General features: G+C 42.8%; 58 protein-coding genes and 1 pseudogene (1 of these 59 only partly in view). 32 read left to right on the forward strand and 27 right to left on the reverse strand.

What is annotated here, in order from left to right:
• Positions 1-539 precede the first annotated feature (539 nt).
• The 10 genes from mioC to VRUMOI_RS00050 form a co-directional block, all read right to left on the reverse strand.
• A complete protein-coding gene (gene mioC, locus VRUMOI_RS00005; RefSeq protein WP_089138017.1) occupies positions 540-989 on the reverse strand; it encodes an FMN-binding protein MioC in 450 nt (149 codons plus the stop codon).
• A gap of 13 nt (positions 990-1002) precedes the next feature.
• Positions 1003-2364, reverse strand: a complete 1362-nt coding sequence (gene mnmE, locus VRUMOI_RS00010) for a tRNA uridine-5-carboxymethylaminomethyl(34) synthesis GTPase MnmE (RefSeq protein WP_089138018.1) — start codon at positions 2362-2364, stop codon at positions 1003-1005.
• Between the two features lie 153 nt (positions 2365-2517).
• Positions 2518-4161, reverse strand: a complete 1644-nt coding sequence (yidC, locus tag VRUMOI_RS00015; RefSeq protein WP_089138019.1) for a membrane protein insertase YidC — start codon at positions 4159-4161, stop codon at positions 2518-2520.
• Between the two features lie 2 nt (positions 4162-4163).
• Positions 4164-4421: a membrane protein insertion efficiency factor YidD gene (yidD, locus tag VRUMOI_RS00020; RefSeq protein ID WP_089138020.1), complete on the reverse strand. Its 258-nt coding sequence runs from the start codon at positions 4419-4421 to the stop codon at positions 4164-4166.
• Positions 4388-4711 carry a ribonuclease P protein component gene (rnpA, locus tag VRUMOI_RS00025; RefSeq protein ID WP_231897527.1) on the reverse strand — a complete coding sequence of 108 codons (324 nt, stop codon included), beginning with the start codon at positions 4709-4711 and terminating at the stop codon, positions 4388-4390. Before rnpA ends, yidD begins: the two co-directional genes overlap by 34 nt.
• 46 nt (positions 4712-4757) lie before the next feature.
• Entirely contained in the window at positions 4758-4892 is a 135-nt protein-coding gene (gene rpmH / locus VRUMOI_RS00030) for a 50S ribosomal protein L34 (RefSeq protein ID WP_017024264.1), read from the reverse strand.
• Between the two features lie 221 nt (positions 4893-5113).
• Positions 5114-5851 (reverse strand): amino acid ABC transporter ATP-binding protein, encoded by a 738-nt coding sequence (locus tag VRUMOI_RS00035; RefSeq protein WP_089138022.1) that lies wholly within the window; start codon positions 5849-5851, stop codon positions 5114-5116.
• Positions 5848-6519 (reverse strand): amino acid ABC transporter permease, encoded by a 672-nt coding sequence (locus VRUMOI_RS00040; RefSeq protein ID WP_089138023.1) that lies wholly within the window; start codon positions 6517-6519, stop codon positions 5848-5850. Before VRUMOI_RS00040 ends, VRUMOI_RS00035 begins: the two co-directional genes overlap by 4 nt.
• A 17-nt stretch (positions 6520-6536) precedes the next feature.
• Complete coding sequence (locus VRUMOI_RS00045) at positions 6537-8267, reverse strand: ABC transporter ATP-binding protein/permease (RefSeq protein ID WP_089138024.1); 1731 nt, start codon at positions 8265-8267, stop codon at positions 6537-6539.
• Positions 8268-8512: 245 nt separating this feature from the next.
• On the reverse strand, positions 8513-9274 hold the full coding sequence (locus VRUMOI_RS00050; RefSeq protein WP_231897464.1) for an amino acid ABC transporter substrate-binding protein: 762 nt from the start codon (positions 9272-9274) through the stop codon (positions 8513-8515).
• Between the two features lie 330 nt (positions 9275-9604).
• Between VRUMOI_RS00050 and dnaA the strand changes: the two genes are divergently transcribed.
• From dnaA to VRUMOI_RS00080, 6 genes are all read left to right on the forward strand, one after another.
• Complete coding sequence (gene dnaA / locus VRUMOI_RS00055) at positions 9605-11014, forward strand: chromosomal replication initiator protein DnaA (RefSeq protein ID WP_089138025.1); 1410 nt, start codon at positions 9605-9607, stop codon at positions 11012-11014.
• Between the two features lie 72 nt (positions 11015-11086).
• On the forward strand, positions 11087-12187 hold the full coding sequence (gene dnaN, locus VRUMOI_RS00060) for a DNA polymerase III subunit beta (RefSeq protein WP_089138026.1): 1101 nt from the start codon (positions 11087-11089) through the stop codon (positions 12185-12187).
• Complete coding sequence (gene recF / locus VRUMOI_RS00065; RefSeq protein ID WP_089138027.1) at positions 12188-13267, forward strand: DNA replication/repair protein RecF; 1080 nt, start codon at positions 12188-12190, stop codon at positions 13265-13267.
• A gap of 18 nt (positions 13268-13285) precedes the next feature.
• Positions 13286-15724: a DNA topoisomerase (ATP-hydrolyzing) subunit B gene (gene gyrB / locus VRUMOI_RS00070; protein WP_089138028.1), complete on the forward strand. Its 2439-nt coding sequence runs from the start codon at positions 13286-13288 to the stop codon at positions 15722-15724.
• A gap of 158 nt (positions 15725-15882) precedes the next feature.
• Complete coding sequence (gene pepE / locus VRUMOI_RS00075; protein ID WP_089138029.1) at positions 15883-16614, forward strand: dipeptidase PepE; 732 nt, start codon at positions 15883-15885, stop codon at positions 16612-16614.
• 317 nt (positions 16615-16931) lie between these two features.
• Positions 16932-17369, forward strand: a complete 438-nt coding sequence (locus VRUMOI_RS00080; protein WP_089138030.1) for an Hsp20 family protein — start codon at positions 16932-16934, stop codon at positions 17367-17369.
• Between the two features lie 71 nt (positions 17370-17440).
• Here VRUMOI_RS00080 and VRUMOI_RS00085 read toward each other — a convergent pair whose 3' ends face one another.
• The 4 genes from VRUMOI_RS00085 to glyQ form a co-directional block, all read right to left on the reverse strand.
• The gene (locus VRUMOI_RS00085; RefSeq protein WP_089138031.1) at positions 17441-18703 is read right to left on the reverse strand and encodes a valine--pyruvate transaminase; all 1263 of its coding nucleotides are present in this window, start codon (positions 18701-18703) and stop codon (positions 17441-17443) included.
• Positions 18704-18849: 146 nt separating this feature from the next.
• Positions 18850-19878, reverse strand: coding sequence for a potassium channel family protein (locus VRUMOI_RS00090; protein WP_174208795.1), 1029 nt, complete (start codon positions 19876-19878; stop codon positions 18850-18852).
• Between the two features lie 196 nt (positions 19879-20074).
• On the reverse strand, positions 20075-22141 hold the full coding sequence (gene glyS / locus VRUMOI_RS00095) for a glycine--tRNA ligase subunit beta (RefSeq protein WP_089138032.1): 2067 nt from the start codon (positions 22139-22141) through the stop codon (positions 20075-20077).
• Between the two features lie 2 nt (positions 22142-22143).
• Entirely contained in the window at positions 22144-23067 is a 924-nt protein-coding gene (gene glyQ, locus VRUMOI_RS00100) for a glycine--tRNA ligase subunit alpha (RefSeq protein ID WP_089138033.1), read from the reverse strand.
• 193 nt (positions 23068-23260) lie between these two features.
• Between glyQ and VRUMOI_RS00105 the strand changes: the two genes are divergently transcribed.
• Together VRUMOI_RS00105 and VRUMOI_RS00110 are read left to right on the forward strand one after the other, a co-directional pair.
• Entirely contained in the window at positions 23261-23809 is a 549-nt protein-coding gene (locus VRUMOI_RS00105) for a manganese efflux pump MntP (protein ID WP_089138034.1), read from the forward strand.
• Positions 23810-23883: 74 nt separating this feature from the next.
• Complete coding sequence (locus tag VRUMOI_RS00110) at positions 23884-24120, forward strand: hypothetical protein (protein ID WP_089138035.1); 237 nt, start codon at positions 23884-23886, stop codon at positions 24118-24120.
• A 54-nt stretch (positions 24121-24174) separates the two neighbouring features.
• On the opposite strand, the gene tusA is transcribed toward VRUMOI_RS00110, so the two are convergent.
• Both tusA and cyaY read right to left on the reverse strand, forming a co-directional pair.
• A complete protein-coding gene (gene tusA / locus VRUMOI_RS00115) occupies positions 24175-24423 on the reverse strand; it encodes a sulfurtransferase TusA (protein WP_089138036.1) in 249 nt (82 codons plus the stop codon).
• 489 nt (positions 24424-24912) lie between these two features.
• A complete protein-coding gene (gene cyaY / locus VRUMOI_RS00120; RefSeq protein WP_089138037.1) occupies positions 24913-25227 on the reverse strand; it encodes an iron donor protein CyaY in 315 nt (104 codons plus the stop codon).
• Between the two features lie 95 nt (positions 25228-25322).
• Here cyaY and lptM point away from each other — a divergent pair.
• From lptM to yigB, 6 genes and pseudogenes are all read left to right on the forward strand, one after another.
• Positions 25323-25418: pseudogene (gene lptM / locus VRUMOI_RS19690) on the forward strand (LPS translocon maturation chaperone LptM); the annotation flags it as partial.
• Between the two features lie 151 nt (positions 25419-25569).
• Positions 25570-26823: a diaminopimelate decarboxylase gene (gene lysA, locus VRUMOI_RS00130; protein WP_089138038.1), complete on the forward strand. Its 1254-nt coding sequence runs from the start codon at positions 25570-25572 to the stop codon at positions 26821-26823.
• 64 nt (positions 26824-26887) lie between these two features.
• Entirely contained in the window at positions 26888-27718 is an 831-nt protein-coding gene (dapF, locus tag VRUMOI_RS00135; RefSeq protein ID WP_089138039.1) for a diaminopimelate epimerase, read from the forward strand.
• Between the two features lie 27 nt (positions 27719-27745).
• Positions 27746-28465 carry a DUF484 family protein gene (locus VRUMOI_RS00140; RefSeq protein WP_089138040.1) on the forward strand — a complete coding sequence of 240 codons (720 nt, stop codon included), beginning with the start codon at positions 27746-27748 and terminating at the stop codon, positions 28463-28465.
• Positions 28455-29396 (forward strand): tyrosine recombinase XerC, encoded by a 942-nt coding sequence (gene xerC, locus VRUMOI_RS00145; protein ID WP_089138041.1) that lies wholly within the window; start codon positions 28455-28457, stop codon positions 29394-29396. Before VRUMOI_RS00140 ends, xerC begins: the two co-directional genes overlap by 11 nt.
• 37 nt (positions 29397-29433) lie before the next feature.
• The gene (gene yigB, locus VRUMOI_RS00150; RefSeq protein WP_089138042.1) at positions 29434-30162 is read left to right on the forward strand and encodes a 5-amino-6-(5-phospho-D-ribitylamino)uracil phosphatase YigB; all 729 of its coding nucleotides are present in this window, start codon (positions 29434-29436) and stop codon (positions 30160-30162) included.
• Positions 30163-30233: 71 nt separating this feature from the next.
• Here the strand turns inward: yigB and VRUMOI_RS00155 are convergent, their stop codons facing one another.
• Both VRUMOI_RS00155 and VRUMOI_RS00160 read right to left on the reverse strand, forming a co-directional pair.
• Positions 30234-30857, reverse strand: coding sequence for a tRNA-uridine aminocarboxypropyltransferase (locus tag VRUMOI_RS00155; RefSeq protein WP_089138077.1), 624 nt, complete (start codon positions 30855-30857; stop codon positions 30234-30236).
• A gap of 36 nt (positions 30858-30893) precedes the next feature.
• A complete protein-coding gene (locus tag VRUMOI_RS00160; protein ID WP_089138043.1) occupies positions 30894-31934 on the reverse strand; it encodes a hypothetical protein in 1041 nt (346 codons plus the stop codon).
• Between the two features lie 197 nt (positions 31935-32131).
• On the opposite strand from VRUMOI_RS00160, the gene VRUMOI_RS00165 reads away from it, so the two are divergent.
• Complete coding sequence (locus VRUMOI_RS00165; protein ID WP_089138044.1) at positions 32132-32584, forward strand: EVE domain-containing protein; 453 nt, start codon at positions 32132-32134, stop codon at positions 32582-32584.
• 79 nt (positions 32585-32663) lie between these two features.
• On the opposite strand, the gene VRUMOI_RS00170 is transcribed toward VRUMOI_RS00165, so the two are convergent.
• Both VRUMOI_RS00170 and VRUMOI_RS00175 read right to left on the reverse strand, forming a co-directional pair.
• Positions 32664-33497, reverse strand: coding sequence for a Cof-type HAD-IIB family hydrolase (locus tag VRUMOI_RS00170; protein ID WP_089138045.1), 834 nt, complete (start codon positions 33495-33497; stop codon positions 32664-32666).
• A 118-nt stretch (positions 33498-33615) separates the two neighbouring features.
• Positions 33616-34599 carry an alpha/beta fold hydrolase gene (locus VRUMOI_RS00175; protein ID WP_089138046.1) on the reverse strand — a complete coding sequence of 328 codons (984 nt, stop codon included), beginning with the start codon at positions 34597-34599 and terminating at the stop codon, positions 33616-33618.
• A gap of 302 nt (positions 34600-34901) precedes the next feature.
• On the opposite strand from VRUMOI_RS00175, the gene VRUMOI_RS00180 reads away from it, so the two are divergent.
• From VRUMOI_RS00180 to VRUMOI_RS00200, 5 genes are all read left to right on the forward strand, one after another.
• Complete coding sequence (locus tag VRUMOI_RS00180) at positions 34902-35240, forward strand: metalloregulator ArsR/SmtB family transcription factor (protein ID WP_089138047.1); 339 nt, start codon at positions 34902-34904, stop codon at positions 35238-35240.
• A 36-nt stretch (positions 35241-35276) separates the two neighbouring features.
• Entirely contained in the window at positions 35277-36278 is a 1002-nt protein-coding gene (locus VRUMOI_RS00185; RefSeq protein WP_089138048.1) for an ArsJ-associated glyceraldehyde-3-phosphate dehydrogenase, read from the forward strand.
• A 14-nt stretch (positions 36279-36292) separates the two neighbouring features.
• Entirely contained in the window at positions 36293-36793 is a 501-nt protein-coding gene (locus VRUMOI_RS00190) for a cyclin-dependent kinase inhibitor 3 family protein (RefSeq protein WP_089138049.1), read from the forward strand.
• Positions 36794-36825: 32 nt separating this feature from the next.
• The gene (gene arsJ, locus VRUMOI_RS00195; protein ID WP_089138050.1) at positions 36826-38034 is read left to right on the forward strand and encodes an organoarsenical effux MFS transporter ArsJ; all 1209 of its coding nucleotides are present in this window, start codon (positions 36826-36828) and stop codon (positions 38032-38034) included.
• Between the two features lie 102 nt (positions 38035-38136).
• On the forward strand, positions 38137-39180 hold the full coding sequence (locus VRUMOI_RS00200; RefSeq protein ID WP_089138051.1) for an acyltransferase: 1044 nt from the start codon (positions 38137-38139) through the stop codon (positions 39178-39180).
• A gap of 21 nt (positions 39181-39201) precedes the next feature.
• On the opposite strand, the gene VRUMOI_RS00205 is transcribed toward VRUMOI_RS00200, so the two are convergent.
• Positions 39202-39537, reverse strand: a complete 336-nt coding sequence (locus VRUMOI_RS00205; RefSeq protein WP_089138052.1) for a DUF2500 domain-containing protein — start codon at positions 39535-39537, stop codon at positions 39202-39204.
• A gap of 159 nt (positions 39538-39696) precedes the next feature.
• Between VRUMOI_RS00205 and VRUMOI_RS00210 the strand changes: the two genes are divergently transcribed.
• The 3 genes from VRUMOI_RS00210 to VRUMOI_RS00220 all read left to right on the forward strand — a co-directional run bounded on the left by VRUMOI_RS00210 (position 39697) and on the right by VRUMOI_RS00220 (position 42156).
• Complete coding sequence (locus tag VRUMOI_RS00210) at positions 39697-40068, forward strand: DUF4145 domain-containing protein (RefSeq protein ID WP_089138053.1); 372 nt, start codon at positions 39697-39699, stop codon at positions 40066-40068.
• A gap of 820 nt (positions 40069-40888) precedes the next feature.
• The gene (locus tag VRUMOI_RS00215) at positions 40889-41515 is read left to right on the forward strand and encodes a lysoplasmalogenase family protein (protein WP_162598322.1); all 627 of its coding nucleotides are present in this window, start codon (positions 40889-40891) and stop codon (positions 41513-41515) included.
• Between the two features lie 56 nt (positions 41516-41571).
• On the forward strand, positions 41572-42156 hold the full coding sequence (locus VRUMOI_RS00220; protein WP_089138055.1) for a YhgN family NAAT transporter: 585 nt from the start codon (positions 41572-41574) through the stop codon (positions 42154-42156).
• Between the two features lie 85 nt (positions 42157-42241).
• Here VRUMOI_RS00220 and VRUMOI_RS00225 read toward each other — a convergent pair whose 3' ends face one another.
• Both VRUMOI_RS00225 and rsmD read right to left on the reverse strand, forming a co-directional pair.
• Positions 42242-42511, reverse strand: a complete 270-nt coding sequence (locus VRUMOI_RS00225) for a DUF1145 domain-containing protein (protein ID WP_089138056.1) — start codon at positions 42509-42511, stop codon at positions 42242-42244.
• On the reverse strand, positions 42495-43139 hold the full coding sequence (rsmD, locus tag VRUMOI_RS00230) for a 16S rRNA (guanine(966)-N(2))-methyltransferase RsmD (RefSeq protein ID WP_089138057.1): 645 nt from the start codon (positions 43137-43139) through the stop codon (positions 42495-42497). Before rsmD ends, VRUMOI_RS00225 begins: the two co-directional genes overlap by 17 nt.
• A gap of 193 nt (positions 43140-43332) precedes the next feature.
• Between rsmD and ftsY the strand changes: the two genes are divergently transcribed.
• The 8 genes from ftsY to ubiA all read left to right on the forward strand — a co-directional run bounded on the left by ftsY (position 43333) and on the right by ubiA (position 50553).
• Complete coding sequence (gene ftsY / locus VRUMOI_RS00235; RefSeq protein WP_089138058.1) at positions 43333-44550, forward strand: signal recognition particle-docking protein FtsY; 1218 nt, start codon at positions 43333-43335, stop codon at positions 44548-44550.
• A 40-nt stretch (positions 44551-44590) separates the two neighbouring features.
• Positions 44591-45265 carry a cell division ATP-binding protein FtsE gene (gene ftsE / locus VRUMOI_RS00240; RefSeq protein WP_089138059.1) on the forward strand — a complete coding sequence of 225 codons (675 nt, stop codon included), beginning with the start codon at positions 44591-44593 and terminating at the stop codon, positions 45263-45265.
• Positions 45255-46232 (forward strand): permease-like cell division protein FtsX, encoded by a 978-nt coding sequence (gene ftsX / locus VRUMOI_RS00245; RefSeq protein WP_089138060.1) that lies wholly within the window; start codon positions 45255-45257, stop codon positions 46230-46232. Before ftsE ends, ftsX begins: the two co-directional genes overlap by 11 nt.
• A gap of 267 nt (positions 46233-46499) precedes the next feature.
• Positions 46500-47354, forward strand: a complete 855-nt coding sequence (rpoH, locus tag VRUMOI_RS00250; RefSeq protein WP_089138061.1) for an RNA polymerase sigma factor RpoH — start codon at positions 46500-46502, stop codon at positions 47352-47354.
• A gap of 427 nt (positions 47355-47781) precedes the next feature.
• Positions 47782-48105, forward strand: a complete 324-nt coding sequence (gene glpE, locus VRUMOI_RS00255; protein ID WP_089138062.1) for a thiosulfate sulfurtransferase GlpE — start codon at positions 47782-47784, stop codon at positions 48103-48105.
• 103 nt (positions 48106-48208) lie between these two features.
• A complete protein-coding gene (glpG, locus tag VRUMOI_RS00260; protein ID WP_089138063.1) occupies positions 48209-49039 on the forward strand; it encodes a rhomboid family intramembrane serine protease GlpG in 831 nt (276 codons plus the stop codon).
• Between the two features lie 105 nt (positions 49040-49144).
• A complete protein-coding gene (locus VRUMOI_RS00265; protein WP_089138078.1) occupies positions 49145-49693 on the forward strand; it encodes a chorismate lyase in 549 nt (182 codons plus the stop codon).
• 5 nt (positions 49694-49698) lie between these two features.
• On the forward strand, positions 49699-50553 hold the full coding sequence (ubiA, locus tag VRUMOI_RS00270) for a 4-hydroxybenzoate octaprenyltransferase (protein WP_089138064.1): 855 nt from the start codon (positions 49699-49701) through the stop codon (positions 50551-50553).
• Positions 50554-50628: 75 nt separating this feature from the next.
• On the opposite strand, the gene VRUMOI_RS00275 is transcribed toward ubiA, so the two are convergent.
• From VRUMOI_RS00275 to hemC, 4 genes are read right to left on the reverse strand one after another with little or no spacing between them, the layout of a single operon-like run.
• Positions 50629-51810: a heme biosynthesis protein HemY gene (locus VRUMOI_RS00275; RefSeq protein ID WP_089138065.1), complete on the reverse strand. Its 1182-nt coding sequence runs from the start codon at positions 51808-51810 to the stop codon at positions 50629-50631.
• A complete protein-coding gene (locus tag VRUMOI_RS00280; protein ID WP_089138066.1) occupies positions 51810-52907 on the reverse strand; it encodes a uroporphyrinogen-III C-methyltransferase in 1098 nt (365 codons plus the stop codon). Before VRUMOI_RS00280 ends, VRUMOI_RS00275 begins: the two co-directional genes overlap by 1 nt.
• On the reverse strand, positions 52897-53655 hold the full coding sequence (locus VRUMOI_RS00285; protein ID WP_089138067.1) for a uroporphyrinogen-III synthase: 759 nt from the start codon (positions 53653-53655) through the stop codon (positions 52897-52899). The genes VRUMOI_RS00280 and VRUMOI_RS00285 overlap by 11 nt, the downstream gene beginning before the upstream one ends.
• Positions 53656-53657: 2 nt before the next feature.
• Complete coding sequence (gene hemC / locus VRUMOI_RS00290; protein WP_089138068.1) at positions 53658-54587, reverse strand: hydroxymethylbilane synthase; 930 nt, start codon at positions 54585-54587, stop codon at positions 53658-53660.
• Positions 54588-54838: 251 nt separating this feature from the next.
• Between hemC and VRUMOI_RS00295 the strand changes: the two genes are divergently transcribed.
• On the forward strand, positions 54839-56904 hold the 5' portion of the coding sequence (locus VRUMOI_RS00295; protein ID WP_089138069.1) for a class I adenylate cyclase. Its footprint extends 475 nt past the window's final position; the window shows 2066 of its 2541 coding nt (coding positions 1-2066); it begins with the start codon at positions 54839-54841; its stop codon lies off the right edge, out of view.

Raw genomic sequence — 56904 nt, forward strand, 5'->3', positions numbered from 1 at the left:
GATCAGACCTCAAGAGTTAAAATAAAACGATCACAGCAAAATGATCTTTAGAAATAAAAGGAGCGATATTCTACCTTTTTTAATCTTCAGTGAGAATCAATTTGTCGGATTAAATAAAGGATCTTAGAGCTTTAATATATATAAGATCTTTATATAGATCTTTTATTAGATCTACTATTAGGGAACCACGATCTTGTGGATAAGCGGAAAATGATCATAAAGATCATACCTTTTAGTGGGATCCTTTCTTGTGATCTACCGTTGATCTAATCCTGTATTAGCTGGGATCTAAATCGGTACTTATCCACAGTGGATATGATGATGATAGTTATCCAATGAATAACTTTGCTAAGATCACAGGATAAAGTGATGTTTATCCACAGTCCATTTGTTCAAAAAAACATCACATGGTTTACGTTGTTTGACGTTTTTACTTTTCATACACAGTTTTTACATCAATATGGTGGGAGCTTTGGAAAGGAAAAACAAAAAAAGCAGACCCATGATCTGCTTTTTAGTCGTTAGTATTATCACTTTTGCTAGCTTTGGCTTGCGATAAAAGCCTCTAGATTCTCGGTTAGCCAAGCTTCTGCTGGGTCCTCTGGAACCGGCGTTTCGATAACATCTATTTCCAAATGTGGGCAAAGTTCCTGGGTTCCGATGTCTAATAATGTTGCTCTAGCATCTCTTCCGGCGCCACAAAAGGTATCATAACTTGAGTCGCCAATTGCAATAACTGCAAACTGCACATCAGACATACGTGGCGGTGATGATTTAATCGTTTCAATAAAAGGCTGAATATTATCTGGATAATCACCTGCACCATGAGTGGAGGTAATGATCAACCAAACCCCTGTTGCTTCAATATCGGCAAGATCCGGTTGGTTATGGATCTGAGTATCTAAACCTTGTGCGACGAGCAGATCATTTAAGTGATCGCCCACGTATTCCGCACCACCTAAGGTGCTACCTGTAATAATGTGGATCATATTATTCCTTTAACTACTTACCAATACAGAATGAAGAGAAAATACGGCCTAATAAATCATCGGAGCTAAATTCACCGGTAATTTCACTTAAGTGCTGCTGAGTGATACGTAGCTCTTCTGCTAAAATTTCTCCGGCCATATAGCCTTCAAGTTGTTGCTGGCCAATGGTGAGGTGCTCTGATGCCTTATCGAGCGCTTCTAGATGACGGCGACGAGCCATAAAGCGACCTTCACTGCCACCAGCAAAGCCCATACATTCTTTTAAGTGCTCACGCAGGGATTCTACTCCTTGTCCCGTTTTAGCGGATAGGCGTATTAAGGTTGGATTATTAACATGACAAATACCGAGTACTTCGCCGGTTTGATCGGCTTTGTTGCGAATGACGGTCATCCCAATGTTATCGGGTAAACGTTCAACAAAATCAGGCCAAATTTCTTTGGGATCAGTGGCATTGGTGGTGGTGCCATCAACCATAAAGAGAACTCGATCGGCTTGCTCTATTTCTTCCCAAGCACGTTCAATACCTATTTTTTCTACTTCATCAGACGCTTCTCGTAACCCTGCGGTATCAATGATATGCAGTGGCATACCATCGATATGTATATGCTCTCGTAACACATCTCGTGTAGTTCCAGCTATATCGGTTACGATAGCGGAATCTTTACCTGAAAGCGCATTAAGTAGGCTAGATTTACCCGCATTAGGGCGGCCTGCAATCACCACTTTCATCCCTTCGCGAATCAGAGCACCTTGATTGGCTTCTTTACGAACGGAAGCTAAGTTATTAATAATGGCTTGCAAGTCACCACTGACTTTTCCATCGGCTAAGAAGTCGATTTCTTCTTCTGGAAAATCAATGGCTGCTTCTACGTAAATACGTAGGTGAATAAGGGATTCTACGAGGTGATTAATACGTTGAGAAAATTCACCTTGTAAAGAATTGAGTGCGGATTTTGCGGCTTCTTCAGAGCTAGCATCGATTAAATCAGCAATTGCTTCGGCTTGAGTTAGATCGATCTTGTCATTTAGAAAGGCGCGTTCAGAAAATTCTCCGGGCCGAGCTGCTCTGATCCCGTCAATTTTTAGAATTCGTTTGATCAACATATCCATGACGACAGGACCACCGTGACCTTGCAGCTCTAAAACATCTTCACCAGTAAAGGAATTGGGATTAGGGAAATAAAGTGCGATCCCTTGATCAAGCTGAGTACCATTTTCATCTTTAAAAGGTAAGTATTCGGCATAACGAGGTTTTACTTCTCGGCCCAGTACTTCTAGGGCAACTTGAGTCGCCTTAGGGCCTGATACGCGGATAATACCAACGCCACCACGGCCGAGTGCGGTTGCTTGAGCGACAATTGTCTCTGTATTCATGATTCCAACCATTTAAAAGGTGAAGTTTTTTCAATTGTAATTCGCCTTATTAATTTATAAAGCGATAAATGAGATAAAGCGTAAATCGAGATTAACCAAAAGGCAAAAGGCGACCAATGCGGTCGCCTTATTGATTATGTTGCCAATCTAAGATTATTTCTTAGAGTGCAAACCTTTCTTCTCTAACGCTCGGTAAATCAAGGTTTGTTGTACCAAGGTTACGATGTTTGACATTAGGTAGTAAAGAACCAAACCTGATGGGAACCACAAGAAGAAGAAGATGAAGATGACAGGCATAAACATCATCATTTTCTGCTGCATTGGATCCGTTACCGTTGTTGGGCTCATCTTCTGGATGATCAACATCGAGATACCCATCAATACAGGCAAGATGTAGTAAGGGTCTTGCGCTGATAAATCATGGATCCAACCGAAGAATGGTGCATGACGTAACTCAACCGACTCCATTAATGCCCAGTAAAGTGCAATGAAGATTGGCATTTGCAGAAGAATAGGGAAACAGCCACCTAATGGGTTCACTTTTTCTTCTTTATACATTGCCATCATTTCTTGGCTAACACGTTGGCGGTCATCACCTAGGCGCTCTTTCATTGCCGCAATTTTAGGTTGCAGCATGCGCATTTTCGCCATTGAGGTGTACTGAGCTTTAGTCAGTGGGTACATCGCACCACGAACAATGAAAGTCAGTAGGATGATCGCGATACCCCAGTTAGACACGAAGCTTTGGATAAATGACAATAAAGTATGTAGTGGTTTAGCAATAAACCATAACCAACCGTAGTCGACAACCAAATCAAGGTGTGGAGCAGTTGCTTCCATCGCATCTTGAAGTTTTGGACCAGCCCAAAGTGTTGATTTAATTTGGCCTGTTTGGTTGTTTGCAATCACTTGGTTTGGTGTGCGAACACCAATATCGGCAATGTTACCAATAACACGAGAATAAATCGTTGTGCCAGGTTGATCACGAGGAATCCAAGCCGAAGTAAAGTAGTGCTGTAGCATCGCTACCCAGCCCTGACCATCTTCCAGTTTGATGTTAAGATTTTTATCTTTCATCTCATCAAACTTGTATTTTTTGTAGTGAGTATCGGACGTTGAGAATGCACCGCCAGTATAAACCGGCATACCAATATGACCGCTACCTTCAACCATAGTTTGACGTAGGTGCGCGTACATACCTAAAGTCGCATCTTGGCCTGAGTGGTTATTAATGTCATAAACCACATCAATCGCATAGCTGCCACGTTTAATGATGAAGGTTTTGGTGTAATCAATACCATTGGCGCTGTAAGTCAGAGGAATACGTAATTCATCTTGGCCTTCGGCTAATTGGTAAGATTGTGCGCTTGATTTATATTGGGGACGTTGAGCTGAGCTAACGTCAATTCCTTGTGGACCCACTAAGCCACTTTGAGCGATATATTCATGCTCAGGTGTATTTTGTAGAAGAACAAAAGAATCTTTAGAATCTAGTGTTGCGTTGTATTTGTTCAGCTTGGCTGAAACCACATCACCACCGACAGGATTAATCGCTAGAGTCAGTACATCAGATTTTACGTCGATGTTGAAAGCGGCCGGTAGAGTTTTTGCTTGCTGAGGAGCTAACGGATCAGCTGACGCTTCAGCAGGGTCATGCGGTAGGCTACTGTCGGTATTCGTTTGAGTCTGCTGCACGCTAGTTTGAGCCGGTTGAGCATCTTTATTATTCCATTGTTGGAACAACAAAAAGCTGACTAGAGCAAAAGCGATTAACAGGATATTACGTTGAGAATCCATTGTTATTTATCTCTGTCGTGTTTTTGATTTGGTGGGACAGGGTCATATCCCCCAGCATTTAAAGGATGGCATTTTAATAGACGTTTGCCAGATAACCAACACCCTTTTACAAAACCGTGCGCACTGATTGCTTCTACAGCATAAGTAGAACACGTTGGAGTAAAGCGACATCGAGGACCAAGCAAAGGACTAATGATTCCTTTATATAGGTAAATTAACCTAATTGCTAACCACGATAAGGGCGAGATAGGCGATGCCATAACTTCTCAAATATTTTAAAAACTTCTTCGTTACTCAAATCTTGAGCACTCTTTTTCGCAATTACGACAAAATCTTTATTTGGCAATTGGGTTTGTTTTAGGCGAAAGCTTTCACGGGCTAAACGTTTAAAACGATTACGACCAACCGCGGTTTTGATTTGTTTTTTCGGAACAGCTAATCCAAGTCTTGGATGGGAGAGTGTATTATTGCGAGCGATAATAGTGAAATGAGGGGAGCCTGCTCGATGAGCTTGCTGAAAGACGTTTTGATAATGCTCGGGAGTTAACAAACGTAACTCCCGAGTAAAAGTAGACTTAGTCAAAATAATTCAAGAATTATTTTGAAAGGCGCTTACGGCCTTTTGCACGACGTGCATTAATTGTCTTACGACCATTCTTAGTTGCCATACGAGCACGGAAGCCGTGAGTACGTTTGCGCTTAAGAACAGTAGGTTGAAAAGTGCGTTTCATGGTAATTACCTTTACTGATCAGTAGTTTATAGGTTCTTGTTAAACCCGGTGTAAGATGTTTTATCCGACACCTCTCAACAAAGAGGCGGAATTGTAATCATTGACTGGCTAAGAGTCAATGCTACAGGGCTTAATAAACGCGGAATTCGCATAATAAAAAGCCAGTTGGCCTAAAAATCTGTGTGCGGATTATACGGGTTCCTAAGTCAAGTGCAAGGATCCTATTGGATCCCAACTTGATTTAAAAACTTAATAAGTTGTGGATTAGTCGGATCTTTAAATATTTGATCCGGCGTGCCTTGTTCAACAATCTTGCCATCCGCCATATAGATCACTCGATCGGCGACCTCTCGAGCAAATTGCATTTCATGCGTAACCACCAGCATGGTTTGGTGTTGTTTGGCCAGTTTCTTCATTAAAGACAGTACTTCGCCGACCCATTCGGGATCAAGAGCGGAAGTGGGTTCATCAAATAACAATAACTCGGGATCAAACGCCATCGCTCGGCCAATCCCAACGCGTTGTTGCTGGCCGCCTGATAAAGATGTTGGGTAGCTGTCTCCTTTATCTCCTAAGCCGATGTCGTCTAAAATTTTCTGTGCATGGGCTAGGGCATCAGCTTTCTTCCAGCCTCTCACTGTAATTAACCCTTCCGCGATATTCTGCCGAGCCGTTAAATGGGCGAATAACGCATAATTTTGAAAGACAAAGCCAGTTTTGCGGCGTAATGCCAGCATGTCGGCTTTGCTGTAGTTTTCAGTATCAACTTTCGTGTTTTCTATTTCGATCACCCCTTGTTCTGGGCTTTCTAAAAAGTTCACACAACGTAGTAAGGTTGATTTACCGGTACCGCTTGAACCAATAATGACGATGATTTCGCCTTTTTTTATCTCAATATCAACGCCACGCAAAACTTCAGTATTACCGAAGGATTTATGTAAATTGGAAATTCGAATCATCGTTGGTAAGCCTTATTGAGCTTGGTTTCAGCCCAGTTTTGTACTTGAGTTAATACTAAAACAACGCCCCAATAAATGAGCGCTACCGCTAAGAATGCTTCAAAGAAACGGAAGCTTGAAGAGGCTTCCATTTGAGCTTTGGCCATGATTTCCGTCACACCTAAAGTAAATGCTAATGACGTTGATTTGATCATATCGATGAAATAATTCATTAATGACGGCAATGCGACTCGAGCGGCTTGCGGCAAAATGATTCGGCGCATTGATTGCAAACGTGTCATACCAATTGAAATACTGGCCTCCATCTGGCTGCGATCAATACCAATAATGGCGGCGCGAATACTTTCTGCCATATAAGACGCAAAGTGTAATGTTAAGCCAATCACCGCGGCACTAAAGGCGTCAATACCCACCATAATAGGGAAGAGTTGTGGTAAGCCGTAATACAGCAAAAATAGTTGCACTAATAGCGGGGTGCCACGGAAAAAGCTGATATAGAGCTGACTCAATTGGTTTAATACGGGTACCTTAAACACACGAATATTGGCAATGATAACCGCCAATATTAGAGCAAAGACCACGCCCCATAATGCCATTTCTAATGTTGTGCCTAAATACCGAAATAGGATCGGTAGCAGTTCTAGCATGTAATGGAAATCAAAATTCATGACTAAGATGACTGTCCTTATATTGAAGCAAATTGCCAGCTAACTTGGCCTTTTGAGCCTTGTGCATGCAAACGATATTGGTGATAGTGAGCGACTTTACTTCGGTGTGCAATACTCACTAAGGTTGTTTCTGGTAAGCGATTAGCCAGAAGTTGGTACATTTGGCTTTCGGTTTCTTCATCTAATGATGAGGTCGCTTCATCTAAAAATAACCATGTTGGTTTTAGAATGAGCGCTCTGACCATTGCGACACGTTGCTGCTCACCGGGTGACATCGTATGTGACCACTGTTCAGTGTTATCTAACTTTTGACTAAAATGGTCGAGTTGGCAATCACACAATAATTGTCGAATATCTTGATCACTGATATTGATATCCACATTAGGGTAGCACAACACCTCACGCAGCGTGCCTGACGGTAAATAAGGCTTTTGTGGCAAGAATAAGCTGTGTTGTGCCAACTCTATTTTTCCCTCAGAAAACGGCCAAATTCCCGCAATGGTTTTCATTAACGTACTTTTACCAATTCCAGATTGTCCTGAGATTAAAGTATGTTGACCGGGCTGTAAGGTAAGTTCATTCAAATCACTAAGTATTGTGCCGTTTGGCAATTTAACCGTACATTGATGAATGGCTAAGTAATCTTGTTGATGGCGCGTCAATAAGAGTTTTGAGTTGGCTGCTTGCTGCTTAGTTTCGACCATGTCTTGATTATAGGTGGTCAATCGGTCAACGCTGGCCTTCCAGCTGGCAATGCTCGCGTAGGAGTCGACAAACCAACTTACAGCCCCCATCACTTGAGAAAAGGCATTATTGATTTGCATTAAGCCGCCGAGCTTAATGGCACCAGAGAAAAAACTTGGCGCCGCAATGATAATTGGGAAAATTATCGCAATTTGGTTATAGCCACTATTAAAACCGACAATCTGCTTTTGTTTGCGCATGATTTGCCAAGTATTTTTCCACACATCAGTAAAGCGAAATTCCAGCAATTCACGTTCTTTTTCTTCACCATTATACAAAGCCACACCTTCCGCATTTTCACGTAGGCGTACCATCGAATAACGGAAGTTCGCTTCAAATTTTTGCTGTATAAAGTTAAGACCAATAAGCGGTTTACCAATTTTATGCATAATAAAGCTACCGACAACTGCATACAGCAATGCCGCCCACACCATAAAGCCCGGAATATTGATCTGATGACCGGCGATATCGATATTGAGCGGTGAAGATAGCCCCCATAAAATGGTAATAAAAGAAGCGAGTGTGACGACTGAGTTAAGCAGTCCAAGGGATAAATTGAGAGTATCTCCGGTGAACTGGTCGATATCTTCGGCAATACGTTGATCTGGGTTATCGGTTTGATGATTGCCACGCTCTAATTGAAAGTAAGAGCGATCACTGAGCCATTCAGTAAAATAAGCATTGGTTAACCAACGACGCCAACGTAGTTGCAACATCATATTGAGATAAATTCGATACACCGCAATAGCAATAAAAATCGCAGCGATGATCGAGAACTTTAAGATGAGATGAGTAAAAGCGTCTTTATCTAATTCTTGCAGCGCATTATAAAAATCAGAATTCCATTGATTTAAAATCACCGACATATATACCATGCCGAGGTTGAGTACCACGATAGCGACGAGTAAACCGCGTGCGATCCATTTTTCTTCTGACTGCCAATAAGGTTTAGAGAGTTGCCATACTTTGCCAAGAAAACTGGACGAGGTTAATCGAAGCGCCATATTAATTGGTTCCTTTAAGAAAATAAGAGTTATACATGATGGAAGATAGAGCCATTATTTATTCGCAGGTAATGATTTAATGACCGATAGATAACCTAAGAGTTCATGCATTAGTCTATTTATAGACTCAATAAGTGGGTATTTTGATACAAAAAGCGTGGCTTAGATAGAGGAAAATAGTGAAGCGCTACGGTTAAACCGCTTGCAACGTGTGACTTGTTACAAGCGGTGAGTGATGATTGGGGTTACATTTTGGTGATGTCGGCACCAAACCATTTTTCTGAAATTTTGGCGAGAGTGCCATCTTTACGCATCGCCGCGAGTGCCGCATTCACTTCAGTTTTTAACTTCTGACCTTTCTCATTTTTGACAAACGGCCATGCATTTTCAATCGTTTCAAATGGTTGACCAGCGAGTTGAAGCGGTAGGTTGGTTTTCTTAATTAATTGTAGCGCCGATAAACGGTCCATCACAAATGCATCAGAACGACCTAAAGCCACATCTTGTTCAATACCCGCATCGTAAGTTTTGATGTTGATTTTGCCTTCTTTATCATAGTTACGCAGTACTTGTTCAAAGTTGGAACCTAAGTTAACCGCAACGGTTTTACCAGCCAGATCGTCGACACTTTTGATTGAATCATTGCCTTTTCTCACGGTGATCTGTACACCATCTACCACATAAGGATCAGAGAATATGTATTTGGCTTTGCGTGAATCAGTGATGGAGACCTGATTGGAAATAGTATCAATACGACCGGTTTCTAATAAACCAAATAAGCCTGAGAAGTTGGCGGTGACAAACTTCACGTCATAATGATTACGTTTACCAATTTCGTTCCATAGATCGACTTCAAAGCCTTGCAGTTTATCAAGCTTTTGAAACGTAAATGGAAAGTAGGTACCTGACATGCCTACTTTCACTTCTTGATTCGCTGCTTGAGCAAAGTGGGTAACAGCAAAAAATAGGGCAGCAGCAGTAACAATTTTATTTAAAATTCGGCTCATGGTTTATTCTCCAGATGATTAGACTTTTATTATAACGAGCATGCTATTGATAAATCTAAGAACAAGATGTTATTAATCATAACGATTAGTATCATGATCGCTTGATTTATCGGCTTATTGCTTGTGGGTAACTTTATCCCCTTTTGAACAAAAAGTGCGTATAAAAAGTACTGTAGTTGCTTGACAGTGCACAAAATTGGGATAGTTATAAAAAAACTGTGAATAACTTAGATCTTATTCACTGATCTAAGGATCTATTGCTGGTGATCTTGCAGTCCAAGCTGTAGAATTACATTCCTTTCAGATCATTTCATTTCGTGTGAGGTTCATGTGTCGTCTTCGTTATGGTTGCAATGTTTGCAACAGCTTCAAGAAGAGCTTCCAGCAACTGAGTTCAGTATGTGGGTAAGACCGCTTCAAGCAGAACTCAATGACAATACTCTCACCTTATTTGCGCCTAACCGATTTGTGTTGGATTGGGTGCGTGATAAGTATCTCAATAGTATTAACCGTTTATTGAAAGAGTTTTGTGGTTCAGATACGCCTAATCTGCATTTTGAGGTTGGCAGTAAGCCTGCTCAACGTCCGGTTGATTTACCGAGAAGAACCGCGGCCGACGTGGCTGCTGAATCATCCGCTCCTGCGCAATTGCAAAAAAGTCGCCCATTAGACAAATCTTGGGATACGGGCGAGCGTGAAATTGTGATCGATGTGAATCACCGTTCTAATGTTAACCCTAAGCATAAATTTCATAACTTTGTTGAGGGTAAATCCAACCAATTAGGTCTCGCGGCAGCCAAACAAGTTTCCGATAACCCTGGCGTTTCTTACAATCCACTATTTTTATATGGTGGTACCGGTCTCGGTAAAACTCACTTATTGCATGCGGTGGGTAATGCGATTGTGGAAAGTAAGCCGGATGCTCGAGTGGTGTACATGCACTCGGAGCGTTTTGTGCAAGATATGGTTAAAGCACTGCAAAATAACGCGATTGAAGAATTCAAACGTTACTACCGCAGTTTAGATGCTTTGCTGATCGATGATATTCAATTTTTCGCCAATAAAGAGCGTTCACAAGAAGAGTTCTTTCATACCTTCAACGCTTTATTAGAAGGTAATCAGCAAATCATTTTGACTTCTGACCGTTATCCAAAAGAGATCAACGGGGTAGAAGATCGTTTGAAGTCTCGTTTTGGTTGGGGTTTAACCGTGGCGATCGAGCCACCGGAATTAGAAACCCGTGTCGCGATCTTGATGAAAAAAGCCGAAGATCACCAAATTACGCTTGCCGATGAAGTGGCATTCTTTATTGCTAAGCGTTTACGTTCAAACGTGCGTGAGTTGGAAGGTGCATTAAACCGCGTGATTGCTAACGCCAACTTTACTGGTCGCCCGATTACGATTGATTTTGTGCGCGAAGCGTTGCGTGATTTATTAGCGTTGCAAGAAAAGCTGGTGACCATCGACAATATTCAAAAAACCGTCGCGGAATATTACAAAATTAAAGTGGCTGACTTATTATCTAAGCGTCGCTCTCGTTCGGTTGCGCGTCCTCGTCAGTTGGCGATGGCATTGTCGAAAGAGTTAACCAACCACAGCTTACCAGAAATTGGTGATGCATTTGGCGGCCGAGACCACACCACGGTGCTGCATGCTTGTCGTAAAATTAAAGAATTACGCGAAGAAAGCCACGATATTAAAGAAGATTACTCGAACTTAATTCGTACCTTGTCGTCTTAATTTCAAGCGTTTTGATGCCGCTTATCAGCGTTGGCCGTGTTTTTAATAGAATTAGATTATTTAGAGTAGATTATGAAATTTACCATTGAACGTACTCAATTGATTAAACCTTTGCAGCAGGTATCTGGTGCCCTTGGTGGCCGTTCTAGCTTGCCTATTTTGGGTAACTTATTAATTAAAGTCGATAATGGTGAATTGTCGATTACGGCGACTGACTTAGAAGTCGAACTGGTGTGTCGTTTGGTATTAGAAGGTCACTTTGAACCAGGCAGCACTACAGTTCCATCGCGTAAATTCCTTGATATTTGTCGTGGTCTACCTGATAGCGCTCATATTGATGTGACGCTAGATGATGAGCGTTTACTGATTAAATCGGGTCGTAGTCGTTTTTCATTAGCGACCTTGCCAGCCTCTGATTTTCCAAACATCGAAGATTGGAGCAGTGAAGCGGAAGTGACCGTGACTCAAGGTGAACTGCGTCATTTAGTCGAAAAAACCCAATTTTCGATGGCCAACCAAGATGTGCGTTATTACTTAAACGGCATGCTGTTTGAAATTGAAGGTACAACCTTGCGTTCAGTAGCCACCGATGGCCACCGTATGGCGGTCGCAGAAACCGCGCTGGTGGGTGAGTATTCACAACAACAAGTGATCGTGCCTCGTAAAGGGGTGTTAGAGTTAGTGAAGCTACTTGATCGCCCAGATGAACAGGTGACACTGCAAATTGGTAGCTCAAATATTCGCGCCAATGTTAACGAATTTACCTTCACTTCTAAGCTTGTTGACGGCCGTTTCCCGGATTATCGCCGTGTTATGCCACAATCAAGCAATAAGACTTTAGAAGCGGATTGTGAAGCATTGCGTCAATCGTTTTCACGCGCCGCCATTTTATCCAATGAAAAATTCCGTGGTGTTAGAGTTAATTTAGCCGGCTCAGAAATGCGCATTACTGCTAATAACCCAGAGCAAGAAGAAGCGGAAGAAAACCTGGATGTGAATTATCAAGGTGAGCCATTAGAAATTGGTTTTAACGTCAGCTACGTGCTGGATATTTTAAACACCTTAAAATGCCAGACGGTGCGCATGTCGATGAGTGATGCGAACGCCAGTGCTTTAGTTGAAAACATCGAAGATGCTTCGGCGATGTATGTTGTGATGCCGATCCGTCTATAAATGCCTTTAACTCGTTTATCTATAAAGCAATTTCGCAATATTGAAGCCTGTGATATCTCGTTATCATCAGGCTTTAATTTTCTGGTCGGGCCTAATGGCAGCGGCAAAACCAGTGTGCTTGAAGCGATTTACTTGCTTGGTCATGGGCGTTCATTTAAAAGCACCTTAACGGGTCGCGTGATCCAAAATGAACAAAGTGAGTTGTTTGTTCATGGGCGTTTCTTATCTGGCGATGATTTTGAGCTTCCTATTGGCATCAATAAACAACGAGATGGCAGTAGTGAGGTGAAAATCGGCGGACAGTCTGGGCAAAAAATTGCTCAATTGGCGCAAATCTTGCCTCTGCAATTAATCCATACCGAAGGTTTTGAGCTGCTGACCGAAGGGCCTAAATTTCGTCGTGCCTTTATTGATTGGGGGGTATTTCATACTCAACCTAGTTTTTATGAGAAATGGTCTCGTTTGAAGCGTTTAATTAAACAAAGAAACGCATTATTGAAGACCGCGAGAGGTTATCAAGAGCTCAGTTATTGGGATAAAGAGTTGGCCGAATTGGCGGAAACCATTAGCCAGTGGCGCTTTGACTATGTCACACAACTAAAACAAGTGGCAGAGCACATTTGTGGTGTATTTTTACCTGAATTTGAAGTGAAAATTCAGTATTATAGAGGGTGGGATAAAGACACCCCTTATGCTGAAATTTTAGAAAAGAATTTCGAGCGCGATCAGCAACTCGGTTACACCTTTAGTGGGCCGAATAAAGCCGATCTAAAACTCAAAATTAATGCGACACCTGTGGAAGATGTATTGTCACGTGGGCAACTAAAGCTCATGGTGTGTGCTTTGCGTTTGGCGCAAGGTCAACACCTAACCGACACCACAGGTAAACAGTGTATTTATTTAATTGATGATTTTGCCTCAGAGCTAGATGGTCAACGTCGAGGGCGTCTTGCAGAATATTTAAAGCAAACGCAGGCACAGGTTTTTGTAAGCTCTATTACTGCAAGTCACATTGCTGAAATGCAAAGTGAAAATAGCAGGATGTTTCATGTGGAACATGGCAAAATAGAGCAAGGATAATTAAGGCGAGAACAATTCATGTCGAATAACAATGATTCTGCAAATAGCTATGATTCATCGAGTATTAAAGTACTTAAAGGGCTAGATGCTGTACGTAAACGTCCAGGAATGTATATCGGTGATACTGATGATGGTACTGGCCTTCACCACATGGTGTTTGAGGTCGTCGATAACTCAATTGATGAAGCATTAGCTGGCCATTGTTCAGACATCATAATCACCATTCATGAAGACAACTCGGTATCGGTGAGCGATGACGGTCGTGGTATTCCAACGGAAATGCACGAAGAAGAAGGTGTTTCAGCCGCTGAAGTTATCATGACCGTACTGCACGCGGGTGGTAAGTTTGATGATAACTCTTATAAAGTATCCGGTGGTTTGCACGGGGTAGGTGTTTCCGTTGTGAACGCCCTGTCTGAAAAAGTTGAGCTAACCATCAAGCGCCACGGTGAAGTCTTCCAACAAGTTTATAAGCATGGTGTGCCAGAAGCGCCACTCGCGGTGATTGGTAAAACGGAAGAAACCGGTACGCGTATTCGTTTTTGGCCAAGTGAAGAAACCTTTACCAACATCGAATTCCATTACGACATCCTTGCTAAGCGTTTACGTGAATTATCATTCTTAAACTCTGGCGTTTCGATTAAATTAACTGACGAACGTGAAGAAGATAAAAGCGATCACTTTATGTTTGAAGGCGGCATCCGTGCTTTCGTTGAGCATCTAAATCGCAATAAAACGCCAATTCACCAAAAGATTTTCTATTTTGACCACGCTCGTGAAGAAGACGGCATTACGGTTGAAGTGGCAATGCAGTGGAACGATACCTTCCAAGAAGGTGTATATTGCTTTACCAACAACATCCCACAACGTGATGGTGGTACTCACTTAGCCGGTTTCCGCGGTGCATTAACGCGTACACTGAATAACTTTATGGATAAAGAAGGTTATTCGAAGAAAGCACAAGCGGCGACCTCGGGTGATGATGCTCGTGAAGGTCTAACGGCAGTGGTTTCGGTAAAAGTACCGGATCCAAAATTCTCAAGCCAAACCAAAGACAAGCTGGTTTCTTCTGAAGTGAAATCGGCAGTTGAATCCGCGATGAGCGAAAAACTGTCTGAGTTTTTAATTGAAAACCCGAACGAAGCGAAAATCGTATGTGGCAAAATTATTGATGCTGCTCGTGCTCGTGAAGCGGCGCGTAAAGCTCGTGACATGACTCGTCGTAAAGGCGCGTTAGACTTAGCTGGCTTACCTGGTAAGTTGGCCGATTGCCAAGAAAAAGATCCTGCTCTTTCTGAACTATACATAGTGGAAGGGGACTCTGCTGGCGGTTCAGCCAAGCAGGGACGTAATCGTAAAAACCAAGCGATCTTGCCATTGAAAGGTAAAATCCTAAACGTTGAAAAAGCGCGTTTTGATAAAATGCTGTCTTCACAAGAAGTGGCAACCCTGATCACTGCACTAGGTTGTGGTATTGGGCGTGACGAATATAACCCAGATAAACTGCGTTACCATAACATCATCATCATGACCGATGCCGATGTCGATGGTTCTCACATTCGTACGTTGCTTTTGACTTTCTTCTACCGTCAAATGCCTGAGCTTATTGAACGTGGCTACATCTACATTGCACAGCCACCACTTTACAAAGTGAAGAAAGGTAAGCAAGAGCAATATATTAAAGATGAAGAAGCGATGGAGCTTTACCAAGCGGGTCTAGCACTTGATGGCGCGGCGTTATACGTCAACCCGCAAGCACCGGCGATGACAGGTGAATCGCTTGAGAAGTTGGTGCTTCAATACAACGAAGGTATCAAGTTAATTAAACGCATGAGTCGTCGCTACCCATACGCGATGATCAACGAATTAACTTACATTCCTCGTTTAACGGCTGAAATGTGCAAAGATGCTGAGCAAGTTCAAGCTTGGGGTCAGAAACTGGTTGAGCAGCTTAATGCTAAAGAGGTCGGTGCGAGCCAATACTCTCTTGAAGTTGAAAAACATGAAGAGCTAGGTGTCAGCATTGCAAAATTGGTGGTTCGTACTCACGGTGTGATGCATGAATACGTCGTGTCTTTAGATTTACTTAACTCTAAAGAATACGGTCGTTTAGCCGATCTTTCTGAAGCTCTCGATGGTTTAGTGGAAGAAGGTGCTTATGTGAAACGTGGTGAACGTACACAAGAAGTCTCAACTTTCTCTGCTGCGCTTGACTGGTTAATCAAAGAATCGCGTCGTGGTTTATCACTACAACGTTACAAAGGTCTAGGTGAAATGAACCCAGATCAACTTTGGGAAACCACCATGGACCCAGAAACCCGTCGCATGATGCAAGTAACGATTGATGATGCAGTCGCGTCAGATGAATTGTTTACGACCTTAATGGGTGATCAAGTTGAACCGCGTCGTAAGTTCATTGAAGATAACGCATTGAAAGTAGCGAATCTAGACGTATAGCGTTTAGTCAAAAATTAATGATATCTAAAGCCCTTTGTTTCTTGCAAAGGGCTTTTTTATGCGCCACATCAATCGACTAATAATCGGTTGTACTAGACTATTTCGCATGACATTTGGTCGAGCTTTATTCATTGATTTATATATTTTGAGGAGCAGTAATGGATATCATGTTATTCAGTAATGGCAAATTGCCTGGTAATACTCGTTTACTGGAATTCGGTTTAGATTGGATTGAAGCGATGGTAAAACGCACCGGGGTGAAGAAATTTGTTTTTATTCCCTATGCGATGATCCGCAGTGATTATCAATCACGTGCTGATGACCTACAAAGTGTATTAGGTGAATGGGGTTGTGAAGTCATTAATATTGCCGCTTGTGCGGATCCTGTTGAAGCATTAAAGCAGGCAGAAGCTTTTATTGTGAGCGGTGGCAATACTTGGGTACTGAATAAAATGTTGCATGATAATGGCTTGATAGGGCCACTGCGCCAAGCGGTGTTAAAGCAAAATAAACCTTATATTGGCTGGAGCGCGGGGACCAATATTGGCGGGCCAACCATCTGTACTACCAACGACATGCCAATTGTTAGTGCTGCAATTCTACCATCATTAAACTTTGTTCCGTTCCAAATCAACCCTCATTATATTGAAGCGAGTGTTGAAGGCCACATGGGAGAAACTCGTGATGAACGGATTGCCGAGTACTTAATTATGAATCCACACCAAGTCGTGGTGGGAATTCCTGAAGGAACCTTATTGCACATTCAAGAGGGCCAGCTCAATTATTATTCTGCTAATGGTAAGCCTATGAAGTTATTTAAGTTTTCTGAAGAAGCGAGCTATTATCAAGTGGGTGATGATATTCAGTTCTTAATGGAGCATGGTTACTAAATTGCTTGTGTGAAAATTTAGCTCTATTGTTTTAAAAAATCAGTGCTTTTATTGGGCGCTGATTTTTTTTATGCAAAAACTTGAAAGTCATTTTTTCCATCCCTATATCTGTTTATGAAAGGAATGCCGCGCTATCTTTCGTGTAGAAGGATAAGCTCTAAGGTTGTGTGGTTAATGATAAGCCAACTAGAGTAGGGTTCCTGGTAACGCTGAATCTATTTCGCCGATAGGGTTATAGATAGGCACTTAAATCAAACCGCAAGCTTCGGCTCGGGTCGATTCTTTGCACACTATTGCTTAATTTAGAGGATAGTATTATGCGTAATGTAGACTTCTCACCTTTATACCGTAACGCCATTGGTTTTGATCGTTTATTAAACCTAATGGAATCAAATAACGCCAAAAATTCATCTGGCGGTTACCCTCCATACAATATTGAGAAACAAGATGAAAACCACTTCCGTATTACTATGGCGGTCGCCGGTTTTTCTGAAGAGAACCTTGATATCACTCAACACGAAAACATGCTGATTGTACGTGGTGAACGTCAACCAGAAGAAGGTAAAAACTACGTTTATCAAGGCATTGCTGAGCGTGATTTTGAACGTAAATTCCAACTCGCGGATTACGTAAAAGTGTTGGGCGCCGATATGGAAAATGGCCTATTACATATCGATTTGGAGCGTGAAATTCCAGAAGCGATGCAACCACGTAAAATCGCTATTAATGGTAAAGAGTTGCTAGAAAATAACTAATTTAGCAAACACATAAAGGAAGAGAAGGGTGCTGATGAGGCACCCTTTTTTATACTTGATATTTGAGAGAGTTAGTTACTTAGTTGATACGCCTTATTCACTTCTTCAGCAATAATTTCAATACCACGCTGCATATCTTGTTCATTTTGTACGTAGTTCATGCGTAAGCATTGATGGGCATGATCCCACTTTTCATCTTTATCTTGTTGGCCGAAGAAGAAGTATTCCCCCGGAACAATCAATACACCACGGGCTTTTAAGCGTTGGTAGAGTTCCATCGTGGTGATCGGCAGTTCATCAAACCATAGCCATAAGAAAATTGCGCCTTCCGGCTTATGGATTTTAAAGCGAGAGTCGGGAATCGCACTTTGTAATAGTTCTACCGCATGCTGCGCTTTATGTTGGTAGTAAGGTTTAATCACATTTTCGCTAAGTGGCAGCAAATCCCCTTGTTTGATCATGTGGGTGGCGATGGCTGGCCCAATGCTGCAAGGGGCTAGATTGATAATGCCATTAACATTGGTCATCGCCTGAGTCATGGCTTCGCTGGCAATCACAATGCCGCAACGCACGCCCGGCAAACCAAGTTTAGAGAGGCTCATGCACAAAATCGTGTTGTCATTCCAAAAGGGCGTGACCTCTTCAAAAATAATATTAGGGAAAGGCGTGCCGTAAGCGTTATCAATGATCAGCGGAATATTGTTATCTCGGGCTAGCTTATCGAGCTTACGAACTTCTTCATCCGTTAAGACATTGCCCGTTGGATTGGTTGGGCGAGAAGCGCAAATCGCCGCCACAGAGTCATCAATGTGCACTTGATCAAAATCGACATGGTACTTAAACATGCGATTATCCAGTAACTCTATTTCCGGGTGATAAGACACAAAGATATCTTCATCAATTCCGGCATCACTATAACCAATATATTCTGGTGCTAAAGGTAGGAGTATTTTCTTATGGCTACCATCGGCTTGGTGACCAGCAAACAGATTAAACAGTGAGAAGAAGGCGCTTTGGCTGCCGTTGGTCAGGCTGATGTTTTTCGGGCTGATATCCCAACCATAGGTTTGCTGTAATAAGTCCGCTAACGCTTGGATAAATACATTTTTGCCTTGCGGGCCATCGTAGTTGGTCATGGCGGCAATCAGTTCGCCATTATTGAGCATTTCACAGCTGGCTTGTTTAAAGTAATCGAGCATTTGTGGAATGGCAGCGGGGTTACCGCCACCGAGCATGATGGCGCCTGGAGTGCGGAGGCCATCATTAAGATCATCCATTAACTGAGTAATGCCTGAGTAGCGATTAAACTTGTCACCAAACTGAGAGAACTGCATATCCTTTACATCCAACGTTACGGTTTGTTATTGAATGTTGAACATACCTGATTGTGCTATTGAGAGAAAGAGGGAACGATAAACACGTGCAACAAAAAAGCCATAAAAATGAGTCATTGCTTTAGTGGATAGGTGATCGTGAGGAGTTAAACAAAGGTTTTCCAATCAATCCCACTAATGCGCTCATCGGCGATATACACCAGCACATCGTCTTTTTTTATGGTGTGCTCCAATGGTGGGTTGAGTGTTAAGCCGTCACCATGGTTTATCGCAATTAAAATTGCATCGTATTGCTGTTTAAAGCGCGAGAACACGGTATTAAAGCTGGTGGGCTGTCCTTGGTATTTGACCATGTATTGAGTCATGCCAAGCGCATTATTGACCAGTTCGTAATGCAATTGGCTTGAGCCGGGATCGACCGCCGATTTAGCGATCATTTCTGAGGCAATTGAAGGAATGCATTCGACGTTTTTGCAGTGTTGCTTGAGTAGTGTGCCTAGATGAGCATCGCGGAAGTAGGTGACAATATGCGCATCGGGGTTTTCATTGGCGCAGTTCAAACCGGCCGCCATGATGTCGTTGTCGCTATCGAGATCAATAATGATGGTTTTAGCTTTTGAGACTCCCGCTTTGGCCATGTCATGTTCATCGGTAAATGAGCTGACATGAACGAACTCTACTTTGCTGGGAAAAGGGTTTTCAATTTGTTGTGCTGAACACAACACAATATCTTGATGACTGCTTTTGATTTCATGTAGCAGCATTTCGATTAGGTGAGGAGTACGTTGTTCGCTCCAACCTAAAATTAAAATATGATTTTCTACATTCACTTTTCTGTGCCCCATTAATCGTGCTTTCCATAGTTGAATAGCGTTAGTGGCCAAACGTCCGATGACCATGGCAAATAAACCCACCCCACCCGGAATAATAAATAATGCCGTGACCCATTTACCCATTTCAGTTGTGGGCGACATATCGCCATAACCGACGGTAGAGCCAGTTACCATGATGTAATAGATGAAATCTGCGAAGGGAGTGAGTGCCGTTTCATTGGCGAGATAAAGCAGGCTCCATGAAATCGTCAAATAAACCAATAACGCGAACAGTAAATTCTGCCCGGTTAAGCGGTTAAATTTAGCGGTTATCCAGCGATGTAATAACTGCAATATTGGCACTAATTAGAATCCTTTCAAATGATGATACCAACCTTACCAACTATCTGATCACCCTTGCTTGCTAAAAGTGTTTGACCATCTAATGAGTGTGATTGGTATTAAAAAGCCCAAGCTACATTGAGTATAGCTTGGGCTTAATCTTAATGCTTTTAATCAGTTAACAAAGCGATGTTTTGTTACCGATTAATTCTAATGCTTATTTTTGCAGTAAAGAGATGTCCGCAATCTGCAAGAACAAGTTACGTAAGTTGTTCAGTAGAGTCAGGCGGTTCTTTTTCAGCGCTTCATCGTCTGCCATAACCATCACGTTATCGAAGAAGGCATCAACCGGCTCACGAAGATCTGCCAACTTGCTTAGCGCTTGTTGGTAATCACCTGTCGCAAATGCAGGTTCTAATGCTTCGGTCATCACTTCAACGTTTTCAGCTAGGGCTTTTTCGGCATCTTCTTGCAGTAGAGCAAGGTCGATGTCTGCGCTTAGTTCGCCATCGAATTTCGCTAGGATGTTACCCACACGTTTGTTAGCCGCGGCAAGTGCTTCAGCGGCATCTAAACCACGGAAGTGCGATACCGCTTTAACGCGCTGGTCAAAATCCAGTGGTTTAGTCGGGCGACGAGCCAATACTGCTTGAATGATATCAACGCTAAAGCCTTCATCTTGATACCAAGCGCGGAAACGGCCTAACATGAAATCTAATACGTCAGCTTCAACGTTAGCATTAGTCAGTTTGTCACCGAGAAGTTCTTTGGCTTTCGCGATCAGCACCGTGAGGTCTAGGTTGTAACCTTTCTCTACGATAATGCGCAGAATACCTAAAGAGGCACGACGTAGTGCAAATGGATCCGAACCTTTTGGTGCTTGGCCAATGCCGAAGATGCCGACTAAGGTATCCAGTTTATCGGCCATCGCAACAGACGCTGCCACATCCGAGCTTGGCAAGTCATCACCAGCAAAGCGAGGCATGTATTGTTCGTTAAGTGCCACGGCGACTTCTTCGTCTTCACCGTCGTGACGAGCGTAGTGCATGCCCATCACACCTTGAGTGTCGGTGAATTCAAATACCATAGAAGTCATCAAATCACATTTAGCTAATAGGCCTGCGCGTTTTGATTTCTCAACGTCGGCACCAATTTGCTCAGCAATAAATCCGGCTAATTCAGTGATGCGGTCGGTTTTGTCTTTGATGGTACCGAGTTGCTTTTGGAAAATCGCGGTTTCCAATTCAGGAAGGTGTGATTCCAAAGTACGTTTACGGTCGGTATTAAAGAAGAATTCGGCATCCGCTAGGCGAGGACGAACCACTTTCTCGTTACCTTCGATCACTTGACGAGGGTCTTTTGATTCAATGTTCGATACGAAGATGAAGTTTGGTAGTAGCTTCTTATTGTCATCGTAGACAGGGAAGTACTTTTGGTCGCCTTTCATGGTGTAAACCAAGGCTTCTGAAGGCACTTTTAAGAACTCTTCTTCAAACTTAGCGGTTAATACCACTGGCCATTCAACCAAAGACGTCACTTCTTCGACTAGATCATCTTCCAGATCAGCCGTACCGCCAACCGCCGCCGCGGCTTTTTGTGAATCTCGTAAAATGATCGCTTTACGTTCTTCGTAATCGGCCATTACTTTGCCTTTTTCAGCCAGTAATGTTGGGTATTGATCGGCATTGTCGATAGTAAATTCACGTTCACCCATGAAACGGTGACCACGAATAACACGATCAGAAGCCACACCTAGGATTTCACCTTGGATAAGCTCATCGCCAAATAGAATGGTTAATGTTTTCACTGGACGAATAAATTGGGTTTCTTTGTCACCCCAACGCATTGGCTTGGCAATCGGTAGGTTAGCCAGTGCTTTGGCTGCCATATCGACCACTAGGTCTTTGACTGCTTGGCCTTTGACTTCTTGCTTATACAGTAGCCATTCGCCTTTGTCGGTTTTCAAGCGGTCTGCTTGTTCAACCGTAATGCCATTACCACGCGCCCAACCTTGAGCTGCTTTAGTTGGATTGCCATCGGCATCAAACGCTTGAGCAATCGCAGGGCCACGTTTTTCAACGATTTTATCTTGTTGGCTTTCAGCCAGTGAGCTTACTTTTAGCGCCAAACGACGAGGTGCGGCGTACCATTTCACGCCTTGGTGCTCAAGATCAGCCGCTTTTAGTTCCGCTTCAAAGTTGCTAGCAAACGCTTCAGCTAAGGTGCGAAGTTGCGTTGGTGGTAACTCTTCGGTGCCGAGTTCAATTAGGAAATTCTTAGCCATGATTACTTCTCCTCAGCTTGCTTGTCTTTACACATTGGGAACCCTAGCGCTTCACGAGAAGCATAATAAGCTTCTGCGACGGCTTTGGTTAAGTTACGAATGCGTAAGATATAGCGTTGACGTTCAGTCACCGAAATCGCTTTACGAGCATCAAGCAAGTTAAACGCATGACCGGCTTTTAGAATGCGCTCGTAAGCAGGAAGCGGTAGAGGTTTTTCAAGTTCAAGTAAGTGCAAACATTCTTTTTCACACTGATCGAAGAAGCTGAATAGGAAATCAACATCGGCGTGTTCGAAGTTGTAGGTGGATTGTTCCACCTCATTTTGGTGGAAGATATCACCGTAGGTTACTTTACCTAATGGGCCGTCGGTCCAAACTAAGTCGTAAACCGAATCAACACCTTGAATGTACATCGCAAGACGTTCGATACCGTACGTGATTTCACCGGTCACAGGCTTACACTCTAGACCACCCACTTGTTGGAAGTAAGTAAACTGAGTCACTTCCATGCCGTTTAGCCACACTTCCCAGCCTAAGCCCCATGCGCCTAACGTTGGGTTTTCCCAGTTATCTTCTACGAAACGAATGTCGTGTACTAATGGGTCAATGCCAAGCACTTCTAATGAGCCTAGGTACAACTCTTGAATGTTGTCAGGAGAAGGCTTGATGATCACTTGGAATTGATAGTAATGCTGAAGGCGGTTCGGGTTTTCACCATAACGGCCATCGGTTGGACGACGTGATGGTTGAACGTAAGCGGTAGCAATTGGCTCTGGACCAATCGCGCGAAGGCAGGTCATCGGGTGAGAGGTACCTGCACCTACTTCCATATCTAAAGGTTGAACAATGGTACAGCCTACTTGGGCCCAATAATCCTGCAGCGCGAGGATCATCCCTTGAAAGGTTTTGACGTCGTATTTTTGCATAGTCTTTTTTGCCTACTAAATCGCGCGATTTTTAACTGAAAATTGTGTAGCAGTATAGCGAGTTCACTTATTCGCCTCAATCTATGATTGCAGTAAATGCTTTATTGATTGAATGAAAAGCAGGGAACTTATATGCTTTTGCGACAAATAAGCCTTAAAACGGCAAAATAATAAAGAATAGTGAGAATAAGCAATGTTGGATGTGGTGTTGTTAGCCCTAGCGTTAAGTATGGATGCTTTTGCGGTATCGATTGGCTTGGGGGCCAAGTTAGGGACGCAAACCCAAAAGCCAAGTGGTTTGGCATTGAAAGCGGGCATTTACTTTGGGGTCTTTCAGGCTTTGATGCCTTTTATTGGATTCTTAGGTGGCCATGGGGTGTTGGGTTGGATTGAAGATTATGCGCCTTATATTGCGTTTATATTATTGTTGTTTATTGGCGCCAAAATGATTTACGAGTCATTTGTTGAAGGTATTGAAGAAGATATCGCGCAAATCACTCACCGTGTGATGTTAACTCTGGCGATCGCCACCAGTGTTGATGCGATGGCTGCTGGTTTCAGCTTACCACTATTGGATGTTAACCCATTTTTAGCGTGTGCTTTGATTGGTATTGTGACGTTTTTATTCAGCTTTATCGGTGTGTTTATTGGGCGTAAAAGTGGCACTTGGCTTGAAAGCAAAGCGGAGTTATTGGGTGGCATTGTTTTGATTGCTATCGCCTTTAAGTTTTTATTGGTTTAGTGATGTTTAATTCATCTATTTGTCATGCTTGTCACTATACTATTTATATACCCTATAAATAGTGAGGTAATGCGATGTTGACACGTTACGCAGGTATGACCCCAAAGAGCCAAAGTTACTTATTTACCTTTGGTTTGGCATTAACACTAATCGGTATGATGGTCACAGATATGTGGTTGCCGATGGTGGCGGGGGCGATTATTTTGGCCGGACTGGCGGTTGAGTCTTGGATTCGCATTCTTTACATCATTCCAATGAAGAAACAGTTAACTGAATTGACGGTGCGGCTAACTCGGCTTGAACGCAAATAAGCTCAATACTGATTCGATGACGGCGGTCTATCCTTGGTTAAGGATAGGCCGTTTTTAGTTTAAACCTTTTTTGATCGCGAACAGGTACGGCAGTTCGTCAGTACTCGCGTGTAATAGTTGGTGATCCATAAAGCGGCAGAAGCTCGGAATGTCACGAGTAGTCGATGGATCATCGGCGGTGATTAATAATATTTCGCCATCTTGCATGGTACGAATGGTCTTTCTGACCATCATCACAGGTTCTGGGCAGCGCAAGCCTAGAGCATCCAATGTTTTACTGGCGTTTTTAGGATCGAATGACATAACCGTTTAACTCCTAGGGTCTGTTGATCTTTGGTGGTTAGGTTTTGTTCGAGATAAAAGCGTTTTAGGCGAGGCAAGTCGATTGTAGCCTAGTATTCTAAGTAAATGAGACTTAACGAAGCATAAAGCGTTTTTAGCCGAACCCTTCGGGTAGCGTTTGTTGGGCATTTGTACTGCGTTATCGACTCCTCGTGTAGGCTAGCTACACCACGGAGTCTCTGCCTTGTTCAAATACCCAACAATTCGCTGTAAAACAATCACGAAAGGTCAACAGACCCTAGTGTGATGTGTGACGAAAAATGAACCGAGATAATACCGATGGAGAAAAAAAAGGCAATTTTGATTTAGTAAACCATGGCTGGTTGACTAGAGTTTATACAAGGGACTCGCTCCTGCTTCCAATCTGAATTTATCTTAATTAGCTGATTTGCTGCCGCTATTCGATTATCTACGAATAGCGGTTTTCTTTTTTAAGCTTTGGCGACTAAATTATATCCACTCAATGGTTTCGTTAGCGTGCCTTTCACATTCAGTTTTCACTAGGCTGAAAAGCTCTGCGCCCGTTTTTGAGCAAATCCACTCGCCATCATTATATTTAAAGTGATAACCGCCCGATTTTGACGCTAACCAGATTTCATGCATCGGCTCTTGGCGGTTAATGATGATTTGGCTACGGTCTTCAAACTCGAGGGTCATTACATTTCCTGACACGTCATAATCAATATCGGCGCCAGAATCATCAATTGCTTCTTCAATTTTCGTCATCTGAATATCGACTAATTGGTGGAATTCCGTATCGTTCATTGGTTTGATCCTATTGGTTGAGATAGCTTGGCTATTGCTTTTCTTGTGTGTGGTGCGATTATAGGGGGCATTGAATGATTAATCACGATATCACGATGAAAAAAACAACTTTTAGCTTACTTGCGTTAACTCTACTTGGCTTAGCCGGTTGTGGTCAAACTGGCCCTCTTTACTTGCCTGATGAGCAGCCTGAGCCAGTGAATACCGGTGAAGTTTCTATCTCAGGCTCTGATGGAGGCTCTGTGACAGTGAAGCCAGTTGAAACGACGCAACCAGAACCTGCAACAGACCCTAACCAGCCTGCAGAGGCTCAAAAAGCAGAATAGAATAAGGAAGAGAACATTGGATTTTTTTAATTATCAGGATGATGGTCAGCTGTGGGCTGAAGACGTCTCTCTTACGCAATTAGCGCAACAATATGGTACGCCACTTTATGTCTATTCTCGTGCCACTTTAGAGCGCCATTGGAAAGCATTTGATTCTTCGGTGGCCGATCATCCGCATTTAGTCTGTTATGCGGTGAAAGCCAATTCGAACATTGGTGTATTGAATGTGCTTGCTCGCCTAGGTTCTGGATTTGATATCGTGTCTGGTGGTGAACTTGAGCGAGTGATTGCCGCCGGTGGCGATCCGAAAAAGGTGGTGTTTTCCGGGGTAGGTAAAACACCCGCTGAAATGAAACGCGCATTAGAGCTTGGCATTAAATGCTTTAACGTTGAGTCAGAGCCTGAACTTGAGCGATTAAATAAAGTCGCGGGTGAGCTTGGGGTGATTGCTCCGATTTCTTTACGTATTAACCCGGATGTTGATGCGCATACTCATCCTTATATTTCGACTGGTTTACGTGATAATAAATTTGGTATCGCGTTTGATCGCGCGCCACAAGTGTATAAGTTTGCTAGTAGCCTAGAGAATTTAGACGTACAGGGTATTGACTGTCATATCGGTTCTCAATTAACCGATCTTGCGCCGTTTATCGATGCCACCGATCGTTTACTTGCGTTGATCGACCAACTGACTGAACAAGGCATTAATATCCGTCACCTTGATGTCGGTGGTGGTTTAGGCGTGGTGTATCGTGATGAGTTGCCCCCACAACCTTCCGAGTACGCAAAAGCCTTGCTATCTCGTTTAGAAAACCATGGCCATTTAGAGTTAGTGTTTGAGCCGGGACGTGCCATTGCGGCGAATGCCGGTGTACTACTAACCAAAGTAGAACTACTCAAACCTACTGAGCATAAAAACTTTGCAGTGATTGATGCGGCGATGAATGATTTGATTCGTCCAGCGTTATATCAAGCTTGGATGGATATTGTGCCGGTTGCTCCGCGTCAAGGCCAGCCAACCACTTATGATTTGGTTGGGCCTATTTGTGAAACTGGAGACTTTTTAGGTAAAGACCGTGAGTTAGTGCTTGAAGAGGGTGATTTACTGGCAGTACGTTCTGCTGGCGCTTATGGTTTTGTGATGGCTTCTAACTACAATACGCGTGCTCGTGCAGCTGAAGTAATGGTGGATGGCTCTGCTGTTCATCTTGTTCGTCAGCGAGAAGCATTAAGCAGTTTGTGGGAATTGGAAAATATCCTACCAGAATAAACCTAACAGCTTACGCCCTAACGATCGATTCGTTAGGGCGTTTTATTTGAATTAATGAGGCGATATGCATTTCCATTTTTCTAAAATGCACGGTTTGGGTAATGACTTTATGGTGGTCGATTGTATTACTCAAAACATCTTCTTTTCACCTGATTTGATCCGCCGTTTGGCCGATCGCCATACTGGTGTCGGTTTTGATCAATTATTGGTGGTAGAAGCGCCCTATGATCCAGAAACCGACTTTCATTACCGCATTTTTAATGCTGATGGCAGTGAAGTGGAACAATGTGGTAACGGCGCGCGTTGTTTTGCCCGTTTTGTCCGCATGAAAGGCTTAACCAATAAATACAGCATTAATGTCAGCACTAAAAAAGGCCGTATGGTGCTGAAAGTTGAGAGTTTAGATTCGGTGACGGTCAATATGGGCCAACCGATTTTTGAGCCAAGCAAAATCCCGTTTAAAGCAAAACAAGCAGAAAAGACCTATATTTTACGTGCCGGTGAACATACTTTATTTTGTGGCGCGGTAAGCATGGGTAACCCACATGTGGTGACCATTGTGGAAGATGTCGAGTCTTTTGATGTCGATAATATCGGCCCATTAATGGAAGGGCACGAACGTTTTCCTGAGCGCGTTAATGCCGGTTTTATGCAAATTATTGACCGTCAAAACGTTAAGCTACGTGTATACGAGCGTGGCGCAGGTGAAACGCAGGCTTGTGGTAGCGGCGCGTGTGCTGCGGTGGCAATCGGTATTGATCAAGGAGTACTTGATCAAGAAGTGACGGTACAATTACCGGGCGGTAAGTTGCGTATTTTCTGGCAAGGCCAAGGTAAACCGTTATACATGACCGGCCCTGTGGCGCATGTGTATGACGGCCAAATTAGCTGTTAATAATACATTTAAAATATAGAGTGAGTGATGCAACCGGATCATTTGACTGCCGAAACGGTAGCAGAATATTTAAAAGATAATCCTGATTTCTTTTTACATCGTCCTGAGCTGGTGGACCGCTTAGCGATTTCCCATCAGCATCAAGGCGCGGTGTCTTTGGTGGAAGTACAAATGCGCCGTCAACGTCAGCGCATTGAAGAGCTAGAAGAAGATATCACGCAAATGATGTCTTTGGCGGCCAAAAATGATCGTACGTTTCATCAGTTGATGGATTTGCAAAAGTCGTTACTCGCTTGTCAATCAATCGCAGCGCTTGATCAAGAAATCATGCAATATAGCCGCAAGATCGGCTTAAAATCTCACCTTTTATTGCTTGATCATGCTAAGACCGATTGGCATTTATCATCCGAGACCTATAAACGATTTGTCACCAACCATCTCAATGGTAAAGATGCCTACCTTGGGCGTTTAAATCGCCAGGATCGCTACGCGTTATTTGGTGGTGATCGTTTTGCCAATAATGAAATGTCTGAATTAGGCTCTTACGTAATTTTGCCTTTGGCGGCGCATAATAAAAAATTAGGTTTATTGGCTTTTTCTAGTCAAGAAGGCGGCCATTTCCAACCCGAAATGGACACTTTATTTTTGCGTCACCTGACCGAATTAGTCACTTTTATGGTTCAGTTGCTGGATGAGCAAGTGGAATCGAGCGAACTAGAAACCTTAAGTTGCGCCAATGAATCCTAATTTTCCTGCGAGTTTAGCCTCATCACTGCAACGTTTTTATGATTATTTGCATCATGAAAGAGGCTTAAGCGCCCATACCCAATCTAACTACCAGCGTCAGTTAACCATTATGACTCAGCAGTTAGTTGATTTAGGGGTAACGGACTGGCAGCAAGTAGATGCGGGTTGGGTTAGGCAATTGGCCAGTAAAGGTATGCGTGAAGGGTTAAAAGCCAGCAGCATTGGTACGCGTTTATCGTCTTTGCGTAGCTTCTTTGATTATTTAATCTCGATTGATGAATTAACGGCCAACCCAGCGAAAGGGGTGTCCGCGCCGAAGAAAAAACGCCCATTACCGAAGAATTTAGATATTGATGAAGTGGGTCAACTACTTGAAGTGAATGATGATGACCCATTATCGATTCGCGACCGCGCGATGATGGAACTGATGTATGGCGCAGGCTTGCGTTTAGCGGAATTAGTCAGCATTGATACCCAACATGTACAATTAAGCGTCGGTGAAATTCGCGTTATTGGTAAAGGGAACAAAGAGCGTAAAGCGCCTTTTTCTGGCCAAGCCAAACAATGGTTAGAGCGTTGGCTTACTGTGCGTTCGAGTCTGGCTCATCAAGAAGAGCCGGCGTTATTTGTCTCGAAACGTGGTACTCGGATCTCGCATCGCAATGTGCAAAAACGTATGGAAGAATGGGGCATTAAGCAAGGCGTTTCGAGTCATATCAGCCCGCATAAATTGCGCCACTCGTTTGCCACTCATATGTTGGAATCCAGTGGCAATTTAAGAGCGGTACAAGAGTTGCTTGGCCATGAAAATATCTCCACCACCCAAATCTATACTAGTTTAGACTTTCAGCACTTAGCGAAGGTTTATGACAACGCGCACCCGAGGGCCAAAAAGAGTCGCTCGTCATCCAATTCTGAATCGGACGATTAACCTTCTATCCCACACTAAATCAAACTAGGAGCTACCTATGTCATTACGCTTTTATCGCAATATTCCCACCATTAAAGCCATGACGTTTGATTTAGACGATACCTTGTACGATAACCACCCTGTGATTGCTGGGCTTGAACAAAAAACCGCAGATTGGATGCATCAACATCACCCCATCAGTCAAAACATGACGCATCAAGAGTGGCGTTGGCTGAAACTCAAATTAGCTGAACAAACCCCTTTTCTACAAAGTGATGTTTCGGAATGGCGCTTTCAACAAATTCGTCAGGGATTAATGCATTTGGGCTACGATGATCCTAAAGCCTCCCAAGCGGCGAAATCGGCGATGGATCAAGTGGTGATTTGGCGTCATCAAATTGACGTGCCTGAGCTTACCCACCAGGTGATGTCTCAACTCAAACAGCAGATGCCATTGATCGCGATTACCAACGGCAACGTCAACCCAGATAAGATTGGCCTTGGTGCGTATTTTGATTTGGTACTTAACGCCGGCCCAGATGGTTGGGCAAAACCACATGCTCAAATGTTTGATACGGCTTTGGCGCATTTAGGTTTGCCGGCTGAACATGTCTTACACGTAGGAGATAATTTAATTTCAGACGTCGCAGGTGCGAAACATGCTGGTATGAGTGCCTGTTGGATCAACGATTATCAAAAATCGCTCAAGCATGAAGATGATGGGCGAGTGCTGCCGGATGTGGAGATCACCACGCTTGAGGATTTATTGGTTTTACGTAGCTCGTAGCTAGGGCGCTTTGCTTCTCGTGGCTCGGAAAAGGTCGCGAGTGGCGAGAACGCTGTGCTGCGAGACACACCCTAGTCTCGAGAACCGTAAACCAAATGCTGCCTATCTGCCTCATACACCGTTAAAAACAACTCAAAATACTGTTGCAATGATGAGAGATCATTTTGTGGCTCTCGTTGCTGTAGCAGTGATATTCCAACTTCACAGGTACATAGATTGCCTGCTGCTTGATTGCGGCGTAGGCGGTAATTTGACGCTTGTTCACTGGCTAACTCCACTTTCGGTAAACTCTGCAACCACGGGCTTTTATTCAGCATTTTTTTCGCTTCTTGCCAGGTGCCATCCAAGATAATAAATAATGGTTGGCTTTTCCCTTCACGGATGTTTATCGAAGTCTTGAATTCGCTCGCTTTAATCGCATCTTCACTTGGAAACAATAAATAACTGGGTTGTTCAGCCATTTGTTTTACTAGTTCAGCTGGTGGGTTAACGCGATCCCAAACATGCACTTGGCAATGAGGTAAGCTGTGAGCGAGAAGTTTGCCGGTGTTAGTGGCGCGCTTGCTTTCATTCGGGTGAGTGAGTAGAGCAATTTGCGTCGTATGATCAAGCATAGGGCGTTGAGCACAAATACATTGATAACGTAGACCGCAGCGTGGACAAGCTACGGTCTGAGTGGAGTGTACTGAAGACATATTAGGGGCAACTGAATCGATAAACACCCGAACAGTTTACATTTTTATCCCTTGCTGCGCTGCACTGATATTGTCAGAGAACAAGGTGACGTTGCCTTTTTTATCGCTAACAGGGGCCGTCGAAGCATTGATTGGGTAGCTGACGCCAGTGTATTCCATCACATGATTGGCCGCTTTGGCGCCACCGCCACTGACTGGAATAATTAAATCACGCCAGCCAAAGTGATGATAATTGCTGACTTGAATCGGCGTGCGTACTTGAGTGATACGACTGTTAAAACGCCATTGGTCGTTATGATTTTCAAACATTAAAACCGTACAACCGCCAGAGCCACACCAGTCAGTTAAGATAAATAACTCTGGTTTTTTATCGTTATTTAGATCATAAGTCAGCCAGCGATAGCGGTTGCCTTCTGGGTTGGTTTTGTTGATTTTAAAGTATTGGCGCAACGTGGCATCGACTTTGGCATCATATTGATTGCTGCCTTTAATGCTCGCAACCGCTAGCGCATCAACTGGGCCTTGGGTGCTTTGGGCTCCCGCTTCGACCATAGTCGTTTCGACTTTCATTTTTTGCACTGTTAAGCCATCAGTGCCTAAGTTATATTCGCCACCATTAATGATTTCTTTTTGTGCTTTGAGTTGAAAGCCGTTTACGCTAAACACTCGTAGCGCTTTCATTTTAGTCTCGGCATGTTGAGTCATTAATACGTGCACTTGCTGATCTTGTTGTTGCCAATAACCAGTTTCAATTAGGCTTTGATCGCCATTTTGATACTCATAACGCGTCGTCGCGCTGTGATCGGCATTAAGCTCTAATGTGGTGGTTAAACCGGATTGTGGTTTGCTTTGATAGGTGCCGACGAATTGCTCGGCCACCTTGTCTTTTGCTTGTTGTTGACTGACTAGGATGAAGTCTTGCTCTGAAATGTCGTTGTCTGTAGAAGGTTGGGCGTCGCTACTGGCCATTTCTACGGGGGCACTTTGCGCCAATAATTGCGGTTGATCCGGTTGGCTGGAACATGCACTGAGTAACAATAGTGCAGAAAAACTCAATGGGATTGTATAAGCCTTCATGGTATTTTTATTCCTTAATTATACGCAGCCAAATGATTTATTTAACGACGGTTATATCTTTCGTACTAGAAGCGGCAGTTTTGTTGGCGGTGTTGGTTCGCCTCACTGCAACTTCAATGAATTTGGGTATTTTTCTCGATATCCCTAAGTAACGTCAAGGTTATTTAATAGACTGGCAGCAAAATAGAAGGTTCATTATGGCATATTGGTTATTTAAAACTGAACCGGACACCTTTTCGATTGATACTTTGCGAGTGCAAAATGTGTCGTGTTGGGAGGGAGTCCGCAATTATCAAGCCCGCAATATGTTGCGTGATGAAGTGAAAGTGGGGGATGAGGTGTTGATCTACCATTCTTCCTGCAAAAAAATCGGTGTTGCAGGTATCGCCAAAGTGGTGAAAGCTGCCTACCCGGACCATTTTCAATTTGATCCCGAAAGTCCGTATTTTGATATTAAATCCGATTCGAGTAACCCTCGTTGGGTGATGGTCGATATTGAGTTTGTTCGCAAAACCAGTCGCATTATTAGTTTGGCTGAAATGAAAACAATGCCTGAACTAGACAACATGCCGTTAGTCAAAAGAGGAAATCGTTTGTCGATCATGCCGGTGACAGAATTTGAATGGCAGGCGATTTTAGATAAAGAATAGAATTGAAAGAATATATAAAAATGGCAGCTGAATTTGAGCTGCCATTTTTGTTGTAGGGGAAATCACTCTCTGTTGGGAATTAGAGTAAGTGGTCTTCTAAATAATGCGCGACCGCTTCATCTGAGCTACTACCAATCACTTGATTGTTTGGTAATGCTTTCATGACTTTGTCGTGAGCCGTCCCCATGATCAAGCCTTTATGCGCTGCGGCCAGCATTTCTACATCATTCATGCCGTCACCAAAGGCGATGCAATGCTCCAGTTCTTTGCCGAGCTTGTTCGCAACCGCCAACAAGGCATCGCCTTTCGACACATTTGGCGCCATCATTTCTAAACACCATGGCGTTGAGAACGCGATACTGATGCGATCACCAAATTGCTCTTTAAGTTGCTGTTCATAAGCGGCGAGGTGTTCGTGCTCTGGGTGGGTAAAGAATAATTTCGCAATGTCTTCAGTGGGGGCGTTATTCACATCAAATAATGAATAATTAAAGCCCGATTCTTGGTGATGTTTGCTGAGCTTAAGATCTTCTTTGTCGGTTAACCAATCGTTGCTGCGATAGATATGAATACGATGAGTTGGATCTTGTTTGATGATATCGACAATCGGTTGAATGACATCGCCAGGTAGGTCCTTGCTGTACAGTAGCTCGTTATCCGGTGAGTGAACGCGAGCACCATTGGAGGTGATCATATAAGCCGGAATGCCAGCACTGGCACGGAAACTTTCCACATCAACATGATGGCGACCGGTAGCAAAGATAAAGGTCATGCCTTGTTGGTGCAGTTTTTTGAGCGTTTGTTTGGTGAAAGCACCTAAGGTGTGATCGGGCAACAATAGCGTGCCATCGAGATCAGATGCCACAATATGTACATCTTGTAGAGCAGATTGAGAAAGCGTGTTGTTTGACATATTGCCTCTATGGAGTCTTAGCTGAATAAAAAGAGTTTACGTTAATTGTTGATGAAAAAAGAGGGTAAAGGTTGGGTAGTTCGTTTCCTCTTTTTATCTATTTAAAGTGATTAGAAGATTAAGATTGCTGCGCAAAAAAGGTCAAGCATTGTGCCAGTGCTTGGCTGCGCAGTTCATCGGTTTCAAAAAATAATTCGTGGCGCGCACCCTCAATCACCGCAAGCTGTGCAGTATTGGGTTTGGCTTTATTCAGTTTATTAATGAAGCGTCTTTGGGCGGCATTATCGACGATGGTATCTTGGCTTGCTTGCATCAAGAGTACTGGTAAATTCAATTTATGCGCCTCTTGACCACAGCGCTTGGCGGCCTGTAACGATTGATTTACCCAGTGACTACTGACGCCGCCGAGTTGTATCTCTGGTTGCTGTTCATATAAGCCGCGAAACCATTGGTAACGCAGCGCGCTATGCGTGAGATCGTTGGTTTCAAATGGCTTGTTCGAATATGGCTTTTGGCCTGGCGCATAAGTCGGGTTTGGGCTGCGAGATGACATCCATTTGGTGAGTGGGCCAGAAATCGGTCGCAAATACCATTGCATTTGGATGCCAATCATTGGTGCGCTGAGTGCAATCGCATCAAACTGATGATCTGGGTGAGTTTGCAGATAGCGAGTCGAGATCGCACCGCCCATCGAGTGAGCTAAAATAAAGCGCTTTTGGTAACGACTTAAATCAAACGCTTCAACGATATGATGCAGGTCTTTAATGTAGTAGTCGAAATGTTCAACATGACCGAGTTGTTTATCGGCGCAGCAACGTTCAGAGCGGCCTTGACCACGATGATCGTATGAGTACACGTCGTAACCTTGTTCGACTAAATCCCAAAATAATTCTTGGTACTTATAAACACTTTCAATACGACCATTGACCAATAAAATCGCTTGAGTATTTTCCGGGCGAGTGAATGACACCCAATACAATTTCTTGCCTTGTTGGCCTTCAATAAACCCTTCATTTCGTGATTGCCAGAAAGGCGTTAAGGTTTGTTGGGAAAACTCAATTAACCCTTGTTCACGTTGCCATGCTTTATTGTGCTTAATCATATTCGGCTTAATCTTTATTCTGCGTCAGATTGGTTTGAAAGGTGCCTACATTCCTTCGCCAATCTTCCTTGTCTAAAGGTTTGGATGATAGCTCTGAACTCTGCATCTTGAAGTCACTTGGGTATAACTATGCCACTTTTTGGTCGTCTTCCGTAGTTTTTTCTTACTTATCGATGGTCTATTTTTCAGGCTGATTTTTATTCTTTGAATGTGAATTTTTGATGACAATGTCGCAGCTGACTTGTATTTATTATTTTTAAATATGAATATATGGATATCCGTATATTAAAGGTGAGTTAGCTATGTTGCCACATCAGTTTTTTAAAATGTTATCTGACGAAACGCGCATACGTTGTTTGTTATTGATTGCTCGTGAAGGGCAGTTATGCGTGTGTGAACTGACAGAAGCATTGCAAGAAAGCCAACCGAAAATTTCACGTCATTTAGCGCAATTACGCCAATCCGGATTATTGGTTGATACGCGTAAAGGTCAATGGGTGTATTACCAACTAGCACAAGATTTACCCGGTTGGTTGCGTAAAGTGGTTGAGGGGTTAAAGCAATCTCAATGTTTACAACAACAGTATTTACAAGATAGTGAACGCTTACATCAAATGGTCGAAAGACCGGTGTGTTGTTAATAAATTTGAATGTAATTTTAGAGAAAGGAAGATGAAATGACGATTAAAGTGGGCATTAATGGATTTGGCAGGATTGGTCGTTTGGCGTTACGTGCCGCATTTGATTGGCCAGAGCTAGAATTTGTGCGTATCAATGATGTGGCAGGTGATGCGGAGACGTTAGCGCATTTATTGGAGTTTGATTCGGTGCAAGGCCGTTGGGCGCATCGTGTTACCGTTGAAGGCCAATCTATGGTGATCAATGGTAAGAAGATTAGCGTGACGCAACAAAAAGACATTCAAGTGGTCGATTGGTCGGATTGTGATGTGGTGATCGAAGCCACGGGTGTGCATCGTAAAACTCGCTTCCTTAATCAATACCTAGAACAAGGTGTCAAACGTGTCGTCGTGTCAGCCCCTGTAAAAGAAGAAGGCATTGCCAATATTGTGGTGGGGGTTAATGAGGATATTTTCGATCCGCAGCAACACCGTATTGTAACGGCGGCTTCTTGTACCACGAACTGTATTGCTCCGGTGGTCAAAGTGATCCATGAAAAGCTGGGAATTGAGCAATCTTCTTTTACCACGATTCATGATTTAACCAATACGCAAACCATTCTAGATGCGCCGCATAAAGATCTGCGTCGTGCGCGTGCATGTGGCATGAGTTTAATTCCAACCTCGACCGGTTCTGCGACGGCTATCGTGGAAATTTTCCCAGACTTAAAAGGTAAGATTAATGGCCATGCTGTACGCGTCCCACTGGCCAATGCATCGTTAACCGATATTGTGTTTGATGTGAAGCGAGATACCACAGCCGAAGAAGTGAATGCGTTATTAAAAGAAGCCTCGCAAGGTGAGTTGAAGGGCATTTTGGGGTTTGAAGAGAAGCCTTTAGTGTCGATTGATTATCGTGGCGATCAGCGTTCGACGATTGTGGATGCATTATCCACCATGGTAGTTGGGACTCGCATGGTGAAAATCTACGCTTGGTATGACAATGAAATGGGCTACGCCACTCGCACTGCGGAGTTGGTTCGTAAAGTTGGCTTGGCTTAAATAAGGAGTATCCAATGACACATCCAACATGGCTATTGCCGTTAAATCAACAAGGTTCAGGGTTAGTGCTTACTCCGTGTCCAGGTACTAAAGGTGTTGATTTGTCTTCATCGTTAGAACAATTAAAGTCACAAGGTGTGACGGTTGTGGTGACAGCATTAAGTGATGAAGAGCTCGCTGAGAAATCCATTGAGCAATTAGGTGAGCAAGTACAAGCGTTAGGTATGCAGTGGTTTCAATTAGTGATTGAAGACGATTGTGCTCCGGATGCGAGCTTTCAGATGAAATGGGACGCGGTTAGTCCTCACATTCAAGCAGCATTACACAATGACCAAAAAGTGGCGATGCACTGTATGGGCGGCTCTGGTCGAACCGGTTTGCTGGCTGCACATGCTTTGCTTGAACGTGATTGGATTCTTGATGATATTGTTCGTGAGGTAAAAGCATTGAGACCGGGGGCGTTTAGCAAGCCCGTTCAAGTGGAATACATTCAGCAAGTGGCGGCTCGATACTAGAGACTCGACCCTAGACAAGGAATCGATAAACCATGTTTGCCCATTTAGATCGCCAAGTTCGCCAGTACATGTTGGTGACGTTTAATTATTGGAACTTCACCTTAACCGACGGCGCTTTACGCATGCTGGTGGTGTTGTATTTCCATGATTTGGGTTACAGCACGTTAGCCATTGCCTCATTATTCTTGTTCTATGAATTCTTTGGGGTGGTGACAAATCTGGTCGGGGGCTGGTTAGGCGCTCGTCTCGGGCTAAATAAAACCATGAATATTGGTTTGTTTATGCAAATTATGGCTTTGTTGATGTTAGCGCTTCCTAACCCGTGGTTAACGATTCCTTGGGTAATGGCAGCCCAAGCCATGTCAGGTATTGCCAAAGATTTAAATAAAATGAGTGCCAAAAGTGCAATCAAAACCTTAGTGCCTAATGATCAACAAGGGGCGCTCTATCATTGGGTGGCGGTGCTGACTGGATCAAAAAATGCTTTGAAAGGCGTGGGGTTCTTTATTGGTGGTCTATTGCTATCTTTGATGGGATTTCAGTCTTCGATGCTGCTGATGGCGAGCGTGTTAGTGCTGGTATTATTCGGTAGCTTGAACTGGCTAGAAGCGGATATAGGCAAAGCCAAATCGAAACCAAAATTCAGCCAAATGTTTTCCAAGTCTCCTGCTATCAATATCTTATCTGCGGCACGAATGTTTTTATTTGGCGCGCGCGATGTGTGGTTTGTGGTCGCGTTGCCAGTATATCTTGGTAGTGTATTTGGTTGGCCACATTTATGGGTGGGTGGCTTTTTAGCGTTATGGGTGATTGGTTATGGCTTTGTACAAGGCTTGGCACCTAGACTGACCGGTAAAGCCAAAGGTAAAGTGCCCGATGGTCGTGCGGCTTTGTTATGGGCATTCGCTTTAACCATAGTCACTGGTTTAGTCGCTTATGGGGTGCAACTGCAATGGCAGCCGCAAATGGTGATTGTGGTTGGCTTGTTGATTTTTGGCGCGTTCTTTGCCGTTAACTCTTCGCTGCATTCTTATTTAATTGTCAGTTATGCCAAGGGCGATGGTGTCTCTATGGATGTTGGCTTCTATTATATGGCAAATGCAATGGGGCGTTTGATAGGTACCATACTCTCTGGTTGGATATTTCAAATCGCGGGGCTTGCGGCATGTTTGTGGGTGTCTTTTGCCTTTTTAGCGCTGACTTGTGTGATTTCGATGTGGCTGCCTAAGCAAGGGCATTGATAAACGTCACATCACCTTTAGGTTAAGTTTTGGTCAGGTTATAGCTATGCTGTCATGGTTGTTTTATGGTGGATCAATAAAGCAACCATGGAGTGACACTTTATGCCGCCAGTGAGCCAACCCGCCCAGTCTACTCAGCCAAGAGTTTTCTTCTTTGATTTATTGCGGTGTATCGCGGCGGTTGCCGTTATTACGATTCATGTGCTTGGTCCTTATCGTGACCAGTTCGGTGTTATTCCTTTTTCAGACTGGGCCACGGCGGTCAGTGTCAATAGTATTTCACGTTGGGCGGTACCGGTATTTATCATGATATCAGGGGCGTTGTTACTGAGTGATACTCGTCCGTTTGATTTTAAATATTATGTGCAGCGTCGTTTAGGAAAGGTGCTGATCCCGTTTGTGGTTTGGTCGGTGTTTTATGCCTACCTTTCAGGTTGGGGATTAAATGGGTTTGATGCTGAAGTGGCACAATCGGTATTGAACGATGGCCTTCATCATGAAACTTACTATCATCTTGGCTTTTTCTACTACTTTCTTCCGCTATATTTAGTTATTCCTTTTTTTCAAATTCTAGTGCAAAAAATTGATAACACTGGGTTGCTTGTCTTGGTGATGTTGTGGTTGCTAACCACGACTTTCTTCTTATCTGGTTTCGATGGCCCATGGAGTAATCAATATTACTTATATAGTGGTTACTTATTGCTGGGGTATGCGTGTTATCAAAAATTACCGCTGGATAAATCTTTAGTCATTGGTGTGAGTGTACTTGGCATTGCTGCGTTAATAGTGACAGTATTGATGGTGATTAGCGGTAGTGTCGAGGCGAATGAATACACGGTAGGACGTTGGCTCTCTTATAAAACGCTCAATACGGTATTAGCCGCTACAATGATATTTATGCTAGGGCGTTATTTTGGTGAGCGTTTATCCGGAAAAGCGAAACAATGGGTCGGCCTAATTAGCACGCATAGTTTGGGGATCTATATTTTGCACCCATTGTTTCTGTGGCCAATGAAAACGTATGGTTGGTATCAAGGGCACCCCGCTTGGGTTATTCCGGTATGGGTTATCTTAAGTGGCGCTGGTGCATTGGGATTGAGTTGGTTAATTGCCCGCTCTGCTAAGACTCGTTGGTTATTACCATAATCGATGACCTTCACCTGTGGTTTATGATTCTCGTTGTAACGAAAAATGAAGAAATTGGTCGCCTCGATAAGTGAGTATGCCTTTATCTCCAGGGTTCAATGCGCTGTAGTAGTGAATACCGATTTTAAATTCACGTTTCGGCCCGACAGGCAGCTTTTGGACATAAATCCAATGTTCTTGATCTTCTTGCCCTGGTTGAGCTTCTGGTATATCAATGGTTTGTTTATCGATCACCATAACTTTAACTTGTTGCTCTGGAGCTTCTTGACCGAGATTATGTTTTTGATGAAATCGATAAAACATCCATGCCGCGAGGCCGATGAGTAGAATAACGCAGAGCAATAAAGTAATTGGCATGGTGTTTAAAAACCTTTGATAGTGAAACGTTCGGTAAATATTAACGAAGTCAGTGGAATAAATCGTGATCTAGGCTCGCTTTTATCGATGTGTGACTGGTTTTATGCGGCTGATGTTGGTTTATTCTTATATATGATTCATGGCTAAGAGGTGTGTAGAGTGTCCGATATTGAAAAAGTGGTTTTACATACTCGTCGCTTAGAGCGTTTGTTGAGAGAGCAGTATCATGCTAAAGGGCAAGGTTTGCTTGAATTAACAGAGAGTTGTTCGAGTCGCTTACCTCATGATGTAATGAAGAAAATTCATCTGATTGCAGAAATTCGTCAACAAATTTTGGATGAGGATGAAACGAATATTGAGTCAACAACGGCTTTTGTTCAAGCTTGTATTGAATGTGAAAAAGAATTAACGCCAAGAAGTGGTCGTTTTATCTGGGGAGTGGCGATTTTACTGATGATCGCAATGACACTCGGGGCGTTGCTATTTTATTCTATCCACTGGGATGTAGTTGCTCAACATTTAAAACTGTAATAGAGTTTTAATTTAACTGATTGATTAAAATAAAAAAGGACGCTTTTAGCGTCCTTTTTTATTTCAAGAATTTTATTAAGAAATCATTGGTAAAGTCATTAAACCAACCATTACTGCAATTAATACCAATCCTTGTCTCTGAGATGTAGTCATGTGATAACTTCCTTCTGGTTGATTAGATATGCAGCTAATATAACAAAAAAAATGCAGTTGATCTAGATCTATTTGATATTGGCGCATAAAAGTAAGTTTTATGTCAGAAATTTCCTTGATTGTGACCATTAAATTTTTTTGTTTTTATTTTTGAAAATCATCATTCCAATTATGGTTGGTTTGTTTTTTTGTTTAAGTGGTTGATTTTATTTATTTATGTTGTTTTTTGTTATGTTTTGATTTGTCATGGTTTTTTAAACTCTTTGTTTTAAAGGGTAGTTGCCATGACCCTTGGTTTAATCGTTTAACTTGGTTTGTAATTCATTTTCTACTGGTTGTTGAGTGTATTTATCGGGTCATGGGGTGTTTTAAATCGTTTCTGAATCAACATATTTTTTATATTTAATGATTGATGGTTTTTGATACAGGTTTTTTATCTCTAAGTTATTGTTATTTATTTTGTTTTATTGGTTGTGTAATTAGTGTTCGGTAAGAGTTCGATTTTTATGGCTTAGGTCGTTGTTTTTACCCATTGTGGGGTTTTATCTGGGTTAGCTATTTGTTGTGATGGAAGCAAAGCTGGATGTTGTGTTTGTTTTGCTATTTTCACCTTTACCTTACGTTAGCCTCTCTCTACACTAAGTTGATAAATAGAAAGGGGAAACGTATGTGGTATTGGCTATTAATGGGGGGGGTATTACTACCCATACTTTTGTTTATGAAGTTAAACCAACCCAAATGGCTGGCAGCCTCTAAGCTATTATTTTTTTGTAGTTTGATTGGATGTTTATTGGTACAGCCTGACGTTGGTCGCTTACCTTGGTTGTGGTCGCTCTCTGCGTTAGTTTTCTTTACCTTCTGTTATGCAGTGGAAGAGTGCATTCCTCGATATCGAATACTTCAATTGTTCTTTTTTTCGATTGCTTGCCTTTGTTATAGCCTAAATTTTTGGTCGCAGGTAGAGACGTTAAGTTGGTCGGTTGCGATCGCTTCTTTTGCACTTGTCGTGGTCGTTTTTTTCTTACTGTTGCCATTGCTAGATAGTTTTGTGCTACCAGCGTCAATGGTTGCTTTAATTCTATGGCAATTACTATGGGCATCTGGTGAGCTGTGGGATCAGAATCACTCACTGTTAAATATTAGTGGTTTGCTCGGCACCTTATTATTGTCTATATCCGTGCTTATTTGGGAGCTTCATTATTTTAGAAAGCCTTTTAAGCATTCCTATGGCTGGATTATGTGTTGTTACTTTAGTGCGCATATTTTCATTGTTGCGCCATTGGTTCTTAGCTAACAAAAGACTGGCTTGATACCTCGCCCATCATTGTATTAATTTAAATCGGATTTTTTATGGAAATTTTATCAGCAGCAGTGATGTTGTTTTTGATCATGGACCCGTTAGGTAATTTGCCCGTCGTACTTTCTATTTTGAAGCATTTAGAACCGAAACGTCGCCGAATTGTCTTGGTGAGAGAATTGTTGTTTGCTTTGGTGATCTTGTTACTTTTCCTTTTTGCGGGTAAATCGATCTTAGGATTTTTGCATGTAAAAGCGGAAACCTTGAGTATTTCGGGTGGTTTGATTTTATTTATTATTGCCATTCGAATGATCTTTCCTCAGCCCGGTGGCGTGGTGGGGTTAGCGGCTGGTGAAGAACCCTTCTTCGTGCCTATGGCGATCCCTATGATTGCGGGGCCCTCTGTGATTGCCTCCTTATTGTTACTGTCAACACAATCGCCTGATCGAATGTTAGATTGGTCGATTGCAGTCTTTCTTGCATGGGGCGGCACGTTTTTGATTTTAATGTTCTACAGTTTTTTCCATCGAATATTGGGAGAAAAGGGCTTAAAAGCGATTGAACGTTTGATGGGGTTATTACTGGTGATGATGTCGACACAAATGTTTTTGGATGGACTTAAGCAATATTTGGGTTAAAGGGTTTGCTGTCTGATAAGTAAAAATAAAGCCGCGGTTAAATATAACCGCGGCTTTATTGTTTTGAGGTGCTAGAGTAATAGCACTACTTTAAATATTTATTCTTAAGATCGAGTAATGCAAAGGTACCAAATAGCATAATAGACACTTTTTCCCAACGGCTGAGCGTCACACCTTCTGCTAGCGCGGTTGAGAATAATAAACTTTGCAGCCCATGCATAAATAAAGTGAAAATGGCCATCACATTTAGTGCAATGTGTGCTGCACCAGGAAAAGGCTGAACAAGGTTGGTAATAAAAACGCCCCATACTAGTAACATGAAGCCTTTTGCCAAAAGGTTAAACACTTTTTTCATTGCATATTCCTTGGTCTGCCGTGATTTCTTCCGGTGCTTGTAATTGATACAAGCGATAACATACTTGGCCTGCAGTTTTCTCTCTGTGCAATTGCCAATGTGTTGGAATATTGGGTAGTTGCAGCTCTTTCTCTGTCTCGATATAGACTAACCCATTCTCTGCAAGCCAACCATTTTGTTGTAACAAGGTGAGCGTTTGTTCAAGTAAACCTTGGCGAAATGGTGGGTCAATAAAGACCACATCATACGCTTGGCCTGGTTGTTGTAAAAATTGCAATGCATCTTGTTGATGAAGCTCAATATTGCTCGCTTTTAGTTGCGCGCTATTGGTCACTAATTGTTGATAGGCTTGTTTGTTTAGCTCCACCATAGTGACGAGATCCGCTTGGCGAGAGGCCGATTCAAACCCTAATCCACCAGAGCCGGCAAATAAATCTAAGCAGCGCGAGTGCGGTATATCGGCGGCCAGCCAGTTAAATAGCGTTTCTTTAACTCGGTCTGTGGTCGGTCGTAAGCCTTGAGCGTCATGGACAGGTAACTTGCGGCCTCGCCATAAGCCACTGATGATGCGAACAAAACCAACATTGCCTTTGGCTGATTGAGAAGGTGAAGCTTTACGTCTTTGCATAGAATAAACCGCAGATAGATTTTTGAGAGCCTGAATAAAGTGATATTATATACAGAAGTAACTTCAAGGTGCAGGACTTTGCCGTTTTCTCATTACGGATGTTTGGCTATTATTGCTGGTCAATGCGTTAGTTACCCATTCAAACTTAAATAAATTTGCCACTTTAGATCAAAGTGCATGCTAGGACTTGTTCATGACAGCTAAAAAGAAACGCGGTTTACTCTCTTGGCTCGGTTTTGCTGAAGAAGAAGAGAATAAAGCCTCATCCGACCAAAATATTGAAGCCCAACAAGATGAAACTGTAGAGCAAGCGGATGAACAACCAGAAGTCGCAGAGCAAACCTCGACCAATGACGATATTGAGCTTAGCGAACAAGACGTTGAGCCGAGCGCTGAATTATTACAAGAAGCCGAGGTAGAACAAGAAGTATTACCTCAACAAGCGCAAGCATTAGAAGCCGATCGTGTTCAAGAGCAAGTCAAGCCGACCGAAAGCTTCTTTGCACGTTTAAAGCGTAGCCTACAACGTACCAAACAAAATATTGGTGCGGGATTTTTTGGCCTATTTAAAGGTAAAAAAATCGATGATGAATTATTTGAAGAATTAGAAGAGCAGTTGTTGATTGCTGATGTTGGCATGAACACGACCACGAAAATTATTGATAGCTTGACCGAAAAGGCTTCACGCCAAGATCTTAAAGATGGCGAAGCTTTATATGGGTTATTAAAACAAGAAATGGCGGATATCTTAGCGGATGTTGAGCAACCGTTAGAAATTGATACCAGTAAAACGCCTTATGTCATTTTGATGGTTGGTGTGAATGGTGTCGGTAAAACCACTACCATCGGTAAATTAGCCAAACAATTCCAATCGCAAGGTAAGTCGGTGATTCTCGCTGCCGGTGATACCTTCCGTGCTGCCGCGGTAGAGCAGTTGCAAGTGTGGGGACAGCGTAATGATGTTCCGGTTATCGCCCAGCATACTGGGGCAGACAGTGCTTCGGTGATTTATGACGCGATTGAAGCGGCGCGTGCACGTGGCGTTGATGTGGTGATTGCCGATACCGCTGGCCGTTTACAAAATAAGAGCAACCTAATGGAAGAGTTGCGTAAAATTGTGCGCGTGATGAAGAAAATTGATGATTCAGCACCGCATGAAATTATGCTGACTTTAGATGCCGGTACGGGACAAAATGCGATTAGCCAAGCCAAATTGTTCAGCGATGTTGCTCCGGTGACCGGTATTAACTTAACTAAGTTAGATGGCACGGCCAAAGGTGGAGTGATTTTTGCGTTAGCCGATCAATTCCAAATTCCTATCCGTTACATTGGGGTAGGCGAAGGTATTGATGATTTACGTCCATTCCAAGCACAAGACTTTATTGAAGCGCTATTTAGCCGCGAAGAATAATTTTTATCCCATGTTGTGGGATGAGGTTTAAGGGAAAGAAATGATTAAGTTTCAACAAGTCAGCAAGGTATACCGTGGTGGTCACCAAGCGCTGCAAAAAGTCGACTTTCATATACGTCGTGGCGAAATGGCCTTTCTTGGAGGGCATTCAGGTGCCGGTAAGAGTACTCTGTTGAAGTTGATTTGTGCGATTGAGCGCCCTAGTGATGGTAAAATTCACTTTAATGATCACGATATTAGCCGGATTGCGAGTAAAGATATTCCATTTTTACGCCGCAATATTGGCATCATTTTCCAAGATCATAAGCTACTGATGGATCGCACCGTTTTTGATAACGTTGCCTTACCTATGCGTATTGAAGGCGCATCAGAAAATGAAATCAAACGTCGCGTTTCAGCGGCATTAGATAAGATTGGTATGTTGGATAAGGCACCTTGTTTGCCACGTCAACTTTCTGGTGGTGAGCAACAACGCGTTGGTATTGCGCGTGCGGTGGTGAATCGCCCTCGTTTATTGTTAGCCGATGAGCCGACAGGCAACCTCGATCATGAGTTATCTCATCAAGTATTAAATTTACTTGAAGAGTTTAATCGCGCGGGGGTGTCGATCATTCTTGCTACCCACGATTTAGAGTTGGTGAATAGTCGCCCTCAATATCGTCGTTTCGAATTAAACCAAGGTTTTTTAAGTGAGGTAGAGCGTTATGGCCAATAAGAAAGTGAAAGCGGCCAAACCGTCTAAAGAAAACCGTTCTTCTCGTCCAAAGTCTGAAGGTTTTATTCGCACTCATATTAAACAAGCTAAGTTGTCATTACATGCTTTGTTGTCTCGTCCATTAGGCACTATTTTAACGCTTGCAGTGGTTTCAATGTCTTTAACATTACCTGCGACTTTTTATACTGCAGGTAAGAATATCGCCACTGTGGCGGAAGATATGAATAGTGCTTCACAAGTGAGTGTCTACCTGAAAGAAGGCACGCCAGAAGCCCGTTTAATGGTATTGAAAGATCAGGTTGAGAGCTGGCCAGAAGTCGAATCAGTACAATATATTTCGTCACAAAAAGGCTTAGAAGATCTCAGTCAGTTTGCTGGTTTGGAAAAAGCGATGTCACTGCTTAGTGATACGGCTCTGCCGCCAGTGCTTGTCGTGATGCCTAATGCGGAACATCAACAAACGGGCTACGTCAAAATGCTGGCGAAAAAGCTGCAAGCCGAAAGTGATGTGACAGACGTTCGTCTTGATGAAGATTGGTTTGCTCGTCTCGATGCGATCAAACACTTGGCATATATTGTGTCGTGTTCGTTTGCTTTGTTGATGTTGGTATCGGTCTTCTTGATCGTCGGTAATACGTTGCGATTCAACATTCTGGCTCATAAAGAAGAAATCCAAGTGATGAAGCTGATTGGTGCGACGGATCGTTTTATCTTACGACCTTATTTATACACTGGTTTGTGGTTAGGTTTTATTGGTGCTTTAATTGCTTGGTTCCTCACCCTCATTATCACGCTGCTGGTGAGTGGGGCGGTAGATAATTTGGCGAACCTTTATGACAGCCACTTTAGCTTGCTAGGTTTAGGCTGGGATGAAAGCGTGTTGTTATTAATGCTCGGCTCAAGTTTAGGCTGGATAGCCGCGAATTTATCGGCACGAAAACATTTAAAAGAAATTGAACCAGTTTAAAAAAATGGCCTCTAAGTAAGAGGCCTTTTTTCACGGCGTACCTTTCTAAAAAGCGTCTGAAAAGGTCGTGTTAAAGCAATGAATGTGAGTTTGGTAGATTTTCTTTAATAGAATAAAAATTCACTCTTGCATTCACCTGATTTGCTATGAATAATAGTTACCCCCTTGAAGATCTCTACCATAAGGTCCAAAATAGGTGGGTTGAAATTAAGCAAACTGTCTTTTTTAAAAGTGTTTAACCGATTTTAAAGACAAAAGAGGAATTGAATGTCAAACGCATATCCAATGGCTTTAGTCACTTCAGATAGTTTAGATAGCTATATTCGTACCGCCAACAATTATCCAATGCTGACGGTTGAAGAAGAACGTGATTTAGCAGAGCGATTACATTACCACGGTGAGATTGAGGCCGCGAAAGGCCTGATTTTGTCACACCTGCGCTTTGTTGTGCACGTTGCACGTGGCTACTCTGGTTATGGTTTACCTTTAGCGGATTTGATCCAAGAAGGTAATATTGGCTTAATGAAAGCGGTGAAACGCTTCAATCCAGAAGTGGGTGTTCGTCTTGTATCATTTGCTGTGCATTGGATTAAAGCGGAAATCCATGAATACGTATTGCGTAACTGGCGTATTGTTAAAATCGCAACCACCAAAGCACAACGTAAATTATTCTTTAACTTACGTAAGTCTAAAAAACGTTTAGGCTGGTTTAATAACGGTGAAGTTGAAACGGTAGCAAAAGAACTAGGAGTTTCGACAACAGAAGTTCGTGAAATGGAATCTCGTTTAGCGGCGCAAGATGCAACATTTGAGATGCCATCAGAAGATGATGATTCAGTCTCTTCTTACACGGCTCCAGTGTTGTACTTGGAAGATAAGCAATCTGATATTGCCGATAACATTGAAGCGGATAACTGGGAAACTCATACCAATAATCGCTTAGGTCATGCGTTAGCGACACTAGATGAGCGTAGCCAGCATATTGTTCGTTCTCGTTGGTTGGATGACCAAAAAGCAACGTTGCAAGAATTGGCAGATACGTACAATGTTTCGGCTGAACGTATTCGTCAGTTAGAAAAAAATGCGATGAAAAAATTAAAATTAGCGGTCGGTGAATTCTAATTAAACTTCATTAACGGTTAAGTGAACATCAAAAGCCAAGATCATCTGATCTTGGCTTTTTTTATGCGATCTCCTTTCTTTCGTTGCGATCAAATACCAAGATCTCAATGTTACTCACAATGGATCGATTTCTGTGGGTAAATGTGTGGAGAAGCTAGGGGCGAGCATCAGGATCGATACACTATATATAGTGTTACAAGCTTTTTTTTAATGTTGATAAAATCCAGCTTACCCACACTTAGATCAGGATCATCACTACATATTGTGGATCCAAAAATAGAAAACCACTTTATCACCGTAATTCACAGCTTTATCCACAAACGAACAAATTATGTACACAATCATGTGTCCTTACTTTATGTCGGTCTTTGTTTGCTGTGGGATACGTTATACTAGCCAACCTAAATTATCGTAAAAGGAACCTATGATGGACCAGTTTCAACATATCGATGTAGAACAAGCGCAACAAATGATAATCAACCAATCGGCGGTGTTATTGGATATCAGAGATCCACAATCTTTTGCGGTGGCTCATGCTGAGCATGCGAAACACCTTACTAATGATACGATCGTCGCCTTGATGGAAGAATTGGAATTTGATCAACCTTTACTTGTGATGTGCTATCACGGGATCAGTAGCCAAGGCGCGGCACAATATTTGGTAAACCAAGGCTTCGAAGAAGTGTATAGTGTGGATGGTGGCTTTGAAGCTTGGCAACGCAGTGGTTTGCCGATGGTAAAAATGGCTTAAGTGCCTGCTTGATTGTTAAGTTAAGCCTACTCTTTTTGGGGTTAGCATTTCTTTTCGTTAGTATTGAAGCTAATCATTGCCGAAAAAATTAATAGGTAGTCGTATGATTCGTTTGATCGCTTTAAATAATCCCCGTGTCGCTCAATCATTTATTGATTATATGGCATCTCGTGATATTGAAATTTTGATGACGCCTGAAGGTGAAGGGCAGTTTGCGCTGTGGTTAAAACAAGTGGAACATCAAATTGAAGCCGAAGCGGAATTAAAGTTATTTATTGAGAATCCTCGGGCTCAAAAGTATCAAGCGGCTTCCTGGCAAGTAGCGGATTCTCGTACTCAGCAATTTCATTACCATTCACCGAGTTTTATTTCTCAAATCAAAGCGAAAGCGGGCCCATTAACGCTGGCTATTATGGTGATCTGTATTGCCGTGTACGCTTTGCTGTTTTTCGGTTTTGGCCAGCCATTATTTCAATCACTCCATTTTCCAGCCACGCCTGACCAGAAATGGCAATTGTGGCGTTGGGTGAGCCATGCCTTTTTGCATTTTTCGGTTGCTCATATTGCTTTTAACTTATTGTGGTGGTGGCAGTTCGGTGGTGATATTGAGAAAAAACTAGGATCGGGGAAGTTATTACAGATTTTTCTCCTTTCAGCTGCCTTGTCAGGTGCCGCGCAATATTGGGTTGAAGGCGCAAACTTTGGCGGCCTATCGGGTGTGGTTTATGCCTTGATGGGCTACTTATGGATTATCGGTTGGCGTCGACCTGACAAAGGTTTATCCGTTCCACGTCCATTGGTGATCTTTATGTTAGCTTGGCTGGTATTGGGGTTTGTTCAGCCATTTATGGCGATTGCCAACAGTGCCCATTTAGCCGGATTGCTTGCAGGTTGTGGTTTAGCCTCCTTAGAAGGACAGTCAAAAGCGGTATAAGTTTTTGTGCTTTAGGTTTACCTTTCTATCGCGCTGGATATTCGATAAGCCATTCTATTGTTACAATGGCGCTTGGCTGTAATTTTCTGCGACGATTTACACATGATTGAGCAAATGTATTCTTCATATTTTAATTATTTTACGCACCTAGATTGGCAAACTGTGTCGTCGTTTGATTTTGGTGAGAATTTTGATTCTGAGTGGCTGCAAGAACAAGGCTCGCTTTCTCAACGCTTTTCTCTGCAATGTCAGCACCTTTCTGCACAGGTGGTTCGTAATCAAATTTTGCCTATTAGCCAATTAACTCATTTTCAACGAGATATGTTGCTAACAGCAGAGTCTGATGATCAAGATTATTTGTTAAGAGAAGTGATTCTCTCTGCTGATGATGAACCTTGGTTGCTGGGTAGCACTCTAATCCCTCGTTCATCGTTAACCGATGAGCAATTTGATTTATCTAAACAAGGTGAAAAGCCTTTAGGACTCACTGTGTTTCAAGCACAGCAAGTGGCTCGTGATCAATTACATTTAGGAACGGTATCATCGCCACTCGGTGAATTAGCAGCACGAAGTTCACGTTTATGGATGAATCAAAAACCGATGTTGGTTGCTGAATTATTTCTGCCGCCATCGCCTATTTATCGCAAGGAATGAATGATATGACTATGGCAAAAGCTGCGGCTTATTGGCAGCTTACCCGTATGAACCGCCCGATTGGTTCACTGCTTCTATTGTGGCCGACTTTATGGGCATTGTTGTTAGCCGCTGATGGATTACCGGGCTGGAATGTGACCATCGTTTTTGTGTTGGGGGTATTTACTATGCGCTCAGCAGGCTGTGTGATTAATGACTTCGCCGATCGTAAAGTGGATGGTCACGTTAAACGCACCAAAAATCGTCCTTTACCCTCTGGGTTGGTGTCGAGCAAAGAAGCGTTAGTGCTATTTTTTGTCTTAGTGGTGGTGTCATTTTTGTTGGTGTTGAGCATGAATACACTGACAGTTGAATTGTCTCTGGTCGGCGTGGTGTTAGCTTTTATTTATCCCTTCATGAAACGTTTTACCCATGTGCCGCAACTGTTTTTAGGGTTAGCGTTTAGTTGGGCTATTCCAATGGCATGGGCCGCAGAATCGGGTACTCTTCCAGCAGAAGTATGGCTTGTCTTTGTGATTAATGTGTTGTGGACGATTGCGTATGACACTCAATATGCGATGGTCGATCGAGACGATGATTTGAAAATCGGCATTAAATCGACGGCAATTTTATTTGGCCGTTTCGATAAGCTCATCATTGGTTTATTACAATTAGCCAGCTTATTACTGCTAATGGTGCTGGGAGATTGGATGGGATTATCACATGCCTATTATTGGAGCTTGCTTGCTGCAGCGGCTTTGTTTGTGTACCAACAACGTTTAATTAAAGATCGCGATAGAGAGCTTTGTTTTACGGCGTTTTTAAATAATAACTACGTCGGAATGATTATTGCGGTAGGTATGCTCATTAGCGTGATTTAATTTCGAAGGTAATAAAAATCCCCAATGTTAGTTGCCTAATCATTGGGGAAAATGTGCTTTATTGAATAAGGCTCTCTACTTTTTGTCTATTAGTGACAGCGCTTTACGAGACACTTCTCCCGCGGCTTGCTTCATATTTTGATGTTCAAGCGCATCTGCTAAATAAGAATAGTCGGCAATACTGGCTCGCTGGTGAAGTGCATTTTCAAAGGCTTTTTGCGCTTCAGGCCACTTTTGCTCTCGTAAATATAGCTGGCCTAATGTGCTGCTAATCTCTGGATTATTCGGTTGTTTTTTGGCTAATCCTTCCAGCATCAATACTGCAGGGTGGACATCGGGTAAGTCAATTTGCGTGATGAGTGGTAATAGCTTATTCGATGCTGTTTGTTTGAGCGCATCGCGTAAAATGATATAAGCCTCAGAATCACCATTGTGTAGGATCAGTTGTTCAATCATCAACTGAACCACATTGTCATCCTGTTTCAGCTTTTTCGGTAGGTGGCTCCAATATGACAGTAAACCTTCTACACCTTGTTGTGCACCGACTTCTTTCATTTTACCTAGTTGAGCTTGATAAAAAAGGTGGTGATATTCTTCATCTGAAATGAGCTTAGCCTTCTTTAAGCGCGGTAATAATTCATCTAACGCACTCCATAACTCCAGTCCCAGGTAAGTTTTTTTCAATAGATTAAGAATGATGGTGTTATTCGGATAACGACCTTTTAGATGCTCAAGTTGGCTATGTGCATCTGCATATTGTTGGTTGCGCACCATTTGGCGTATTTTCGTCATTTCAACCGCAAGAGAAAACCCATCTTGTTGTTCTGCTAAAGCGAGGTATTTTTCTCTTTTGGCATTATCACCCATACCTTGCGCCGCTTCTGATGCGATCAAATAGCACAACAATGGCATATCATGATGATTCGCCCAGCGGGTGACTTTTTTTTCAGCGCCTTTCCAATCACCTTCTAATAATTTGATGATACCTTCGTTGGCGTAGCGGCGTGCTCGTTTTAGTTTGCGTACGCTAAACCAATTCCAGGTCGCATTGGTGGCACGTAAGCCTCGTTTGATGATAAATTCCAGTAAAAATAGCGCGGCTAACGTTGCCACGACAAAGATCACTAGAGTAGTGACACTCATTTCGGTAGTCGTATTAGCAAACGAAATCAGCACGTATCCTTGCTGGTCTGAAAATAGGGTGCCTGCAAATAAGCCTAAGCCTAATACGATGAAGATAAAAACGATACGAAACATTATTTATCTCCTTGTCCAACCGCTGAAATAGAACGACGTAATCGGTCAGAAATCAGTTCGGTTAATGGTTTTTGCGTTTTGAGCTTCACTGGGTAGTCGACGGTGATGTCTTTTTTCTGCAGCTGAGCAATTTCTTGTTCAAACTGTTTCACTTTAATCGATTGTTGGTTAAAGAATTTTGTCGACCATTCTTGAGCAACATTCAATGACGTTTGATAAATATCGTTATTTTCTGCGTAAACCCCTTTAATCGCGGTTTCGAGTTTGGCCTTCATATTTTCTTTTAAATAGAAATGTTGAGTCGGAGATAAAAGAGGAGTGGTATTCCCTTCTCGAGTTCGGAAGGTAATGAAGTGGCCGGCGAACTCTTGCAATGATGTCATTAAGTTGGTTTGCCAGTCATTAATGTCTTCTGATACGACTTGTTGCTGCTGTTTTTCTTCTTTAGGGAGTAAAGCATTAGCAAGCGGCAGTTGATCGACTTCTTGTTGGAGGCTGATAAGTTTGAGTATTAAGCCTTCTTTGTCGATAACAGGTAAAGATTTTAACTGGGTAATGTCGTCCGCCATCGCTTTGCGTAATGGAACTAAGCTTGGGTCATTGAGTGCTGCAATTCTTTGATCTGCAGACATCATTAATTGGGTGGCAGATTCAACATCATGTTCTAAAAATAGCTTACGTCCTGCCATTTTGACGAGGTAGTCTGCTTCGGCAAGTAACCAATCATTTGGGCGTCGGCCTTTGATATCGGTGATAGCTAGTTGTAGGCTTTTGATGCTTTTTTCTTGTTGCTCGGCTTGAGTTTCAAGTTTGTGTTGCAATGCGGTGGTTTGTTTCTCTACCGCAGACTGATTATTTTCAAGCCCATCATTAATATGCGTTGTTAAACGGCTCACTTGAGCTTTTAGCTGATTGATCGTTTGTTGGCTTTGCGTGTATTGATACGCTTCAAATGCGATGACGGATCCGGTAAGCAGTACCGCTAGAATAATGGCGGCAGTAGCACGCTTTTGGCCTTTATTTTTTTGAGGCTTGGTTTGAGTTGAAGCACTTACCTCAGCCATCGTGTCATTAATATTGTTATGGTTATCTGTCATGTTTTTGTCCTGTGGTAAAGGTATTACTGAGGCAATCTAATAAAACAGGATTAGCAGCACTTCCTGTATTGATTATATGTGAAAAACCGAGTTCTTCTGCTTGTTGGTGAATACGTAAGCTAGGAACATAAAGCTTTAATTGGACTACCCACGGTAAATACTGCTTTGGCACTTGTGATATAAAAAATGCAAGTTGCTCACCACTGGTAATGACTAAGTGAGAAACGCCTTGCATTTTCCACTGCTCCCATAGATGGATATCCTTTATTGGAAGCAAGTTTCTACGATAGATTTCATTGTAAAAAACGGTTGCGCCACGCTGTTGTAATGTTTGGTGTATCAACTCTCTTCCACCATTACCTCTTAGTATCAAAATACGCTTGTTTTTCACTAACTTCAAAGCTGGTAAGTCCAGTAAGTGTTCGCTGTCACTTATTTGAGGTGAAAGGACGGACTGTTGGGTATATTGTTGTAGTAATTCGGCGGTTTTGTTGCCAATAGCAAAGTATTTGGGTTTGGTAGGGAAAGATTGGTGTATCGTTTTTAGGGTATATTGAGCCCAGAAAACGGCATATTGACTCACCGCAATCACAATATCAGCCTGAGATAAGTCATCCATTAGCGATGAGTAATCCCTGCCTTGTGATACGTCGATTAAGGGATGGTGAATACTTGCAATCTGACGTTGTTGCAGATTGAAGCAGAGCATTTCACCATCCTGTCCTGGGCGAGTAACGAGAACCGTCATTATTATTCGCTATATAACTTTTCTAAGATCTCTTTTGCGCCATCGCCTAATAACTGATTGGCTAATTGAATGCCGAGTTGTTCCGCGTCTTTTCGGTGGCCTTTTATTTCACCGCGTACAATTAGGCTGCCATCTGGCTCGCCGACTAAGCCTCTTAACCAGATTTGCTCACCCTCTAATAATGAATAACTGCCGATAGGGACTTGGCAACCACCTTGCAGTGTAAGGTTCATGGCTCGTTCACATAATACTCGGTCAACAGTATCAATATCATTAAGTGGCGCAAGTAGTTCGATCAGACGGGTATCATCGAGTCGACATTCAATGCCAACGGCACCTTGGCCGACTGCTGGTAGAGATACTTCTGGTTCAATAAAGCTGCGAATACGCTCTTCCAGCTCGAGACGTTTGAGACCTGCGGCCGCTAAAACAATCGCGTCGTATTCACCTGCATCTAATTTTCCTAAGCGCGTACCAACATTGCCGCGCAATTCTTTGATGACGAGATCTGGGCGGCGTTCTTTGAGTTGGCATTGGCGGCGTAAACTGCACGTTCCGACTACGGATCCTTGTGGGAGTTCATCAATGTTTTGATAGTGATTCGACACAAATGCATCGCGCGGGTCGCCACGTTCACAAATCGTGACGAGTCCTAAGCCTTCAGGAAAATCAACCGGCACATCTTTCATTGAGTGAACAGCAAGATCGGCGCGGCCTTCTAGCATTGCTACTTCTAATTCTTTAACAAAAAGCCCTTTACCACCCACTTTTGCTAGCGGTGTATCTAAAATAATATCGCCTTTGGTCACCATAGTAACAAGCTCGACTTCAAGACCTGGATGCGCTTGTTGTAAGGCGTCTTTAACGAAATAAGCCTGCCAAAGAGCTAAAGGGCTTTTACGAGTGGCGATACGAATGGGTGTGGTTGACATAAAGTGACCTTTTATTACTTAATATTTATCTCTAATCCTATCATTCATTGTATAAAAAACTTACTTTCCTAGGCGTTATTTTTAGGAAAAGGAATAATAATTTGAATTGGTTCATACAGGACTAAAGTAGTAGATGACATCGGGTTGTATAATGTTTACCCAGCGGCAAAAAAGTGTTAGATTGATCACGTTTTTAGCCCTATATTGGTTTAGGTGTCACCGTTTTATTTCAGTGCCGTTAGGACGTTATCTTGCAAGCATATACGACTATATTAATCGACAGATTAGATAAGCTTAACCAGCAAAGGGTTGAGCGAGCGTTGTCTATTATGGATAAACAAAGTCAGCAAGTTTTCCATCTTATCCCTGTTTTATTGCATTTTAACCACCCAAACCTACCTGGGTTCAATCCAGATTGCCCTCCCTGCGGTGTCAGTAATTTTTCTCTCAGTCACCCTCAACTTCAAGCTCTGCAAGAATTTGATTTTGATGAAAACCTAGATTTATCAACGCTTGTTCAACCTTCATCTCAGACGCCTGAAATTCTTGCGCTTTATACGATGGGAAGCACGTCATCGGTTGGACAAAGCGCTTCGAGTGATTTGGATATCTGGGTGTGCATTGCCCCGAGCATGGGGGCCGATGAGCGCACTAAATTAATTAATAAATGTTTATTAGTGACTGAGTGGGCGAAAAGTTTAGGGGTTGAAGCGAACTTCTTCTTAATGGATGAAACTCGCTTTCGTACCAATCAATCTGAAGAAATGACAGGGGATAACTGCGGTTCTTCTCAGCATTTATTATTATTAGACGAATTTTACCGCTCAGCCGTGCGTATTGCTGGGCAGCGTTTGTTGTGGCAAATCGTACCTCCAGAAATGGAAGAGTGCTATGACGAATATGTACAAAAGATTTGTAACAGTGGGCATATCGATTGTTCACAATGGATGGATTTTGGTCAATTGCATCATATTCCAGCGGAAGAGTATTTCGGCTCGAACTTATGGCAATTGTATAAAAGTATCGATTCTCCATATAAATCGGTTCTAAAGGCCATCTTACTTGAGTCGTATTCATGGGAATACCCATATCCTCAGCTATTAAGTGTTGAAACCAAGCGTCGTTTTTTTGCTCATGAGCAGAAAGAATACGGTATGGACAGCTATTATCTGATGCTGGAAAAAGTGACGCATTATCTAGAGCGAATTGGCGATAAGCGTCGTTTAGAATTGGTAAGGCGTTGTTTTTATCTTAAAACGCATGAAAAACTTTCTCGTGAACCTGGTTCTAATTTTGTGGCGTGGCGTCATTCTGCCTTGCAAGATCTTGTTGCGAAATGGGGTTGGAGTGATGAGTTAATTGAAGAGCTGGATAATCGTCGTCACTGGAAAGTAGAACAAGTGAAAAAAGTGCATCATGAGTTGCTTGATGCGCTCATGCTGAGCTATCGAAATTTGATTCAGTTTGCTCGTCGTCATGACATTACTTCGGCGATCAGTCCACAAGACATCAGCATCTTGGCGAGAAAGCTTTACGCGGCGTTTGAAACACTACCGGGTAAAGTCACTTTACTGAATACTCAAATTTCCCCAGATTTGCATGAACCGAACTTAACCTTTATTCAAGTCCCTGAAGGGCGGGTAAATAAAGCGGGTTGGTATCTTTATAAGCAACCTCTCGATCCGTATCAAATTTTAGGTAGAGCGCCGCTGGAACATAACCAATATTTAAGTAAATTGGTCGCCTGGGCGTTCTTCAATGGCTTGATTACCGAAGGGACTCACCTTGAAAAGGTAGTTCGTCACGCGGATATCGATATCGATAAGCTTTATCAGATGGTCAGTGATCTGCGTAATACCTTCTCTTTGCGTAAGCGTCGTCCAACCATGCAAGCGTTGGCCAGCCCATGTGAAGTCAGCCAGCTCTCGATATTTATTAATTTAGAAAGTGATCCAACGACCAAGCTAAAGCCTTATCAATTGAAGACAGATCTTAAAAACTCGATCGACGTCTTTAGTTTTTCTGAGGAGCAAAAGTGCTTGGTATCGAGTGTCGATTTGGTTTATCGCAATTCTTGGCATGAAGTGAGAACGCTGCATTTTTCCGGTGAAACCGCGATTATTGAAGCGTTAAAAACCATTTTAGGCAAAATGCACCAAGATGCGCGGCCACCAGAATCGGTGGATGTATTTTGTTATAGCGAAAATATGCGCGGCATCATGCGTAATATGGTGTACCAATTACTTGCTGAGTGCATCGAGTTACGTTTAAAGCCGGTCGAAAATGAAAAACGTCGTCGATTCAAAGTTCTGAAGGT

Source organism: Vibrio rumoiensis, assembly GCF_002218045.2.
GTDB lineage: Bacteria > Pseudomonadota > Gammaproteobacteria > Enterobacterales > Vibrionaceae > Vibrio > Vibrio rumoiensis.

What these genes read in the sequence shown, in the direction of transcription:
- mioC (WP_089138017.1), bottom strand. Translation starts at nt 989, where the DNA reads ATGATCCACATTATTACAGGTAGCACCTTAGGTGGTGCGGAATACGTG.
- mnmE (WP_089138018.1), bottom strand. Translation starts at nt 2,364, where the DNA reads ATGAATACAGAGACAATTGTCGCTCAAGCAACCGCACTCGGCCGTGGT.
- yidC (WP_089138019.1), bottom strand. Translation starts at nt 4,161, where the DNA reads ATGGATTCTCAACGTAATATCCTGTTAATCGCTTTTGCTCTAGTCAGC.
- yidD (WP_089138020.1), bottom strand. Translation starts at nt 4,421, where the DNA reads ATGGCATCGCCTATCTCGCCCTTATCGTGGTTAGCAATTAGGTTAATT.
- rpmH (WP_017024264.1), bottom strand. Translation starts at nt 4,892, where the DNA reads ATGAAACGCACTTTTCAACCTACTGTTCTTAAGCGCAAACGTACTCAC.
- VRUMOI_RS00035 (WP_089138022.1), bottom strand. Translation starts at nt 5,851, where the DNA reads ATGATTCGAATTTCCAATTTACATAAATCCTTCGGTAATACTGAAGTT.
- VRUMOI_RS00040 (WP_089138023.1), bottom strand. Translation starts at nt 6,519, where the DNA reads ATGAATTTTGATTTCCATTACATGCTAGAACTGCTACCGATCCTATTT.
- VRUMOI_RS00045 (WP_089138024.1), bottom strand. Translation starts at nt 8,267, where the DNA reads ATGGCGCTTCGATTAACCTCGTCCAGTTTTCTTGGCAAAGTATGGCAA.
- VRUMOI_RS00050 (WP_231897464.1), bottom strand. Translation starts at nt 9,274, where the DNA reads ATGAGCCGAATTTTAAATAAAATTGTTACTGCTGCTGCCCTATTTTTT.
- dnaN (WP_089138026.1), top strand. Translation starts at nt 11,087, where the DNA reads ATGAAATTTACCATTGAACGTACTCAATTGATTAAACCTTTGCAGCAG.
- recF (WP_089138027.1), top strand. Translation starts at nt 12,188, where the DNA reads ATGCCTTTAACTCGTTTATCTATAAAGCAATTTCGCAATATTGAAGCC.
- gyrB (WP_089138028.1), top strand. Translation starts at nt 13,286, where the DNA reads ATGTCGAATAACAATGATTCTGCAAATAGCTATGATTCATCGAGTATT.
- pepE (WP_089138029.1), top strand. Translation starts at nt 15,883, where the DNA reads ATGGATATCATGTTATTCAGTAATGGCAAATTGCCTGGTAATACTCGT.
- VRUMOI_RS00080 (WP_089138030.1), top strand. Translation starts at nt 16,932, where the DNA reads ATGCGTAATGTAGACTTCTCACCTTTATACCGTAACGCCATTGGTTTT.
- VRUMOI_RS00085 (WP_089138031.1), bottom strand. Translation starts at nt 18,703, where the DNA reads ATGCAGTTCTCTCAGTTTGGTGACAAGTTTAATCGCTACTCAGGCATT.
- glyS (WP_089138032.1), bottom strand. Translation starts at nt 22,141, where the DNA reads ATGGCTAAGAATTTCCTAATTGAACTCGGCACCGAAGAGTTACCACCA.
- glyQ (WP_089138033.1), bottom strand. Translation starts at nt 23,067, where the DNA reads ATGCAAAAATACGACGTCAAAACCTTTCAAGGGATGATCCTCGCGCTG.
- VRUMOI_RS00105 (WP_089138034.1), top strand. Translation starts at nt 23,261, where the DNA reads ATGTTGGATGTGGTGTTGTTAGCCCTAGCGTTAAGTATGGATGCTTTT.
- VRUMOI_RS00110 (WP_089138035.1), top strand. Translation starts at nt 23,884, where the DNA reads ATGTTGACACGTTACGCAGGTATGACCCCAAAGAGCCAAAGTTACTTA.
- tusA (WP_089138036.1), bottom strand. Translation starts at nt 24,423, where the DNA reads ATGTCATTCGATCCTAAAAACGCCAGTAAAACATTGGATGCTCTAGGC.
- cyaY (WP_089138037.1), bottom strand. Translation starts at nt 25,227, where the DNA reads ATGAACGATACGGAATTCCACCAATTAGTCGATATTCAGATGACGAAA.
- dapF (WP_089138039.1), top strand. Translation starts at nt 26,888, where the DNA reads ATGCATTTCCATTTTTCTAAAATGCACGGTTTGGGTAATGACTTTATG.
- VRUMOI_RS00140 (WP_089138040.1), top strand. Translation starts at nt 27,746, where the DNA reads ATGCAACCGGATCATTTGACTGCCGAAACGGTAGCAGAATATTTAAAA.
- xerC (WP_089138041.1), top strand. Translation starts at nt 28,455, where the DNA reads ATGAATCCTAATTTTCCTGCGAGTTTAGCCTCATCACTGCAACGTTTT.
- yigB (WP_089138042.1), top strand. Translation starts at nt 29,434, where the DNA reads ATGTCATTACGCTTTTATCGCAATATTCCCACCATTAAAGCCATGACG.
- VRUMOI_RS00155 (WP_089138077.1), bottom strand. Translation starts at nt 30,857, where the DNA reads ATGTCTTCAGTACACTCCACTCAGACCGTAGCTTGTCCACGCTGCGGT.
- VRUMOI_RS00160 (WP_089138043.1), bottom strand. Translation starts at nt 31,934, where the DNA reads ATGAAGGCTTATACAATCCCATTGAGTTTTTCTGCACTATTGTTACTC.
- VRUMOI_RS00165 (WP_089138044.1), top strand. Translation starts at nt 32,132, where the DNA reads ATGGCATATTGGTTATTTAAAACTGAACCGGACACCTTTTCGATTGAT.
- VRUMOI_RS00170 (WP_089138045.1), bottom strand. Translation starts at nt 33,497, where the DNA reads ATGTCAAACAACACGCTTTCTCAATCTGCTCTACAAGATGTACATATT.
- VRUMOI_RS00175 (WP_089138046.1), bottom strand. Translation starts at nt 34,599, where the DNA reads ATGATTAAGCACAATAAAGCATGGCAACGTGAACAAGGGTTAATTGAG.
- VRUMOI_RS00180 (WP_089138047.1), top strand. Translation starts at nt 34,902, where the DNA reads ATGTTGCCACATCAGTTTTTTAAAATGTTATCTGACGAAACGCGCATA.
- VRUMOI_RS00185 (WP_089138048.1), top strand. Translation starts at nt 35,277, where the DNA reads ATGACGATTAAAGTGGGCATTAATGGATTTGGCAGGATTGGTCGTTTG.
- VRUMOI_RS00190 (WP_089138049.1), top strand. Translation starts at nt 36,293, where the DNA reads ATGACACATCCAACATGGCTATTGCCGTTAAATCAACAAGGTTCAGGG.
- arsJ (WP_089138050.1), top strand. Translation starts at nt 36,826, where the DNA reads ATGTTTGCCCATTTAGATCGCCAAGTTCGCCAGTACATGTTGGTGACG.
- VRUMOI_RS00200 (WP_089138051.1), top strand. Translation starts at nt 38,137, where the DNA reads ATGCCGCCAGTGAGCCAACCCGCCCAGTCTACTCAGCCAAGAGTTTTC.
- VRUMOI_RS00205 (WP_089138052.1), bottom strand. Translation starts at nt 39,537, where the DNA reads ATGCCAATTACTTTATTGCTCTGCGTTATTCTACTCATCGGCCTCGCG.
- VRUMOI_RS00215 (WP_162598322.1), top strand. Translation starts at nt 40,889, where the DNA reads ATGTGGTATTGGCTATTAATGGGGGGGGTATTACTACCCATACTTTTG.
- VRUMOI_RS00220 (WP_089138055.1), top strand. Translation starts at nt 41,572, where the DNA reads ATGGAAATTTTATCAGCAGCAGTGATGTTGTTTTTGATCATGGACCCG.
- VRUMOI_RS00225 (WP_089138056.1), bottom strand. Translation starts at nt 42,511, where the DNA reads ATGAAAAAAGTGTTTAACCTTTTGGCAAAAGGCTTCATGTTACTAGTA.
- rsmD (WP_089138057.1), bottom strand. Translation starts at nt 43,139, where the DNA reads ATGCAAAGACGTAAAGCTTCACCTTCTCAATCAGCCAAAGGCAATGTT.
- ftsY (WP_089138058.1), top strand. Translation starts at nt 43,333, where the DNA reads ATGACAGCTAAAAAGAAACGCGGTTTACTCTCTTGGCTCGGTTTTGCT.
- ftsE (WP_089138059.1), top strand. Translation starts at nt 44,591, where the DNA reads ATGATTAAGTTTCAACAAGTCAGCAAGGTATACCGTGGTGGTCACCAA.
- ftsX (WP_089138060.1), top strand. Translation starts at nt 45,255, where the DNA reads ATGGCCAATAAGAAAGTGAAAGCGGCCAAACCGTCTAAAGAAAACCGT.
- rpoH (WP_089138061.1), top strand. Translation starts at nt 46,500, where the DNA reads ATGTCAAACGCATATCCAATGGCTTTAGTCACTTCAGATAGTTTAGAT.
- glpE (WP_089138062.1), top strand. Translation starts at nt 47,782, where the DNA reads ATGGACCAGTTTCAACATATCGATGTAGAACAAGCGCAACAAATGATA.
- glpG (WP_089138063.1), top strand. Translation starts at nt 48,209, where the DNA reads ATGATTCGTTTGATCGCTTTAAATAATCCCCGTGTCGCTCAATCATTT.
- ubiA (WP_089138064.1), top strand. Translation starts at nt 49,699, where the DNA reads ATGACTATGGCAAAAGCTGCGGCTTATTGGCAGCTTACCCGTATGAAC.
- VRUMOI_RS00275 (WP_089138065.1), bottom strand. Translation starts at nt 51,810, where the DNA reads ATGTTTCGTATCGTTTTTATCTTCATCGTATTAGGCTTAGGCTTATTT.
- VRUMOI_RS00280 (WP_089138066.1), bottom strand. Translation starts at nt 52,907, where the DNA reads ATGACAGATAACCATAACAATATTAATGACACGATGGCTGAGGTAAGT.
- VRUMOI_RS00285 (WP_089138067.1), bottom strand. Translation starts at nt 53,655, where the DNA reads ATGACGGTTCTCGTTACTCGCCCAGGACAGGATGGTGAAATGCTCTGC.
- hemC (WP_089138068.1), bottom strand. Translation starts at nt 54,587, where the DNA reads ATGTCAACCACACCCATTCGTATCGCCACTCGTAAAAGCCCTTTAGCT.